The 57,671-nt window shown below is 66.0% G+C and carries 50 protein-coding genes, 1 tRNA gene and 2 pseudogenes (2 of these 53 cut by a window edge); 24 read left to right on the top strand and 29 right to left on the bottom strand.

Translation table 11 applies throughout. The features are described from left to right. Together RCH21_RS13850 and upp are read right to left on the bottom strand one after the other, a co-directional pair. A protein-coding gene (locus RCH21_RS13850) for an APC family permease (protein WP_326964887.1) crosses the window boundary here: on the bottom strand, positions 1–1,073 show its 5' portion. It extends 265 nt beyond the left edge of the window; only the first 1,073 of its 1,338 coding nucleotides appear in the window; its start codon is at positions 1,071–1,073; the stop codon falls past the left edge of the window. Between the two features lie 101 nt (positions 1,074–1,174). Next, positions 1,175–1,810 (bottom strand): uracil phosphoribosyltransferase, encoded by a 636-nt coding sequence (gene upp, locus RCH21_RS13855; RefSeq protein WP_120148525.1) that lies wholly within the window; start codon positions 1,808–1,810, stop codon positions 1,175–1,177. Between the two features lie 23 nt (positions 1,811–1,833). Here upp and tadA point away from each other — a divergent pair, with 23 nt between their 5' ends. From tadA to RCH21_RS13885, 6 genes are all read left to right on the top strand, one after another. Then, on the top strand, positions 1,834–2,328 hold the full coding sequence (tadA, locus tag RCH21_RS13860) for a tRNA adenosine(34) deaminase TadA (RefSeq protein ID WP_326964888.1): 495 nt from the start codon (positions 1,834–1,836) through the stop codon (positions 2,326–2,328). A 49-nt stretch (positions 2,329–2,377) separates the two neighbouring features. Then, positions 2,378–2,866, top strand: coding sequence for a pyridoxamine 5'-phosphate oxidase family protein (locus RCH21_RS13865; protein ID WP_326964889.1), 489 nt, complete (start codon positions 2,378–2,380; stop codon positions 2,864–2,866). A gap of 70 nt (positions 2,867–2,936) precedes the next feature. Continuing rightward, a tRNA-Ser gene (locus RCH21_RS13870) sits at positions 2,937–3,026 on the top strand. Positions 3,027–3,198: 172 nt separating this feature from the next. After that, positions 3,199–3,906 carry an 8-oxoguanine DNA glycosylase OGG fold protein gene (locus RCH21_RS13875; RefSeq protein WP_326964890.1) on the top strand — a complete coding sequence of 236 codons (708 nt, stop codon included), beginning with the start codon at positions 3,199–3,201 and terminating at the stop codon, positions 3,904–3,906. Between the two features lie 594 nt (positions 3,907–4,500). Further along, positions 4,501–5,466: a GAF domain-containing protein gene (locus tag RCH21_RS13880; protein ID WP_326964891.1), complete on the top strand. Its 966-nt coding sequence runs from the start codon at positions 4,501–4,503 to the stop codon at positions 5,464–5,466. A gap of 2 nt (positions 5,467–5,468) precedes the next feature. Beyond that, positions 5,469–5,939, top strand: a complete 471-nt coding sequence (locus tag RCH21_RS13885) for a Panacea domain-containing protein (protein WP_326964892.1) — start codon at positions 5,469–5,471, stop codon at positions 5,937–5,939. Between the two features lie 79 nt (positions 5,940–6,018). Here RCH21_RS13885 and RCH21_RS13890 read toward each other — a convergent pair whose 3' ends face one another. From RCH21_RS13890 to RCH21_RS13930, 9 genes and pseudogenes are all read right to left on the bottom strand, one after another. Continuing rightward, positions 6,019–6,438, bottom strand: a complete 420-nt coding sequence (locus RCH21_RS13890; RefSeq protein ID WP_326964893.1) for an SHOCT domain-containing protein — start codon at positions 6,436–6,438, stop codon at positions 6,019–6,021. A 154-nt stretch (positions 6,439–6,592) separates the two neighbouring features. Continuing rightward, complete coding sequence (locus RCH21_RS13895; protein WP_326964894.1) at positions 6,593–6,826, bottom strand: hypothetical protein; 234 nt, start codon at positions 6,824–6,826, stop codon at positions 6,593–6,595. Between the two features lie 238 nt (positions 6,827–7,064). Then, positions 7,065–8,399 carry a hypothetical protein gene (locus RCH21_RS13900; RefSeq protein ID WP_326964895.1) on the bottom strand — a complete coding sequence of 445 codons (1,335 nt, stop codon included), beginning with the start codon at positions 8,397–8,399 and terminating at the stop codon, positions 7,065–7,067. A 326-nt stretch (positions 8,400–8,725) separates the two neighbouring features. After that, positions 8,726–9,220, bottom strand: coding sequence for a type ISP restriction/modification enzyme (locus tag RCH21_RS13905; RefSeq protein WP_326964896.1), 495 nt, complete (start codon positions 9,218–9,220; stop codon positions 8,726–8,728). A 198-nt stretch (positions 9,221–9,418) separates the two neighbouring features. After that, on the bottom strand, positions 9,419–9,847 hold the full coding sequence (locus RCH21_RS13910; RefSeq protein WP_326964897.1) for a hypothetical protein: 429 nt from the start codon (positions 9,845–9,847) through the stop codon (positions 9,419–9,421). Between the two features lie 813 nt (positions 9,848–10,660). Then, positions 10,661–10,992, bottom strand: a pseudogene (locus RCH21_RS13915) (HD domain-containing protein); the annotation flags it as partial. Between the two features lie 97 nt (positions 10,993–11,089). Then, a complete protein-coding gene (locus RCH21_RS13920; RefSeq protein WP_326964898.1) occupies positions 11,090–14,230 on the bottom strand; it encodes an efflux RND transporter permease subunit in 3,141 nt (1,046 codons plus the stop codon). 6 nt (positions 14,231–14,236) lie between these two features. Then, positions 14,237–14,695 carry a hypothetical protein gene (locus RCH21_RS13925; RefSeq protein ID WP_326964899.1) on the bottom strand — a complete coding sequence of 153 codons (459 nt, stop codon included), beginning with the start codon at positions 14,693–14,695 and terminating at the stop codon, positions 14,237–14,239. Continuing rightward, complete coding sequence (locus tag RCH21_RS13930) at positions 14,692–17,976, bottom strand: efflux RND transporter permease subunit (protein ID WP_326964900.1); 3,285 nt, start codon at positions 17,974–17,976, stop codon at positions 14,692–14,694. The genes RCH21_RS13925 and RCH21_RS13930 overlap by 4 nt, the downstream gene beginning before the upstream one ends. A gap of 228 nt (positions 17,977–18,204) precedes the next feature. Here RCH21_RS13930 and RCH21_RS13935 point away from each other — a divergent pair, with 228 nt between their 5' ends. Together RCH21_RS13935 and RCH21_RS13940 are read left to right on the top strand one after the other, a co-directional pair. After that, positions 18,205–18,882 carry a response regulator transcription factor gene (locus RCH21_RS13935; RefSeq protein WP_326964901.1) on the top strand — a complete coding sequence of 226 codons (678 nt, stop codon included), beginning with the start codon at positions 18,205–18,207 and terminating at the stop codon, positions 18,880–18,882. 79 nt (positions 18,883–18,961) lie between these two features. Next, positions 18,962–19,171 (top strand): annotated as a pseudogene (locus tag RCH21_RS13940) (Lrp/AsnC family transcriptional regulator); the annotation flags it as partial. Between the two features lie 31 nt (positions 19,172–19,202). Here RCH21_RS13940 and RCH21_RS13945 read toward each other — a convergent pair. Genes RCH21_RS13945 through RCH21_RS13970 form a run of 6 tightly spaced genes read right to left on the bottom strand, consistent with a single transcriptional unit; the run spans position 19,203 to position 25,865 of the window. Further along, positions 19,203–20,114 (bottom strand): phosphodiesterase, encoded by a 912-nt coding sequence (locus tag RCH21_RS13945; protein WP_326964902.1) that lies wholly within the window; start codon positions 20,112–20,114, stop codon positions 19,203–19,205. Positions 20,115–20,119: 5 nt separating this feature from the next. After that, positions 20,120–21,256 carry a glycosyltransferase gene (locus RCH21_RS13950; protein ID WP_120148533.1) on the bottom strand — a complete coding sequence of 379 codons (1,137 nt, stop codon included), beginning with the start codon at positions 21,254–21,256 and terminating at the stop codon, positions 20,120–20,122. Continuing rightward, positions 21,246–22,580 (bottom strand): family 1 glycosylhydrolase, encoded by a 1,335-nt coding sequence (locus RCH21_RS13955; protein WP_326964903.1) that lies wholly within the window; start codon positions 22,578–22,580, stop codon positions 21,246–21,248. The genes RCH21_RS13950 and RCH21_RS13955 overlap by 11 nt, the downstream gene beginning before the upstream one ends. Then, positions 22,577–22,864, bottom strand: coding sequence for a DUF6752 domain-containing protein (locus RCH21_RS13960; protein ID WP_326964904.1), 288 nt, complete (start codon positions 22,862–22,864; stop codon positions 22,577–22,579). The genes RCH21_RS13955 and RCH21_RS13960 overlap by 4 nt, the downstream gene beginning before the upstream one ends. Then, the gene (locus tag RCH21_RS13965) at positions 22,861–24,405 is read right to left on the bottom strand and encodes a class I SAM-dependent methyltransferase (RefSeq protein ID WP_326964905.1); all 1,545 of its coding nucleotides are present in this window, start codon (positions 24,403–24,405) and stop codon (positions 22,861–22,863) included. The genes RCH21_RS13960 and RCH21_RS13965 overlap by 4 nt, the downstream gene beginning before the upstream one ends. Further along, positions 24,402–25,865 carry a bifunctional cytidylyltransferase/SDR family oxidoreductase gene (locus RCH21_RS13970; protein ID WP_326964906.1) on the bottom strand — a complete coding sequence of 488 codons (1,464 nt, stop codon included), beginning with the start codon at positions 25,863–25,865 and terminating at the stop codon, positions 24,402–24,404. The genes RCH21_RS13965 and RCH21_RS13970 overlap by 4 nt, the downstream gene beginning before the upstream one ends. Positions 25,866–26,054: 189 nt before the next feature. On the opposite strand from RCH21_RS13970, the gene RCH21_RS13975 reads away from it, so the two are divergent. Further along, positions 26,055–26,510, top strand: coding sequence for a 23S rRNA (pseudouridine(1915)-N(3))-methyltransferase RlmH (locus tag RCH21_RS13975; RefSeq protein WP_326964907.1), 456 nt, complete (start codon positions 26,055–26,057; stop codon positions 26,508–26,510). A 49-nt stretch (positions 26,511–26,559) separates the two neighbouring features. On the opposite strand, the gene RCH21_RS13980 is transcribed toward RCH21_RS13975, so the two are convergent. Next, complete coding sequence (locus RCH21_RS13980; protein ID WP_235830674.1) at positions 26,560–26,940, bottom strand: hypothetical protein; 381 nt, start codon at positions 26,938–26,940, stop codon at positions 26,560–26,562. A gap of 34 nt (positions 26,941–26,974) precedes the next feature. On the opposite strand from RCH21_RS13980, the gene RCH21_RS13985 reads away from it, so the two are divergent. After that, positions 26,975–27,349, top strand: coding sequence for a DUF4232 domain-containing protein (locus RCH21_RS13985; protein ID WP_326964968.1), 375 nt, complete (start codon positions 26,975–26,977; stop codon positions 27,347–27,349). Here the strand turns inward: RCH21_RS13985 and RCH21_RS13990 are convergent. Then, complete coding sequence (locus RCH21_RS13990; protein WP_326964908.1) at positions 27,346–27,891, bottom strand: hypothetical protein; 546 nt, start codon at positions 27,889–27,891, stop codon at positions 27,346–27,348. The genes RCH21_RS13985 and RCH21_RS13990 overlap by 4 nt on opposite strands. A 134-nt stretch (positions 27,892–28,025) precedes the next feature. Here RCH21_RS13990 and RCH21_RS13995 point away from each other — a divergent pair, with 134 nt between their 5' ends. The 5 genes from RCH21_RS13995 (at position 28,026) to RCH21_RS14015 (ending at position 36,665) form a co-directional block, all read left to right on the top strand. Next, positions 28,026–32,942, top strand: coding sequence for a DNA glycosylase AlkZ-like family protein (locus RCH21_RS13995; RefSeq protein WP_326964909.1), 4,917 nt, complete (start codon positions 28,026–28,028; stop codon positions 32,940–32,942). Next, the gene (locus RCH21_RS14000; protein WP_120148542.1) at positions 32,935–33,753 is read left to right on the top strand and encodes a DNA-formamidopyrimidine glycosylase family protein; all 819 of its coding nucleotides are present in this window, start codon (positions 32,935–32,937) and stop codon (positions 33,751–33,753) included. The genes RCH21_RS13995 and RCH21_RS14000 overlap by 8 nt, the downstream gene beginning before the upstream one ends. Positions 33,754–33,792: 39 nt before the next feature. Continuing rightward, a complete protein-coding gene (locus RCH21_RS14005) occupies positions 33,793–34,701 on the top strand; it encodes a pseudouridine synthase (protein ID WP_326964969.1) in 909 nt (302 codons plus the stop codon). Between the two features lie 61 nt (positions 34,702–34,762). After that, entirely contained in the window at positions 34,763–35,398 is a 636-nt protein-coding gene (locus RCH21_RS14010; protein ID WP_326964910.1) for a DedA family protein, read from the top strand. Next, a complete protein-coding gene (locus RCH21_RS14015; protein WP_326964911.1) occupies positions 35,361–36,665 on the top strand; it encodes a tryptophan-rich sensory protein in 1,305 nt (434 codons plus the stop codon). The genes RCH21_RS14010 and RCH21_RS14015 overlap by 38 nt, the downstream gene beginning before the upstream one ends. Positions 36,666–36,768: 103 nt before the next feature. Here the strand turns inward: RCH21_RS14015 and RCH21_RS14020 are convergent, their stop codons facing one another. From RCH21_RS14020 to RCH21_RS14035, 4 genes are all read right to left on the bottom strand, one after another. Then, the gene (locus RCH21_RS14020; protein ID WP_326964912.1) at positions 36,769–37,701 is read right to left on the bottom strand and encodes an NADP-dependent oxidoreductase; all 933 of its coding nucleotides are present in this window, start codon (positions 37,699–37,701) and stop codon (positions 36,769–36,771) included. A gap of 112 nt (positions 37,702–37,813) precedes the next feature. Beyond that, a complete protein-coding gene (gene ppc / locus RCH21_RS14025) occupies positions 37,814–40,630 on the bottom strand; it encodes a phosphoenolpyruvate carboxylase (protein ID WP_442784716.1) in 2,817 nt (938 codons plus the stop codon). A gap of 174 nt (positions 40,631–40,804) precedes the next feature. After that, complete coding sequence (locus RCH21_RS14030; RefSeq protein WP_326964913.1) at positions 40,805–41,968, bottom strand: acyl-CoA dehydrogenase family protein; 1,164 nt, start codon at positions 41,966–41,968, stop codon at positions 40,805–40,807. Positions 41,969–42,012: 44 nt separating this feature from the next. After that, a complete protein-coding gene (locus RCH21_RS14035) occupies positions 42,013–42,798 on the bottom strand; it encodes a 3-hydroxyacyl-CoA dehydrogenase (protein ID WP_326964914.1) in 786 nt (261 codons plus the stop codon). Between the two features lie 146 nt (positions 42,799–42,944). Here RCH21_RS14035 and RCH21_RS14040 point away from each other — a divergent pair, with 146 nt between their 5' ends. Next, the gene (locus RCH21_RS14040; protein ID WP_326964915.1) at positions 42,945–43,982 is read left to right on the top strand and encodes a glycoside hydrolase family 76 protein; all 1,038 of its coding nucleotides are present in this window, start codon (positions 42,945–42,947) and stop codon (positions 43,980–43,982) included. Positions 43,983–44,049: 67 nt separating this feature from the next. On the opposite strand, the gene RCH21_RS14045 is transcribed toward RCH21_RS14040, so the two are convergent. Beyond that, complete coding sequence (locus RCH21_RS14045) at positions 44,050–44,655, bottom strand: YdeI/OmpD-associated family protein (RefSeq protein ID WP_326964916.1); 606 nt, start codon at positions 44,653–44,655, stop codon at positions 44,050–44,052. Positions 44,656–44,802: 147 nt separating this feature from the next. On the opposite strand from RCH21_RS14045, the gene RCH21_RS14050 reads away from it, so the two are divergent. The 5 genes from RCH21_RS14050 to RCH21_RS14070 all read left to right on the top strand — a co-directional run bounded on the left by RCH21_RS14050 (position 44,803) and on the right by RCH21_RS14070 (position 49,070). Continuing rightward, positions 44,803–45,516 (top strand): VOC family protein, encoded by a 714-nt coding sequence (locus RCH21_RS14050; RefSeq protein ID WP_326964917.1) that lies wholly within the window; start codon positions 44,803–44,805, stop codon positions 45,514–45,516. Between the two features lie 97 nt (positions 45,517–45,613). After that, on the top strand, positions 45,614–46,153 hold the full coding sequence (locus RCH21_RS14055) for an NUDIX hydrolase family protein (RefSeq protein WP_120148551.1): 540 nt from the start codon (positions 45,614–45,616) through the stop codon (positions 46,151–46,153). 118 nt (positions 46,154–46,271) lie between these two features. Beyond that, positions 46,272–47,135: a DUF6707 family protein gene (locus tag RCH21_RS14060; RefSeq protein ID WP_120148552.1), complete on the top strand. Its 864-nt coding sequence runs from the start codon at positions 46,272–46,274 to the stop codon at positions 47,133–47,135. Between the two features lie 30 nt (positions 47,136–47,165). Beyond that, the gene (gene tgt, locus RCH21_RS14065) at positions 47,166–48,428 is read left to right on the top strand and encodes a tRNA guanosine(34) transglycosylase Tgt (protein WP_326964918.1); all 1,263 of its coding nucleotides are present in this window, start codon (positions 47,166–47,168) and stop codon (positions 48,426–48,428) included. Positions 48,429–48,641: 213 nt separating this feature from the next. Beyond that, positions 48,642–49,070: a hypothetical protein gene (locus tag RCH21_RS14070; protein ID WP_326964919.1), complete on the top strand. Its 429-nt coding sequence runs from the start codon at positions 48,642–48,644 to the stop codon at positions 49,068–49,070. 140 nt (positions 49,071–49,210) lie between these two features. On the opposite strand, the gene RCH21_RS14075 is transcribed toward RCH21_RS14070, so the two are convergent. The 4 genes from RCH21_RS14075 to RCH21_RS14090 are packed head-to-tail and all read right to left on the bottom strand — an operon-like array spanning position 49,211 to position 54,057. Further along, positions 49,211–50,773 (bottom strand): gluconokinase, encoded by a 1,563-nt coding sequence (locus RCH21_RS14075; RefSeq protein ID WP_326964920.1) that lies wholly within the window; start codon positions 50,771–50,773, stop codon positions 49,211–49,213. A 59-nt stretch (positions 50,774–50,832) separates the two neighbouring features. After that, positions 50,833–51,852, bottom strand: coding sequence for a zinc-binding dehydrogenase (locus tag RCH21_RS14080; RefSeq protein WP_326964921.1), 1,020 nt, complete (start codon positions 51,850–51,852; stop codon positions 50,833–50,835). A gap of 52 nt (positions 51,853–51,904) precedes the next feature. After that, on the bottom strand, positions 51,905–52,675 hold the full coding sequence (locus RCH21_RS14085; protein WP_326964922.1) for an SDR family oxidoreductase: 771 nt from the start codon (positions 52,673–52,675) through the stop codon (positions 51,905–51,907). Next, a complete protein-coding gene (locus RCH21_RS14090; protein ID WP_120148556.1) occupies positions 52,675–54,057 on the bottom strand; it encodes a GntP family permease in 1,383 nt (460 codons plus the stop codon). Before RCH21_RS14090 ends, RCH21_RS14085 begins: the two co-directional genes overlap by 1 nt. A 110-nt stretch (positions 54,058–54,167) precedes the next feature. On the opposite strand from RCH21_RS14090, the gene RCH21_RS14095 reads away from it, so the two are divergent. From RCH21_RS14095 to RCH21_RS14105, 3 genes are all read left to right on the top strand, one after another. After that, entirely contained in the window at positions 54,168–54,875 is a 708-nt protein-coding gene (locus RCH21_RS14095) for a FadR/GntR family transcriptional regulator (RefSeq protein ID WP_326964923.1), read from the top strand. 192 nt (positions 54,876–55,067) lie between these two features. Next, positions 55,068–55,889 (top strand): bifunctional hydroxymethylpyrimidine kinase/phosphomethylpyrimidine kinase, encoded by an 822-nt coding sequence (gene thiD / locus RCH21_RS14100; RefSeq protein WP_326964924.1) that lies wholly within the window; start codon positions 55,068–55,070, stop codon positions 55,887–55,889. Further along, complete coding sequence (locus tag RCH21_RS14105; protein ID WP_326964925.1) at positions 55,889–56,431, top strand: DUF6328 family protein; 543 nt, start codon at positions 55,889–55,891, stop codon at positions 56,429–56,431. Before thiD ends, RCH21_RS14105 begins: the two co-directional genes overlap by 1 nt. A gap of 62 nt (positions 56,432–56,493) precedes the next feature. Here the strand turns inward: RCH21_RS14105 and RCH21_RS14110 are convergent, their stop codons facing one another. Next, on the bottom strand, positions 56,494–57,671 hold the 3' portion of the coding sequence (locus RCH21_RS14110) for a helix-turn-helix domain-containing protein (protein ID WP_326964926.1). The gene runs 307 nt beyond the window's last position; the window shows 1,178 of its 1,485 coding nt (coding positions 308–1,485); its start codon lies off the right edge, out of view; the stop codon is at positions 56,494–56,496.

Genomic DNA, 57,671 nt, shown 5'->3' on the forward strand with positions numbered 1-57,671 from the left:
AGTGTCGAGACATCCCCCAGGAGGGTCAGCCCGATGGTCAACCCGGCGACGACGAGGATCGAGACCACCGGAGTGCGTCGCTTCGGCAGCACACGGCCGAAAGCACGGGGCAGAAGTCCCGCTTCTGCAAGGCCGTAGCCGACACGGCTGGCCATGACCATGAACAGCAGCGTGCCGTTGGCGATGGCGACCAGGGCGATCAGGCCGAACAACCACGGCGGGATTCCTGCGCCGGTGGCCGCCACGACGTCGAGCAGTGGAGCGGTGGAGACCGCGAGCTCAGCCGGGGGCAGGACGATGACCGCTCCCACGGCGATGAGGAGGTAGATGACGGCAGCGGTGCCGATGGCTCCGAAGAGGGCTCGAGGGTAGGCCCTCGAGGGGTTGCGTACCTCTTCGGCCATGTTGGCGGCGGCCTCGAACCCCAGGAAGGAGAAGAAGGCGATGATCGACGCGGCGAATGCGCCCTGCAGCGGCGGGACGTCCGGAGCGAACTCGAGGAGCCGGGACGGCTCACCACCGCCACTACCGAACACGACAGCGGCGAGGACGATGACGAGCACGAGGCCGCTCACCTCGATGACGGAGGCGACGAGGTTGGCGGTGAGGGATTCCCTGACACCGCGGAGGTTGATGATCGTGAGCAGGATGATGAAGACGACCGCCGCGGGAGCAGCAGGCACATCGATGAGCGCGGCCAGGTAGTCGCCCGCGAAGGCATTCGCGAGGGCAGCGGCCGTGGTGATTCCCGAGGCCATCATCAGGAACCCGACAAGGAACGACACGTACGGGATGCTGAAGGCCCGATCCACGTACCTTGCAGCACCTCCGGCATGCGGATACTTGGTGATCAGCTCGGCGTAGGTCCCCGCGGTGAGGAGCGCCACGACCAGCGCTATGAGCAGCGGCAGCCAGATCACGCCCCCGACGTCGGCGGACATCGTGCCCACCAGCGTATAGATGCCGGCCCCGAGCGTGTCACCGACAATGAAGGCGAACAGCAACGGTGCGCCGATTGCGCGCTTCAGCCCGCCCTCGGTACCTGGCTTGGTCGTGCTGGTGTCGTTCGTCATCGCCCCATTGGAGCCCGTGCCACGCGCTTGCGCAACTCCTCGGCAATGCTGCGACGCCCCTTGCCGTATTCGGCCGTCGTCGCGTAGGAGGTACGACAGGGCTAGCCGACGACGCCGTAGAGGCGGTCGCCTGCGTCACCGAGGCCCGGGACGATGTAGGACTTCTCGTTGAGCCTCTCGTCGATCGAAGCCAAAACGATGGTGACGTTGCGGCCCTCCAACTCCTCCTGCAGCGTGGCGAGGCCCTCGGGTGCTGCGAGCAGGCAGATGCAGGTGATGTCGGCGGCGCCCCGTGCAAAGAGAAACTTGATGGCCTCGCGGAGCGTGCCGCCCGTGGCCAGCATCGGATCCAGCACGAAGACCTGGCGACCGGTGAGGTCCTCGGGCAGTCGCTCGGCATACGTGATCGCCTCGAGGGTCTCCTCGTTACGGGCCATGCCGAGGAACCCTACTTCCGCCGTCGGCACGAGGCGCGTCATCCCCTCGAGCATCCCGAGGCCGGCACGGAGGATCGGGACCACGAGCGGCGTGGGCTTCACGAGGCCCGTGCCCTGGGTAGCCGTGACCGGCGTCTCGATGGACACGGTCTCGACGCGGACATCACGCGTCGCCTCGTAGGCCAGCAGGGTGACGAGCTCCTCGGTGAGGAGGCGGAACACCGGTGACGATGTGTCCTTGTCCCTGAGAACTGTGAGTTTGTGGGCTACAAGGGGGTGGTCGACTACCAGTACGCGCATGCGACAAAAGTACCATTGAGCCCATGAACCCCTCCCCTCCGCCCGTTGATCCCGAGCACCGGGCCTGGATGGGGTTGGCACTGCTCGCTGCCGCGCGGACACGTGCCAGTGCGGACGTGCCGATCGGCGCCGTCGTCGTCGGGCCTGGTGGTTCCGTGCTGGGTACGGGCTGGAACCAGCGTGAGGAGTTCGGCGACCCGACGGCGCACGCGGAGATACAGGCCATCCGCGCCGCCGCCACGCAGCTCGGTACGTGGCGGCTCGAGGGCTGCACCCTGGTGGTGACGCTCGAGCCGTGCGCCATGTGCGCGGGGGCGTCCGTCCTGGCACGCATCCCCCGCGTGGTCTTCGGCGCCTGGGACGAGAAGGCCGGCGCTGCAGGCTCGGTGTTCGACGTCCTCCGCGAGCGCCGCCTCAACCACTGGACCGAAGTGGTCTCCGGCGTGCGCGAGGACGAGTGCGCACTCCTGCTCAAGGACTTCTTCGCGGCACAGCGATCCGGTTCCCGCCACCCCTGATACTGCGTAGGCTGATGAAATCCAGAGCATCCCCCTCGAAGGAGTAGACGTGGCAGACCAGCAGGACGGCTTGAAGGAAGTACAGGACATCCTCGGCAAGACCGACATCGCCATCCTCACGACCATCAGCCTGAACGGGCAGCTCGTGAGCAGGCCGCTCGCGCTGCACGGCAAGGACTTCGACGGTGACCTTTGGTTCTTCACCGAAGACCCGTCCCCGAAGGCCGACGAAATCCGCGCCAACCCGCAGGTCAACGTCTCGGCGAGTACGGGCAAGGGCTACGTATCGATCGCCGGCACGGCTACGCTGACGCGGGACCAGGCGAAGATTGACGAGCTCTGGGGACCCTCGGTGTCCGCATGGTTCGAGAACGGCCGCGACGATCCCGCCGTCGCCCTGATCCACGTCGACGCGGACACCGCCGAGTACTGGTCGATGGACGCTCCGCGCGTCGTCTCGGCCGTGAAGATGGTCAAGGGCCTCGTGACCGGCAGCAAGCCGGACTCGGGCAAGAACGAGGTCATCGAGCTGCCGTAGCGTCGACCTGCCGTGTTCACCCCTACCCGTTTTGGGACTCGGGGGCCGAACCCGGTAAAGTAGCGGCGTTGGTGACGTGTCCGAGCGGCCGAAGGTGCAACACTCGAAATGTTGTTTGGTGTAAAAGCCAACGTGGGTTCAAATCCCACCGTCACCGCCAGCTGAAAGGCTCCGGTTCCCTTGTAGATAAAGGGAACCGGGGCCTTTCGCTTTGGTTGGGGAGAGCCAGCGGTAACGCAGCGGTAACAGGAACGCTCGGCCGCTGAAACTTCGTCCCATGAGAAGCAGGCCTCGAGCCCAGCCCTACGACCCTGAGCGCTAGGCTGAAAATCATGACGCCATCCGCTCCTGTCCAGGCCCCTGCTGAACTGAGCGATCACCTGCGGTCGAATCTCCGAAGCCAAGCCATTGACGAGCACGGCTTCGAACTGAATCTCTCGCCGTGGAATAGCCGGATTGGGCACCTTCCCGGCGCTCCAATCCGCGGCACTAATGACGACACCGAACGCGGCATCATCAGCCGCGGTTCACTATTCGCGATGGCCGACGCTGCCTGCAAAGACGAATCAAATGACGCCGCCTACGCATTGCTCTGGCACACTCTGGCCTGGGGAAGCGGAACGAACCACAGAAACACCCCTCAGCGCGTAGCTTCCGTAACGCAGGACGTCGAAGGAATCGGCGGTGCCTTGCGTCGCGCGGCGATCGCATCACGCAAGGACCCGGAAGCTGCTTTCAGGACCTTCCAACCGTTCGAGCCTCTGATTAAGTCGCTGGGGCCGAACTTCTTCACCAAGTACCTATACTTCGCCGGCGCTGGTAATCCTGAGCACCGCTGCCTAATCGTAGACAAACGGGTCCTGGCGACCTTGAGCCGATACACTGCTGAGCCGCTGACTCCGAGGAACGGCAGCGGATACGGGTACAACACTTATTCGAACGCCATCGAGCTCATGGCCCACTGGGCCGACCAGTTTTCGACGGCGGAACGGCGGATTGGCTTTGATGAGGTTGAACGCTGGGCCTTCAAAGTCGGTTAGCAACAGCGCCTGCAGTCAGGGATACCAGAGGCGGTTGGAGCGCTCGCTGCTGCCGGGACTGCCAAGTCAATCACGGTCAGTACCTGTCGGATGACAACTGCCTCCAAGCAGCCGCACCCTTCGGGAACGTCTGCGAGGCGCTTGACAATGGGTAATGGAATCGACGCGGCGGGAGTGAAACTGAGTCAGGCGTTGCTGTTGCGCCTTATCTACATCAACACGAGGCTGACCGGGCCCGAGGATCTCGCACCGGGCACGTCGTGACATACGTCCGCGAGCAGGCGTGTCCAGCCTTTGGTTCTTAGGCCACCCCCTCCCCTATGACTGCATCTCGTCACCGGCGGGGGTACCCGCAGCAATTCATCAGATGCATGAGAACCAGGGCGAAGCTAGGGCCGAACGAGACGCGGCGCGACGACAACGTGAAACCGCCCTACGCATGGGACTGCTACTTCGCTGGTAGCCCTCTCACGCCATAGGTCGAAGCAATCCCCAAAGGCTTCACTCCGCTTACTTGATTGTCCGAACCTGAGGCTAGACTTTCGACGTGGTGGCGTATCGTCCCACTCACTAGGACATGGGGTCAGGTTGGTAGTGCAATGGCTGCGCAAGCATGAAGCGGCGACGTCGTTCTTCAACAGCGTATGGTCGACTATTATCTCAGCTGCAATTGTTCTTGCAGGTGGTTTTTTGATTACCAATTCCCTCAGGAATTTGAACGATCCAAATGTGCTGCAGATAATTGCGGGAGCAGTAGTTTCGGTCCTTGGGTGGGCGCTCGGTCATTTCGCTAAAAAAATGGAGAGCGCCGCGAAGGAACACGCTATAGCGGACGTGGAGTCTTCAAACCGAATCGCGTTGGCCGGCTTCAATAATAAACTGATACACGTTTATACAGCTCTTGAGAAGGTAGTGGACCCAAAGACCAGAAAGCTGCCATCCGTTGAGGCATATATAGAGTCTGTCATGGTCTGTTCGGTAAATCTTTTCCAGGTACAAGACATTCGCGCCTGTCTCTACATCGTCGACGGAGACGTGAATGAAGATGACTCAACCGATCCGGCTCTGCTCGTACACAGAGCACCGCAGTACGGTCGAACTGATCAACCGAGGCGATCCTTCGAGCGAGGCACACCTCATGGAGACTTGCTCTTCAAGGTACTAACCAGCCGGGATCCACTGCACATACCCGATATCACCCAAACGGAACTTCCTATCGACTCCCCTGACAAGCGGTACAAGTCGTTTATAGCCGTAAGTATCACTTCGGAGGAGACCGAACTTGGGGTGCTTATGATCGACGGCACTAAAAAGGGCGAGCTCGTCGAAGAGCACGTTACAACCGCGCAAACCCTTGCAGCCTTGCTCGCAATAGGACTGAAGCTGACTAAACCCACAACAAGAACCATTCGCCCCTCCCGGGGAGCGTCAGATGCAACGAGCCCGCCGCCAGTTACGCACGAAGCGTCAGCCGAGGGGAGCACTACGGAAGTTGTTGCGGTGCCATCGGTGCAGACTGATGATGGTGTTATAGGGTCAGACCAAAGGATGGGAGGCTAACGGTGGCCAACGTACATGACGTAGCGGCGTACATCATCTCCCGTAGCGGCAACATGTCGACGATGAAGCTGCAAAAACTCTGTTACTACAGCCAAGGCTGGCACCTCGCATGGGAGGGGAAACCCCTCTTCGGAGCCGACATAGAGGCATGGCGCCTCGGTCCTGTTGTTCGATCCTTATACTCGCATCATCGTCGTCGTGTTTCGGTTGATGTTTGGCCACAAGGAGACGGAAGCAAGCTTAATCCCGTCGAGCGATCGGTAATCGATGATGTTCTTCTGACTTACGGCGGAATGAGTGGTTTGCAACTAAGTGAACTAACCCATCAGGAGCGGCCTTGGTTGAAAGCGAGAGGCAAGGCCCGGCCATCCGATAGCAGTTCAGAAGTTATACCTGTCAGCGATATCAAGGAACACTTTGTTGAGATAGCCGCGCAAGAGAATGGAAATGACGAGCTGCTTAACTGGCTCTAACATCTACCTCGCCAGCCCTCCGCCACCCGCTCGGACGAGTGACCGTAGGAAGACTCCGACCATCTAGGGAGGGAGGTAGTCAGAGCCCGGCGAGCAACTTCCCTTTTGCGGCAGCAAACTCGTCGTCGGACAAAATGCCGTCCCTGTGTAAGTCAGCCAGTTCGCGGAGCCGCTCTGAGAGGGCCGAACCATTGGCAGGATGACCAGCCACGACTGGCTGAGACCCTGACTCGGGCCCATGTTCCGCCAACTCGGCTACGCGGAGCACCGACTTCCCTGCGGCCTCCAGAACTAGCCCAACCTCGTTGTGCCCCTTGATGCTCTTGTTAATGAAACCATTACTGATTTGATTGATGAGTGTGCAAATTTCTTTGTCAGTGACAATGGTCAGGAAGGGCTTCCGCGCCTCGTTCTTAGCGAGGCGTGCTATCCCCGCGACCGCTAAGCCCGGTGCACTACCTTTCATAAAGGCCTTGCCACCCTTCAGAATGCCTGCCACCGCTGGTCCGAGCGGCTCCTTCAGGACCGGAGGCTTGGTCCAGCCCAGGCTGTGTGAACTTGATTGAGCGCAACTGCTCGTATGGCGCCTTCTTGGTGATACTCGCGGGTTGCTGCGCATTATTTGGCGCGGTTGCTACGCGGACGTAGCCGCCTTAATAAATCTCGACTGTTGAGGCGCCAGAGACACCGCTCGTGACAAGCGCGCCAGCAGCGTGCGCATCCGTCGATTGTTTTCGACCGAGCTCTTCTTTCGCTGCCTGCCTGTCCGCCGCAGCCTTCTTAACCAAAGCCCCGATCTTCGAAAATGCGCCGTCCTTCTTATTATTCGAGTTGACGGCCGTCACGTCTTGATCCGGGTACCAGCCGGCGGGTGCCTGTTCGTCCATAAGCAGATTCTGACACAGGAACCACCCGGGCCGATGGCGGCACGACGCCGAGGCACATGTCGTCCTTGCGTCTTTCCCGGCCACAACATAACCGACATTATGATGTGAGGTTTGGGCGTGGAAAGACTGCGTACCCCGGTTTCTGCGCCCATTCAGGTCAGCAAGGAGAGCTCCGCGCCGCCAGGTTACGTCGGAGGATTCCTGACTGCTTACCCGGGTACGTCTCGGTGGGAAGGGTTCATCCCGCGAGGATGAACTCTTGCGCCAGCGCGTCCATTCTTAGAGCGTCCACCAGCGACTTGGGCTTCACTCCAAGCTGTAGGCCGATCCAGAAGCACAGGACCAACAGGTTCTCGCGGAGAGTGTTGAGCATCGTTAGAGAGTCCGGCTCCGGGCGATCAGGGTGCTTCGCTCCCATGTAGGCAGCATCCGCCCGTTCGATCCACCCTTCAGTATCAGCAAAGGGACTTACCTGCATATCAGCGAGGATTACGCGCAGTCCGGGTTTGAAGTTCATCTGCTTACGGCTATTAAGGCTGGCTCCGTTGTTCTTCTCCACGTCGATGAGGTAGCCGAGGGCCTCCAACGCAATCCCGCTCTGCACCACGCTCGGATGGCCCCAGGGATCATCGGAACGCAGAATGTTCAGCGGACCAACCACTCGCCCGTATTTCTTCCGCAATCGTAGCCAGCGCGACACGCCCCGGTTTGCCACCTCTCCGTAGGGGAAGAGAAAGTGCGGGTCTTTGGTCCACCCATCATGCTTCGGGAGGCGATAGGTCGCCACTGCCAGCCAGCGCTCGCCCATGTCACCCCCGGCTAGGTTCCGGTGCGGATCGTCGATGCGCCTCACCTTGGTTGACGAGATTCCGAACGACTTCCAAGCCGCGACAGAGACAAGGTCAAGGACAGCGCCGTGGATCTGGAGATGCTCCTCCCAAGGCCGCGCCCTGTCGACAGAGGTTTCCAGTTCGACGCCTTCATAGGCAAGAAAGCCCCCACTTGGTCGCTCGGTTCTCCAGCTCGACCGCATCATAAGGTTCATTGGACGGGCTAGGGCGATCGGCTCCGCGTTCGCCAGCGTCATCTGGACGGACTGAATGCGGTTCTTCTCGTTGGACTCAATCTTGATCTTTATGCTGCTGAGACGCGTCCAGGCGGCCATAGCGGGAATTTCCGTTCGCAGACCATCAACCTTTTCATACCGAAGGTGACTACCACCAAGGACGGCATAATTCGCGACAATATGACCCAGGCCGACATCGAAGTTGGAAGTCGAGCCCGTGGAACGGCATCCGACCAGCACCACGGATCCTCGAGCATCCTCCAAAAGAAGCACCCGGGGTGGCTTGTAGCTGTGCTTAATCCGATCGGGGTCGTCGCCGAAATGCACGCCTGAAGACCACCACCGGCCGTACGGGTCGTTCTCGTCGAACATCCCCCTAAGCGGCACCGTGAGGTCGATCGTATTCCCCGTGTCTTGAAGCATGACGGCGCCAGATTCCGTACCTGGATCGCCGTCGACGAGCCAGCCCAGCCTTGGCTCGCCCGAAGTCAGCTCGTTCTCTGGCACATTTCCCCTCCATTAGCGAATTTCTGTTCAACACAGGTGAACATTTAGCGGTCACTACCAGTTCCGCGCAGTTCCTTTTATTGTCGACGGTTTAGGCTGAGCGGCCGGAGCACGGACGCACCGGTCGACATTAGACTCAGAGATCACTCCATAATCTCAAGCGCCGGCAACCCAACCACTTTCTTCTTGGTCTCAAGTGACACTGTGACGATCCGTTTGATCAGATCCATGATGTACCGAGGATCCCCAACTTCGCGGCAGTAGTCGTTCGGGACGTTGGTGACCTGAGAGTCCTTATATGTAGTCACCTGGTACCGATCGAGGATCTACTCGATAGCTGACTTTCCGTTTACCTGATAGTCCAACGCCTCGGCTGGGATGCCCTCCAAGGTGATGTTCGCGTTGTAGACGATTCGCGACCGGTCCTTCCGGGCACCCCAGGACAGCTTCTGCGCCCGATAGTAGTCGTACTGTGCCTCGACGTCGGCTGGCAGTTCCGTCCGACGCACTTCGGTCAGCTCGGCGGGCGGCACGGCCTCGTAGTTCAGGTGCAGCTCTGCGAGGGCTCGGCTGGCAGACGGGGACGATTCTCTGGACGGTCTATCGTCTGTGGAGAGAAGACTCAACATGGACTCATGCCACGGGATTCTTGGCTGGCCGCTACGCACCGGCCAACGATGACGAGACGATGGGTGCGGGCGAGCCTCCAAATATTGATCCGAGTTTAGAAGCGCACAGATACGCCGCGATGGTCCTAACGGCTGCAGTCGGCGACATTCTGAGAGCCGAAGGGGCCCCCAGCGAGTTGGCTGGTGCCCCATGGTGGCCTACTTGAAGCGAACTGAGTCTTACACCGAGGTCAGCGGCCACCGGGCCGCCACCCGTGCCCGCAATTTAATCTTCGTCGCTACCCGTAAGCCGGTTCCGATGACGGCAGCAGGGCTACCTGCTGCGCTCGTTCGGAATCGCGGTCTCGGGACCTGCAGATTCCCGAAGACCGCCCGTCAGACTGCCGGGCGTTATTTCTGGGCCAATATCAGGGTGCCATCGTACTGATAGAGCCAACGAGGTGTCTCATCACTGATCACGTAGAAACTGCCATCCTTTTGCGGCGGCTGAAACTCTCCCGATTCGTTCACCACGAGTGTCCGTCCAGATCGGACGATTGATGAGCCGGTCGCGAACATCAGCTGACCAGAGTCCGCTACTTGGAGAACGCCGCTGATCTGGCCTGTGACATCGAGAGTCCCCAAAACCTCTGCAGTGCCGTTGAGTTGACCAGAAAGATGCGCATGTGCGCCGTTTTCAACCGTTAGGCGTCCGTACATTTGTCCAGAGAGATGCAATCGTGCACCCGAGCGGACAACACCGCCTCCGTTGGCTTGTCCACTGAAGGTCAGGTCGTCTGTCACATCGAGAGGGGTACTGAGCTGCCGCGTGTCGGTCATGCGGAAAGCATACGTGGCGGCAGGAGGATCACCTCCGATAACCATGCACCTGTTGCTCTACCGGAATCAGCGCGGTCACCTGTCCCATAAGACGATTTAAGGCGCCCGCAACCCGGTCCTCCACCGGCCGCTACACGAAGGCTCTTGCTTCATCGAAACCTTCTAGATCTGGAGGCAGTGGTAGAGATGACCCAGGAAGCGCCTGAAATCGCAGCCCCGGGCCACGACCTAGATAAAGAGCCTGGGCTGGCAATTCATGCTCTGGTCGACTGCTTACCGGTCGCTACCACTGCTGAGTCTCCTGGTCAGTTCTCCACGCAAGAGCGTTGAGAATCCGGCACGAACAGCCCCCGCCTGTGGATGACCATCCGTGGTGCATTTTGGTGCAGGAGTACCTGTGAGCATTCGTGGGCACCTGTGATTAAAGTGGCTAGAATCCCCGTTCTTACGGGGATACCGATGCAACCCCCCTACTGCGACCGAACTTCTACATGGGTTCAAATCCCACCATCACCGCTGGTAAGAAAGGCCCTGCTTCCCTTGTGAACAAAGGGAAGCAGGGCCTTTTGCTTTGCTACAGCACGTGAGCCCAGGCACGACCGCCACCGAACCTTCGCACCGACGAATTAACCTTCGTCCTGTCTGTCCCGGCATGCCTGATGGTGATCGTGCTGGCGCTTGCCGCTCCGATCGTGATCGATGAGCGCCGCGGGTCCAGCCGGCCGGACCCGCGCCCTCGGGAAGTTGGAGGCAGAGGCTACCGCTCCCGGCCGTCCTAGCGTCCAGGGCAGCCTCGACGTCGGCATCCGGCTCCTCGTAGGACAGGTTTTCGTAGTCCGTGGTGTCTTCCTCGTCCAGCCGGTCGTCCAACTCCTCCAAGAGCCACGGATTCACGCGGGTGACCATCTTCCGGATTTCTTCCACCTCGACGGCGGCGTACAGCACCGGGCGGGCGTCACGATATTTGGTGACCGGCGGCTTGTCCGGCCACTTCTCTGCCAGCGCCTGCTCGCGCTCCAGCAGGGAATTGTGGGCGTTATCCGCAATCTTGACCAAGGCGGCACCGTGGTCTCCTGTGCAATGTCGCTGATGATTGCGGCGTAGTCGTCAGGATCTTCGTGCAACCTGCTGGTAACGCGTTCGATGTCCAAGACTGGTCACTCTGATCACCCGGGCACCCAGGCACCCAGGCACCCAGTGCAGGCTAATGACTGATCAATTCGCCCGCCAGCGCGCGTCACGCTAGCCCGCGGCCACCGGAACCGGAGCAGCCGGGGGAGCCGCCTTGGACCGCGGTTTTCCGAAACGCAGGTACAGGGAGGGAAGGATAAACAGGTTCAGGAGCGTTGAGGTCACCAGCCCGCCAACAATGACCACAGCCATGGGATGTTCGATTTCATGACCTGGGATGGTCCCCATGAGGATCAGTGGCACCAGCGCCAGCCCGGTGGCGAGCGTTGTCATCAGGATGGGTGAGAGCCGCTCCCCCGCACCGCGCAGCACCAGCTCGGGCCCGAACTTTTCGTCCTCGTATTTCTCAAGGTGCTGGCAATGGCTGATGAGGAGGATGCCGTTGCGGGCCGCGATGCCCAGGACCGTCAGGAACCCCACGATCGAACCGAGTGAAAGGACGCCACCGCTCAGGTAGGCCGCGAGTACGCCACCAACGAGCGCTACTGGAAGTGTGAAGATGACCAGGGCGGCCAAACGCCAGCTGCTGAATGACGCCTGGAGCAGCAGGAAGATAACCAGGAGAGCGCCCGCCGCAAAGATCAGGAGCTGCCGGGTGGCGGCTTCACGTTCGGCGAACTCCCCCAGGACCTCGGCATGGTAGCCGGCCGGGAAGTCCACCTCGGCGAGCCCTTCCTCGATCTCCTCCACCAGGGCACCCAGTTCGCCTTCTGACGCGGCATTGGCGCTGACGTCGATCCTGCGTGAATTGTTGTTCCGGTCGATGACGCTCGGAGTGGCGTTGACGCTTACATCGGCGACTTCCGCGAGCCGGATTGGCACTCCTGACGGAGTATCAATGGGCAGGTTGCCGATACTGGTGACGTCGGAACGGGTCTCCGGAGGACTCCAGATGCGGACGTCGAAGACCTTGCCTTCCCGCCAGACGTCGCCCACTTCCTCGCTCGCCACCATCGCTGCCGCGGCCCTCCTGACGTCGCCGGGCTTGACCCCGTGACGCTTGGCTGCCTCGAGATTGACCTCGACGTCCACCTGTGGAACGTCCACTTGAAGCGACACGTGCTCCTCCACGGCTTCGTCGATTTCTCCCAGCACCTCCTCGACTTCCTCGGCCAGCTCGCGCAGGGTTTCCAGATCGTCACCGTAGACGCGGACCACTACCGCGTCGCCCTCGCCTGTGAGGACCTCCCGGATGCGCTCCTTCAGGTAGGTCTGCACGTCGCGGTGGATCCCCGGATAGCCGTCGACTACCTCCTGGACGGCTGCCAGGGTTTTGTCGTAATCGGCCGAGGGATCGACGCTGATCCAGTTCTCACCGAAGTTCACGCCCACCACCTCATCAGCCGCCAGCGCCTGCCCGATGTGGGCGCCGCAGTTGAGGACGCCGTCCACAGCCAGCAATTCTTTGCAGGCCCGTTCGCTGATCCGGACCTCCTCGGCGAGGGAAGTGCCCGGTTGGGTCACCCAGTGCATAAGGAAGTCGCGTTCCTTGAATGACGGAAGCAGTGCCTGGCCCAGCAGCGGGGCCACCAGGACCCCGGAGAGGGTCAGTGCACTGAAAGCGACGTAGCCTGGCCCCGGACGGCGGATGACCTTGGACATCAGCGAGTGATATCCGCGCTTGAGGACCCGGACCAGCGGCGGATCCCGCGGGTCCAGTGGAGCCTTGCGGAGGAAGATCAGCGCCAGTGCCGGAGTGACTGTAAGCGCCACCAGCATGGAGGCGAAGACTGCCAGCGTGTAGGCAGTGGCCAACGGGCGGAAGAAAGCGCCCGTCAGCCCTTCGAGGAAGAAAATAGGTACGGCTGCCACCACAATGATCAGGGTGGCGTACACAATTGGTCCGCGGACCTCCATAGAGGCCTCCAGCACAACGGACGCCGTGGACCGGCTGCTTCCACTCTCCCTGTGCTGTCTCAGGCGCCGAATGATGTTTTCAATGTCAATGATGGCGTCGTCCACCACGACACCCACGGCAATCACCAGACCAGCGAGCACCATGGTGTTCACGGTGCTGCCGGTCATCATGATGACCACGCCTGCCGTAATGAGCGACAACGGGATGGCAATGAGGCTGATAAGGGCTGTCCGCCACTGGAAAAGGAACGCCCCCAGCACCATCATGACCAGCACGATGCCCAGCAGCAGCGCCAGGCTCAGGTTCTCCAGCGACTTCTCGATGAAGGTGGCCGGCCTGAAGATGGCAGTGTCGACCTCGACTCCTGACAGCGCCGGCGCCATCTGCTCCAGCGCGGCCTCCACCCCCTTGGTGACCTCCAGGGTATTACCCCACGGCAGCTTCTCCACGATGAGCATCAGGCCTTCGCCGTCGTTGATGACCGCGTCACCAATGAGCGGGTTGTGGTCCATGACGACGTCGGCCACGTCGCCGAGCCGCAGGGGGTTCCCGTCGCGTTCCAGGACAGGAATCTTGGCGAGGTCCTCCGGGGTGCGGATGGGCAGGACGTGCGAGATGCCAATACGCTGGTTCGGGGTCTCGACAACCCCACCGGCGCCTATCACGTTCCCGGATGTGTGCTTCAGCAGTCCGGCGTGCATGGCGTCGTTGGTAGCTACCATCACCTCTCTGAGGGAAACCTTTTCCGCCAGCAGCCGTTCAGGCTTGACGCGGACCTGCAGCGTTTCCTTGCGTTCGCCCCAGATCGCAACGTTTGCCACCCCCGGGACGGAGAGCAGGTGCGCACGCAGCTTGTAGTGGGTCAGCATGGACAGCTCGATCAGGCTGTGCTCTTCCGAGGACAGGCCAATTTTCATGACCCGGCTGGTGGAGGACAATGGCTGCAACATGACCGGTGGGGTGGCCCAGCTGGGCAGCGACGGCGTGACCGTTGCGACTCTTTCCGAGACCAGCTGCCGTGCCTTCAGCAGATCAGTACCCGGCTCGAAAATCATCAGGACCGAGGACAGTTGGGAGACGGACTTCGACCTCAGCTCGTCCAGCCCCTCCAGGCCGTTCAGTGCGTCCTCAAGCGGAACTGTGACCAGCTCTTCGACTTCCGCGGCGGTCAGGCCCAGGGCTGCGGTCTGGATTTCCACCCGGGGCGGTGCGAACTCGGGAAACACATCGACTGATGCGGAGCTGATCTGGACAGCTCCAACCATCATGATTCCGACGGCGAGCGCTACCACCACCGAGCGGAACTTGAGGCTGAAAGCAATAAGCTTGCGCATGGCCGGTCACTGCGCCGTATCCAGCTCGGCACCCAGGAGTTCGGCCGCCCCTACCGTCACGATTTTCGTCCCGGGCTGGGGTCCGCTTGCCAGTTTCACGGTGGGAGCCTCGATACGCTCAACCGCGACGGGTTCCCGGATGAACACCAGCGGCTCCGGGTTGGTGTAGACCCACGTCCCGCCGCTGGCATCATAGATCAGCGCGGAGTAGGGCACCTGGAGCTTCCCCTCCACCGTTTCCACCGCACCTGTCGTGACCCCGAGCCGCTCTGCAGCTTTCTCCGTCAAGGTGATGCGGCTGACCTCCTGCCCTTCAACCTCCTCAAGGGTGGCCGCTTCCTGCACCGCCGCCGCCGGAGCCGCTTCAGGCGCTTCCCCGCACGCGGCCACCGGCCCGCCGGCCAGGCACGCAATGACCAGGACGCCGAACAGGCGGCGCTTCCAAGGCATGTTCGCAGCAGTCATGACACTTCCGTTCTTTCGCGGAGCCCCGCAGCGCCAGCGGGGCCTTGTGGCTTCAGGAGGTCCTCATCTTCGGGAGCGCCGGTCCCGAACAGGATCAGGAGGGTTGGCAGGATAACCAGGACAAGTAGTGCGTGTGTCACTAAGCCGCCCCAGATCACTATGGCCAAGGGCAGGATTATTTCCCTGCCAACTGATCCCCCAAGTACCACCAGGGGGATCAGGAACGCTGCGCTGACAACCGCGCCAATGAGAATCGGCACCAGCCGGTCCTGAGCAGCCTGCAGAATCGAGGAGCGCGAACCACCCTGCAGCCGGCTTTCCTCCGGCGCCTCTGCAGACACCGGGCTGTCGGTTGGAAGGGGAGTTTGGGCCCGCCGGACGAGCAGGATGGAGTCCCGCACAGCCATTCCCAACAGCGCCGCAAAGGCGAGGAGGGTCACCAGGGAAACGATGCCCCCGGTGAGGACTGCGGCCACAACGCCGCCTGCCAAGGCAAGTGGCAGCGCCAGGAAGACAACCAAGGCTACCCGCCAGCTTCGCAGTGCGGTCTGGAGGAGGACCAGGATGCCGAGCAGCGCCGCTCCCGCAACAGCCCAAACGAGTTGTGCGGTGTTCTGCTGGTCCGAGTACTGGGATGGCACCTGCGCGTGGTATTCCATGGGGAATTCGAGGTTGGCCAGACCGGAGTTGACATCTGAGGTGATGTCCCCGACGGACCTGCCGTCCAACTTGGCCACAACATCGATGTGGCGTGACGTATCGGTATGCGTGATCACGGACTCGTGCGGCGTGACGCGGACATCTGCAACGTCACTGAGCCGCACGTGGCCGCCGCCCGGCTTGTCGATCAGCAACTCCTGGACACTGGTCAGGCTCGAGCTGGAGGCATCGGTGCCTTTCACCACCACCTGGAAGACTTTCTGCTGTTCGAAGAGGAACCCGACGTCCACACCCTGCAAGAGGGTTGCTGCTGCACGCCGCACATCGCCGGGTTTCACGCCGGCCTGCTGTGCCTTATCCAGGTCGACTTCAATCTCGGCGATGGGCTGGAGCCGGGGCAGGGACAACTGCGGGTCAACCAAGCCGTCCGTGGTGGCCATCATGTCCCTGACGTTCTCCGCTGTATCGCGCAGAACCTGGGGATCCACCCCGAAGACCCTGACCGAGAACTCATGTTGAGACCGGCTGCGCTCCACGTCGAGCCGGTTCTGGCCATAGGTAGCCACGCTGCCGCTGATCCCGGGGTAGCCTGCCACGACTTCGCCGACCGCGTCTGCCACGCTCGAGTAGTCTGCGTCCGCCTCCATGGTGACCCAGAGTTCCCCTGAATTCGGCCCCACCACCCGATCGGAGGTGATGGCACGGCCCACATGCCCGCCTACATTTGCTACGCCCGGAACGTCCGACAATTCTTTGCCGGCAAGCGCGGAGATGCGGCTCATTTCGCTGTTGGACGTCCCGGCGAGCCCGTCCCACTGCACCAGCAGGATCCGGTCCTGAAGTGCTGTCACGGAGGGCTGACCGGCGGCAAGGAGCGGAATTCCGCCTACCGCAGCTATTGCCAGCAGGGCGCCTGCAGCCAGGACCCACTGGAATTTTGCGGCACTTCGTTCGGTTGCCGTCCGGATTCCTGACCTGAGTTTGCCCGGGACCCGGGGTGCGCGCTCCTCGCCGGCCATGAGAGTCAGGGCCAAAGCAGGAGTGAGAAGCCAGGCGACGAGCAGTGCGACGGCAAGCGCCACCAGGAAGGACAGCACCAGGGGAACGAAAAGGGCACGGTTCACTCCCGCCAGGAACAGCACGGGCAGCAGGACGAGCGCCATGGTGAGTCCGGCGAAGACAATAGCGTTGCGGGTCTGCTGGAGGGCGGCTGATATCAGCACCAGCCTCAGCTCGCTCTTCGCCTCCGGGCCGTTCGAACCGTCCTCCGCGCCTTCCCCGTCCGTGATGCCGTTCGAGCTCACGGTTGCCGCACGCCGGCCTGAGCCCGAGGCGGAAAGCTCCCGCCGCCGGCGCAACCCGTTCAAGTCAGTCACGAGGTCTGTCACAACCACGACCAAAGCCAGAACCAATCCGGCGAAGACGACAATATTCAGCCCGATTCCGAGCACCGACAGCGTGAGGAAGGCAGCGGTCGTGGAAACTGCCAGGACAATAAGTGCTACCAGGGCCGTCCGCCAGGACCTGAAGAAGAGGCCCAGGAGGAGCGCGACCAGAAACAGGCCGGCAATGAAGCCCATACCCAGGTTCTGCATCGCGGACTCAAGGAAGGATGCGGGCCGGTAGACGCTGGTGTCCACATCGATTCCTGAAAGGCCTGGTTTCAGGTCGTCCAGAGCGGCTTCCAGCGCTGCAGTGATTTCGGCCGTATTGGCGTCGGGAAACTTCTCGATGACGAGCATGAGGGCGGGGTCCTCGTCCACCACTGCGTCGCCGATGAGTGGCTGGTGGTTCTCCCGGACTGTTGCCACGTCGCCGAGAACCAGCGGCGGGCCCGTCACGTTTTCGACACTGACCTGTGCCAGGTCGCTGGGGGTGGTGATAGGCAGGACATGCTGGATCCCAAGGCGCTGGTTCTCCGTCTCCAGGAAGCCGCCCGTACCAGGTGTTGAGGCCTGGAGGAAGGTCAGAGGCGATACCCACACTGCGTTACCCGTTGTCCGGATGACCTGGTTGAGTGTTACCCCGCGCGCCTGGAGCGCCTGGGGATCCACTTCGACCTGCATCTGCTGCTCACGCTGGCCCCAGATGGAGAGGTTTGCCACCCCGGGAACACCCATCAGGCGTGGCTTGATATTCCACCGCGCGAGCACGGACATGTCCATGAGCGGAACCTCCGAGGACGACAGCCGGACCATCATCACCCTGCTGGTGGAGGATTTCGGCTGCATCAGGACCGGGGGCGTGGAAACCTTTGGCAGTGAGTGGGCCTGCACCAGGCGCTCAGCAACGAGCTGGCGCGCCCGCGGCAGGTCCGTTCCCGGTTCAAAAAGCAGCTGGATGGAGGAAAGGCCCGGAACGGACTCCGAACGGATCTCGTCCAGATATGCGACGCCGTTCAGGAAGTCCACTTCCATTGGGGAGGTGATGAATTGTTCAACTTCAAGGGCGGACAGCCCCAAGGCTTCGGTCTGAATCTCGATCTGGGCCGGCTCGAATTCAGGCAATGCGTCCACGGAGGACCTGGGAAAAGACCAGAACCCCATCGCGATTATTGCTGCAGCCAGCGCCAGGATCAGCAGCCGGAACTGGAAACTCCATCTAGCGAATAAACCGGTCATCGCTCGTCCAACCTGCGAAGGGGGTGGTGCCTTTCGGCGGTCGACTAAGCTTCGCGCAGCCGGGAACCGGCAAGTAGTCCCACCTTGGTTGCAAGGACCCCCAAATTAGGGGGGCAGGGGACCTATACAGGGAGCGCCCCAAAGGCGGAAGATTCAGGTAACGGACGTGCTAGGGAACCGCCTGATCGGCGGGTATCCCCGGTGTTTCGATGATTGGGGATGTCAACGATGACGGCAGAAGCTGTGGATACCGGCGTAGCCAGAACCAGCGTCCTGGTTATTGATGACCACACGTCATTTGCCGAACTGCTGACATCGGCAATTGATCATGAACCTGACCTGCAGGGGCTGGGCTTCGCCAGGAATGCCACGATGGGGCTTCGGATGTGCCGCAGCCTCCAGCCGGACGTCGTGGTGGTGAGTTCGGGCCGGCCGGAAGGCCTGGGACCCCGAATTGCTGCTGATTTGATGGCCGCTTCACCGGGAACACATGTGGTGATGCTGGTCAGCGAGCCCACCAGCGAGGGCCTGGCCCAGGCGGCCGCCGCCGGCGCCTCCGCCTTCCTCGCCAGGGGCACGCCCCTGACTGCCCTCCTGGGTACGGTCCGGCATTCCCACTCAGGGGTCATCGAGGTAGATCCGCAGATTCTTGCTGCGTTCGCAACGCAGGCACTGCCCCACGGCCAGGCATCGGCCGCCGCATCCTTGTTGACCAAACGCCAGATGGACGTACTGAAACTCATGGCGGAAGGCAAAGATGTCCGATCGAACGCCAAAACGTTGGGGATCTCCCAGAACACCTGCCGGGGCTACGTAAAAGCCATCCACACCCGACTCGGAGTCCACTCACAGCTTGAAGCCGTCGTCATGGCCCGCCAGTTGGGCCTCCTGGCCGCTAGCCGCTGATGTTGGCCTGACTGTCCGGGCCGCCCCGCCATTTCAGCGGAGCGGCTGGACCAGGAGGGAAAGGTGCGCTGTGCAGTAATTGGACGCGACTGACAAGCGCATCCTCAAGGCCATGGACGAAGACCCGCGCGTTCCGATCATGGTGCTCGCCCAGCGGCTGGGGCTGGTGCGCGGGACAGTGCAGTCCCGGCTGGAGCGCATGACGGCGTCAGGTGCCCTTCGACCCAACAGCAGCAGGGTTCTTCCCGCCGCGCTGGGACGCGGGGTGGCAGCTTTCGTCAGCGCCGAAAGCTGGACCGGTGTAGGGATTCCACAGTGCACTACCGATTGCGGACTGTGCCGCCCACGCCTGCCGCACGCAGTCGCCGTCGTGCCTCCTCCGGCGCAACATACTCCCCCACCGTGCCGAAGGACGCGAGCGTCGCCACCGACGTGACGACGGTGTGTGGATAGACGTGCACCAGGTTGAAGCCCTGCGCGCCGTCCATCCCCCGGATTCCTCCCACCGGCACGTTGAGGTCCTGCGTGTAGCACGTCGACGACGCCACGGACACCGGGATGCCGGCGAACAGCGACGACGACGGGAAGTGGACGTGCCCGGCGAGGATCAGCCGGACATCCCTGCCCGCGACGACCTCCGCCAGCCGATCCTGCCGTCGCAACTCCGTCAGCACGGCGAGGTCCTGCACCATCGGGATCGGCGGGTGGTGCAGCGCGAGGATGCTGCCCTCGGGCGCGGGCCGAGCCAACTCGGCCTCGAGCCAGGTGAGCTGGGCGTCGTCGAGCTCACCGTGGTGGCGCCCGGGCACGGAGGAGTCGAGCGTGATGACACGCAGCCCGCCCAGCCGATAGCTGCGGTAGAGCGGTGTGTCCTCCGCCGGTTCGCCGAGCAGCGCCGTCCGGAGCGCGCAGCGCTGGTCGTGATTGCCCATGAGCCAGATCACCGGGGCGTCCAGGCGCTCGGCGAATGGCTCGACGGCGTCGCGCAGCGCCTCGTAGGCCCGAGGATCGCCGGTGTCGGTGAGGTCACCCGTGAAGATGAGCGCGTCCGGCCGGACGCCTGACCGTCCTATTTCGGCCAGGAGCCGGCCGAACCGCTCACGGCCGTCCACGCCCCCGTACAGCAGGCCGTCGGCGACGAAGTGGGTGTCACTGAAGTGGAGGAGGAGGTGGTCGGCGGGAGGATGCTCCCTGGAGAGCGGAGCATCCTCCCGCCTGCTGGGGGTCGGCATGGGCGCTAGGCGGAGGCCTCGGCCGTGGCGCGCTCCGGCGTCGACCGCTCCTGATCGAACACGAGCTTGTCCATCAGCTCGGCGATCCTGCTCCAGTCATGCCTCTTCAGCAGCCGGCGCAGCTCCGGCGACGGAGCCTTCCCGGCCCGCCCTCGAAGCTTCTCGCAGGCAGCAGCGAACCCCTCGGCGTCGTCCTGCAACTCGACGACGCCCGGGAAGTCCGCGACGACGTCGGGCACACGCGTGGACACGACAGGCAACGCCGAGGCGAGGTACTCGAGGGTCTTCGTGGGACTGATCGACTTCGTGGCCTCGTTGAGGGCGAAAGGCATGAGTGCGACGTCGAACTGCGCCATGTGTCCCGGGAGGTCCTCGTAGGCCTGCTGCCCGAGGTAGGTGATGTTGGGCGCCTGCGGCAGGTCCGACTCCTCGATCTTGCAGATGGGACCGACCATGCGGATCTCCCACTCGGGAAGCAGCTCGGCGAGTGAGGCCACGAGTTCGAGGTCGATCCGTTCGTCCAGTACACCGACATAGCCGGCCACGGGCCTGCTGCGGTCAGGATCGGCGTGCCGCGCAGCAGCCGCATAGTGACCCACGGACACTCCGCTCGGCACCAGATGCGCATCCTCCCGGCCCTGCTTCACCACCGATCGGTGCAGCGAGCGTCCCCCGGCGAAGACGACGTCGGCGCGGCGCAGTGCCTGGCGCTGGCGGACCAGCAGCTCGGGGGCCGCGTTCTTGAAGGCCGCGAGATCATCCATGACGTCGTAGACGAGGGTGGTCGGCTCGAGGGCGAGGGCCGCCTCCAGCACCAGCGGCGTGTAGATCCACACGACGCGGTCACCCGAGGGCGGGCCGATGAGTCCGGGCAACTGCTCGACGTAGTCGGGCATGACCTCGTCGAAGAAGCCCACGTGCCTGCCCTGTTCAGGAATCTCCAGGTAAACGCGGGTCAGGCCTTCGGCCTCGGCGGTGCCGAGGCGGTTCTGCGTCACCTCGACGTCCGGCGGAGTGAGGGGCTCCTCGACGAACCAGGTCGTCCGGCCCGGTGCCTTGTTCAGGCGCGATACGAGCTGTTGAGGGCGCTGCCAGACCCAATCCCACCGCAGGTGCGACAAAACTATGAGTTCACTTTGCATCGACGATCCTCAATTCCATTCGAGTAGTTGTACGGGGAAGACGTGAGCCGAGATCGGTACTGGGCGGCTGTTGCCAGTCCCAGTGGGCCATCTGCGGTCGGTAGCCCTGTAGCCAGGTGGCGACGGGCTCGGCCAGGACGTAGGCGGGGAGGTCGGCGGAGCGCGCTCCCCCTGCGGCGAGCGCGTACGACGTCGACATCACCGAAGCGCGCCGCTCGAGGTCCTCGTCGAGCCAGTACACGCCGACCGGGTCCACGTGGCCCTCGCAGCGGAAGAGCAGGGAGTTCCAGTCCGTGGAGTCGACGACGGGGAACCAGCACACCCCGTCCATGAGGACGCCGCGGCGCTGGGCCTCCTCGCACTGCTCGAGCACGTACTTGAGCCAGGTGGCGCGGTCCGAGGTATGCCCGCGGACATTCGTCTCGGTGAGCATGCAGGGTAGGCCGTAGCGCTCCCAGTACTGCTGGACCTGGTCGGCCAGGGGCAGCGGCGTGGGGGTAGGAGCTGTTCCGCCCGCCTCGGAGAAATTCCACTGGCAGTGTGCGTAGTAGTCGAGCCCGAGCACATCGATGCTCCCCGTGGGAAGGGAGAGCAGTCTCTCGCCGCCCACAGGCGCGAGATCGCGGCCCAGCTGGCTCTCGACGTCGTATCCCCTGCCCAGGAAGGCGTCGATGACCAGGAAGCGGCGGTCATTGGCCATGTCCGCGTACCGCTGCCCGGAGGCGTCGGACCCCGTGTGGAACTCGCAGGTGTCCACCCACACGTGCCGGGCGTCCGGCAGCAGTTCGCGGTATAGGCGGCTCGCCTCGGCGACGGCCGGCATCACGTTGACGACCAGGTCCACGAACCCCTGCAGCCCCGAGTGGTAGGGCGGCCAGATGGCCTCGTGCCCACACAGGAACAGGGTGGAGAACGGCTCGTTGAAGAGCGTGTACTCCCCCACCCACGGGTAGCGGCGGGCGAAGGCCTCCGCGTAGCGCAGGTAGGCGGGGCCGAAACGGGCGTCGGCGAAACCGTCGGTCAGCCAGGCCGGGTAGCTCGTGTGGTGCACGAGGTCGACGATGGGCCGGAACCCGTGCTGCTGCAGATAGCCCATGACCTCGTCCGTGGAGGACCAGTCGTAGCTGCCCTCGACCTCTTCGATCCGGTGCCACCGAACGGGGTAGCGCAGCCGTGTGATGCCCGACTTCGACAGCAGGGCGAGATCCTCGCGCCACCGCAGATCGTGCTCGGTGGTCTCGAAGATGTCGCGGTTGTGCGCCGGCATGAAGGTGCTCTCGAAGCCGCCGATGATCTCGACCGGCCTTTCCTCCTGCGCGCTCATGTCGTTCCCTCCCTTCCGATGGGTTCGTCGCGCGATCGATCGGTGGGGAATTCGCGCGGCTGTTCGGTGCGGTGTAGGCGCGAGGCGCCCAGTTCCTCGTAGACGACGTCGAGCAGTTCGGCCGCCCGGAGGTTGAGCCGGCGTGATTCGTCGAGGTCCGCGTCGAGGCGCACCACCTCGCTCCGCAACTGTTCGACTTCGGCGCGGAGCACCTGTAGCTGTTCCGCGACGTCGTCGGGCCCGTCGAACCGCAAGCCCACCTCCCGTGCTGTTGTCTCCGTCATGTCGTCTCCCTTCTCACGAGCACGCGTCGGCTCATCGCCGGGCCTGCTCCGTCATCGTCCTGCAGCTCGTCGTACTGTTCCTCGGCGTTCAGCGAGTACCGCCGAAGCTGCTCCTGGAACCTCGTCCAGTCGACGGGCTGGTACTCGGTCCAGCTCGCCGACCCCTCCGCACCCGCAACCCCCACCTCGAGGAACGCCCGGCTTCCGGGGGTGGCCAGCAGGTGCTTGATGAGCAGCAGCGTGGTGTCCCATCCGAGGGGGTTGAGGGCGTTGAAGAGGTGGTTGGCATGGACGTGGACCGTCCCGTCGAGCTCCGCGCAGCGTCGCCGGAGGTGCAGCGCGTGGCGCGCCATCGTGAGGTTCACCCGCTCGAACAGGACGGCGTCGTCGTCGCGCGCCAGGTGTTCCTGTGCCCAGGCGAGTGCGGGCCGGCTGTAGTCGACGGCGAGGACGCGGTGGCCACGCTCCGCCAGGTAGCAGGCATCCGCCCCGAGTCCACAGCCGAGATCCAGGACCGTCGACGACGGCGGCAGCTGGGCTGCCGTCGCGACGGCCAGGGCCGATGACACAAGGGCCGGTCCGCCCTCGATTTCCGCGCGATGGTGGTCCTCCCAGTTCTCGCGGTCGACATCGAAGTGGTTGAGCCACCAGTAGTACCGGCGGAATGCCGCCGGCGGCGTGACGAACGTGAAGGTGGGATCGGGCACCTCCCACGACGGTCCGTAGATCGCGGTAAGGAGTTGAGCCGGTTCGGCCGGACCGGGCAGCATGCGCCCATTCACGGACAGCGGCTTCAGCGGATGGATGGTGACGGTGTCCGCGCGTTCCCGCGCATGGAAGGTCCCGTAGAACCAGCCGTCGCACTCGAAATAGGTGAAGATGTCGAGGTAGAAGTGGTCCGTGACGGTGCCGCCGGGGAACATGAGCTGCAGGTGGCCGCTGGAGTGCCGTACCACCTCGTAGCCCTGGTCGACGAGGGCCCGCTCGATGCGGAAGCTCTCCAGCACGACGTCGGACGGGTTGGTGTGCGCGCTGAGGTAGGCGAGGTCCGCGTCGTCGTCGTGGGCCATGATGCGTCCGTTGCGGACGGGACCGAGCAGCGTGCCGCCCGTGACGAAGAGTTCGACGCCGACCGTCCGGCGGAGGGCATCGATGAGGTGCTCCGCCTCGTCGAGCACATGCTCGATGAGTGCGGCGTCGCGGCCCTCGAAGGACCTGGCGATCCTCCCCCACTTATTGACGACCTGCGGAATGCCGGTGCCGGGTTCGCAGAGGTCGAAGTCGGAGCCGTCGTCGAACGCGACGGTCCCCGCCGCGATCTCACGGCCTGCGTGCTCGACGGCGAGGCGGGCCCGGCCGGTGAACCGCTCGGACAGGGCGGCCGGCCACTCGATGACCAGCGCGCCGTCGTCGGGCCGGGGCGCGCGGACGGACCAGATCCGGCGCCCGTCCAGCAGGACGGACAGAGCATCCCCGGAGGGGACGCGGGCGCCGGTGATCACCAGCCGATCGGCGTCGGCTGTCAGGGCGGGCGCGCTCACCGGACACTTTCAAGCTGTGTCGGCAGCGGATCCACCTGCGGAAGGCGGACATCGAACACCTGTCCCGTGATGTCGGACGCGAGGACCTGGGCACTCACGCGGGCCACGTCGGCCGCCTGCACGAGAGTCTGCTCGTCCTCGTGGCCGAAAGCCTTCTCGCGCATGGGTGTCGCGGTTCGGCTCGGGCTGATGCAGTTGACGCGGATCGAGTCACACCCCCACTCGTCCGCGAGCGCCTGCGTCAGATTCACGAGCGCGGCCTTCGTCGCGGAGTAGACGGTGTACTTGGCGCGGCCGCGCGTGTAGGAGCTCGACGAGAAGAGGAGCAGGGACCCGTGCGAGGCCGAAAGGTAGGAGTGCGCCTCCTGCGCGACGACGAACGCGGCCATGAGATTGACGCCGACGTCGTGCTGGAGCTGCTCGTCGGAGAGGCCCACGAGATTGCCGATCGTCAGGACCCCTGCGGTGAGCACCACGTGGTCGATCCGTCCGTATTGCGCGGCGGCATCGGCGAGCGCGCGGGAAACGGACGCGCGATCCTCGACGAAGGTGCCGCTGCCCGTGCGGCTGTGGCACACCACGTGCGCGCCCTCGTCCTCGAGCTGCCGACCGAGCTCCCCGCCGATGCCCGAGCTGCCGCCGAACACGACGACGACGGCGTCGCGGAGGGAGGAGGCAGGATGCGGCACGGGGTCCACGTGCTGGTGCTTGAGCTGGAACAGCTTGTCCGCGAGGTGGATGTCGATGGGGTGGGTGATCTTGATGTTGGCCTCGTGCCCCGGGACCACGATGATCGGGACGTCGGGGCAGTACTTGAGGACCACCGAGCAGTCGTCCGTCGCGGCGAAGGCGGGGTCGCTGTGCGCAAGGCCGTACGCCTCCATGAGCGTGTCCCATCGGAAGGCCTGCGGGGTCTGGCCGCGGCGCAGCGACGCACGCGGCGGGACGGCCCTGATGATGTCGTGCTCATCGACCTCGATGATGGTGTCCGCGGAGGGAATGCCGGTGTCGACGGCGTCATAGGTGTCCAGCGCGTCGACGCAGGCCCTGATGATGGACGGGTCGACGAGCGGGCGGACGGCGTCGTGGAAGATCACCTTGGAGCCGGGCGTCGCGATCTCCCGCAGCGCCAGGTAGGAGGTCTCGTTCCGGTCACGTCCGCCCGGCAGCAGACCGGTCAGTTTCGGGAACTTCTCCCGGCTGACCAGCTTCTCCGCACGGTCCATCGAGCCGGGATCCATCATGACGATGATCTCGTCAATGAAGGGGCACTGCTGGAAGATGTCGACCGTGTGCTCCAGGCTCGTCCGGCCCGCGACCGGCACCAATTGTTTGGGGATCTCGAGCCCCATGCGGGTGCCGACGCCGCCTGCAAGGACCACGCCGACCGTTCGTCGTCGGGAGCGTGCCTCGGTGCCCGCTGTGTTCGTCGCGTCGATTCCGCCGGTGATGGTCGACATTGCCGCCCCCTTCGTCCGTTCGTGGTCCTACAGGAATTTAGTAAGCGTACTTACGGCGGGTACCCGTGGGCAGGAAAAATTCTCGCCGGGAATCTGTTGTGCAAGCGCTTGTTCTTTGCCTAGCGTCCGTTGCGCGTTCACCTTGGAGGGGGTTGAGTGGCCGCCGTGGGACCGCTATAGCCTGAGGACATGGCAATACGGGTGCTCGCAGTGGGCCGCAAGCACGAGAGCTGGGTGGCGGAGGGCATAGACCGCTATGCGAAGCGGCTGAAGAAGCCGTTCGACCTCTCCTGGCAGCTGATTGCCCATTCCGCCCGTGAGAACGATGCCGCCCGGAAGGAGGAGTCCGAGCGGCTGCTGGCCAGGCTCGACACCGACTTCGTGGTGCTGCTCGATGAGCGTGGCAAGGCCATCGATTCGCCCGCCCTGTCCCGGACCCTGCTCGGTCCGCTCGAGGCTTCGCGCAGCGTGACGGTGATCATCGGTGGGGCCTACGGGGTGGACCAGCAGGTGCATCAGCGCGCCGACTTCATCTGGTCGCTCTCACCGCTCGTGTTTCCGCACCAGCTCGTGCGGTTGATCCTCGTCGAGCAGGTGTATCGCGCACAGGAGATCGCGGGTGGACGTGCCTACCATCATGAATAGTCCGGCGCCGTCAGCCCTCAGGTAACAATCGCGGCACGCCCTGCCGCATCTACCCGACATGGAGAGGACTGTCGGTGTGGCGGACGTAGGGTGTGGGCATGACTACTTTGCTGGGGAGCAAGCGCTGGATCACGGCCGTTACGGCTGTCGGAGCACTGGCGGCGTTGAGCGGCTGCATGGCATCCGGGCCCGACGACGGCGGGGCGGCAGCGCCGTCAGCCACCACGGGGAGCGAGGCTCCGTCGGCGTCTGCCTCCGCAGTCCCGACGGCGGCGGCACCGCCGTCGGCCTCACCCGGTCCTACCGCGAGTACGACGCCATCACCTTCGCCGTCACCATCACCGTCGTCGGCTCCGCCCATACCGTCGCCGACCCCGTCGGCAGGTCCGACTCCCTCGGAGACGACGCCTGCAGCGGGTGGGAGCTGCACGGCGGCGCAGCTGACCGGGTCGGTCCAGGACCAACTGGGTGGAGGTGCTGCCGGCAGCGTCTACCGGAGCCTCGTCCTGACGAATGCCTCGGACCAGGAGTGCTCGGTCGAGGGATATCCGGGCGTGTCCTTCACCGACGCGGCCGGCGCCCAGATCGGTGCCCCCGCGGAGCGTGATGGTTCAGCACCGGTGCGCGTGGCCCTCGCTCCGGGAGCGTCCGTCAGCACGACCCTGCAGCAGACCAACGCGGGCAACTACGGGGGCGACTGCGGGCTCACCCAGTCCGCCGGTCTCCGCGTCTACCCGCCCGGCGCAACCGATTCGCTCGTGCTGCCGCAGGCGATCTCCGCCTGCTCGGACACCGCGATCGTGCTCATGCGGGTCGGGACGCTGCAGCCGGCGTCCTAGGAACCGCTACCGGGGACGCCCTCGTGCAGCCCCGACAGGCATAGCCGCCATGCCGCGAAGATGATGAGGGCGGCGGTAGCCAGCGCAAGGGCCAGGGTCACCCAGGGCAGGTCGACCGTGATCGAGGCGACGCCGAGGAGCGCTGCGACGACCCCGGCGGTGACCAGAACGCGTCCCCGCTCGAGGAACCCGTACACAGCGAGCCCCAGTCCCAGGACCACCCAGGCGCCGAGGCCACGGAACGCCTCGACGGCCCCGCCGAGCAGGGCTCCCAGTTCGACGACGACGGCGAGCACCAGGTAGGCGCCCGTGGTGGCGTTGAACGCAGGCGGATGGCGGATGAGCCACGGCGCCGTCAGGAGGATGAGGACGAGGGTGCTCACCACGAAGTAGACAGCAATGCGGCCCGTGTCGCCGTCGAAGACCACAGCCGCCATTGCCCCGCCGATGAAGAGTGCCCCGATCCCGACGACGGGCAGCCAGTTGTTCGACACCTGACCCCGCGATGCCGGGCGCTCCGCAGTCCCTGCTCCGGCTGCCATGGACCACTCCTCCGCCGACCGCTCGGCGCGGCCCTTGTACGCAACCTACTGCCTGGCACCCCCGCTTCGGCGGCCGGCGCACGGTGCGGCGGCCACCACCTCGAACTGTCGGTGCGCTGGGGCATGATGAGGGAGTGACGACGCAGGTGCTGACGAGGTTCACCCCCGCAACCCATGAGTGGTTCGCCGGGGCATTCTCCGAGCCGACCCCTGCCCAGTCGGGCGCCTGGTCGGCCATCTCCGCGGGATCGAATGCGCTCGTCGTCGCACCTACCGGGTCCGGCAAGACACTCGCCGCGTTCCTCTGGGCCATCGACCGCCTCATCGCCTCCGGCGAGGGCAGCGGTGATTCCGAGGCCGCCGGGATCGAGGCCGCCAAGGGGTCCAGGAATCCTGCGGCGAAGAAGCCGAAGCGCATGACCCGGGTCCTCTACATCTCGCCGCTGAAAGCCCTCGGCGTCGACGTCGAGCGGAACCTGCGCGCACCCCTCATCGGCATCACCCAGACCGCCAAGCGTCTCGGCCTGCCCGCGCCCAGCATCACCGTGGGCGTCCGTTCCGGTGACACTCCGCAGGCGGAGCGGCGCGCCATGCTCACGCGGCCGCCGGACATCCTCATCACCACCCCCGAGTCGCTGTTCCTCATGCTCACGTCGAAGGCGCGCGAAATCCTCATGGAGGTGGATACCGTCATCATCGACGAGGTCCACGCCGTCGCCGGCACCAAGCGCGGCGCCCACCTCGCCGTCTCGCTGGCCCGCCTCGACGCGCTGCTGGACAAGCCGGTGCAGCGCATCGGCCTGTCCGCGACCGTGGAGCCGAAGGAGACCGTGGCCCGGTTCCTCTCCGGCAACGCACCCGTGGAGATCGTGGCACCACCTTCGAAGAAGCAGTGGGACCTCACCGTGACCGTTCCGGTCGAGGACATGACGGAACTGGGCGGAGCCGCTTCCAACACCGATGACGACGGCGACGCCGTCCCGCAGGCGAGCATCTGGCCGCACGTCGAGGAGAAGATCGTCGACCTCATCGGCCAGAACCGATCCACCATCGTGTTTGCGAACTCGCGCCGCCTCGCGGAGCGGCTGACCGCGCGGCTCAACGAGATCCACGCCGAGCGGCTCGAAAGGGACGCGGTATGGGCTGCGGGCGGTGATCCCGGAGCCATCGAGCCCGCCTCCCCCACGCCGTCGTACGCGCACACCACCGCGACTCCCGCGCAGATGATGGCCCAGGCAGGCCAGAGCAGTGGAGGTGAGCCCTTGCTCGCCCGCGCCCACCACGGATCGGTGTCCAAGGACCAGCGCGCCCTCATCGAGGACGACCTCAAGTCCGGGCGCCTGCGCTGCGTCGTCGCGACCAGCTCCCTGGAACTCGGCATCGACATGGGAGCCGTGGATCTCGTGGTGCAGGTCGAATCGCCACACTCGGTGGCAAGCGGACTGCAGCGCGTGGGCCGCGCCGGACACCAGGTGGGCGAGGTCTCGCAGGGCGTCCTGTTTCCCAAGCACCGGGGGGACCTCGTCAACACCACGGTCACGGTGGAGCGGATGCTGGCGGGGCAGATCGAACCCCTCTACATCCCGACCAATCCGCTCGACATCCTGGCGCAGCAGACCGTCGCGGCGGCAGCGCTCGGCACCATCGACGTAGAGGAGTGGTTCGACGTCGTCCGCACCTCCGCACCCTTCGCCACCCTCCCCCGTTCCGCCTTCGATGCAACACTCGATCTCCTTGCGGGCCGCTACCCGTCGGACGAGTTCGCCGAACTGCGCCCACGCATCATCTGGGACCGCGTCGAGGGCACCATCACGGGAAGGCCCGGAGCGCAGCGCCTGGCGGTTACCTCGGGCGGCACCATCCCCGACCGCGGGCTCTTCGGGGTGTTCCTCGTGGGCTCGGAGGGTGAGGGTCCGCGTGCCGGCGGCCGGCGCGTCGGAGAACTCGACGAGGAGATGGTCTACGAGTCACGCGTGGGCGACGTCTTCGCCCTCGGTGCCACGAGCTGGCGCATCGAGGAGATCACCCATGACCGCGTACTGGTCTCCCCCGCCTTCGGCCAGCCCGGCAAGCTGCCCTTCTGGAAGGGTGATTCCCTCGGCAGGCCCGTGGAACTGGGCCGTGCCATCGGCGCTTTCAACCGGGAGATCTCCGGCACCACGCCGGAGAAGGCGCAGGAGCGGTGCGAGAAGATCGGGCTCGACGCCTGGGCCTCCGGCAACCTCATCACCTACCTGACCGAACAGCGTGAGGCCACCGAGGTGGTCCCGAATGACCGCACGCTGGTCGTGGAACGGTTCCACGACGAACTCGGCGACTGGCGCGTGGTGCTGCACAGTCCCTTCGGCATGCCCGTGCACGCGCCCTGGGCCCTCGCCGTGGGGGCGAGGCTGGAACAGCGCTACGGCATGGACGGCTCGGCGATGGCTTCCGACGACGGCATCGTGCTGCGGGTGCCGCTCATGGACGACGAACCGCCCGGCGCGGACCTCTTCCTGTTCGATGCCGAGGAACTCGACGGCATCGTCACCGCCGAGGTGGGCGGGTCGGCGCTCTTCGCCTCCCGCTTCCGCGAATGCGCCGCGCGGGCACTCCTCCTCCCGCGCCAGAACCCGAGCAAGCGCACCCCTCTGTGGCAGCAACGGCAGCGATCCGCGCAACTGCTCGATGTCGCCAAGAAGTACCCGACCTTCCCGATCGTCCTCGAAACCGTGCGCGAGTGCCTCCAGGACGTCTACGACCTCCCGGCGCTGAAGGACCTCGCGGCGTCGCTCGAGCGCCGGGAACTCCGCATCGTCGAGGTCACGACGCAGCAGCCCTCGCCTTTTGCGCGGTCCATGCTGTTCGGCTACGTGGCATCCTTCCTCTACGAGGGCGATTCCCCGCTGGCCGAGCGCCGTGCAGCAGCACTCTCGCTGGACCCCACGCTGCTCAACGAGCTGCTCGGGCGGGCGGAACTGCGGGAACTGCTCGACGCGCGGGTCATCGCCGAGACCGAGCTGGAGCTGCAGCGACTGAGGCCGGACCGGCTCGCACGCGGCCTCGAGGGGGTCGCGGACCTCCTTCGCCTCCTCGGACCGCTCACCGTCGACGAGATAGCCCAGCGTCTGGAGGCACCAGCGGACGCCCAGGTGGGGGAACCGGAGGGGCATCCCCCAGGTTCCCTCGACGATGATCCACCGGCCCCGGAACGGGTTCGCGCCTCCGCGGACCTCGTCCGGCAGCATGTCGCAGCCCTGACGAAGGCTACCCGGGCACTGACGGTGAACATCGCGGGTACCGAGCGGATCTCCGCCGTCGAGGATGCTGCACGCCTGCGCGATGCCATCGGCGTCCCGTTGCCGATGGGCATCCCGCTGGCCTTCATCGAGCCCATCGCCGATCCGCTCGGCGACCTCGTGGGCCGCTACGCGCGCACGCACGGTCCGTTCACCGCAGCCGAGGCGGCGTCCCACCTGGGACTCGGCGTGGCCGTCGTCGCCGGGTCACTGCAACGCCTCGCCGGCGCCGGTCGGGTGGTGGAGGGCGAGTTCCGTCCTACGGAATCGGTGCCCGTCCTCGACATCTCGGCCGATTCCGGCGCCGCGCCCGGCTCCATCACGCTCCATGCCCCTGCCTCCAGCGAGTGGTGCGACGTCGAGGTGTTGCGCCGCCTGCGCCGTCGTTCCCTGGCAGCGCTGCGGCAGGAAGTGGAGCCGGTCGACCCGACCGCCTACGGTCGGTTCCTACCCGTGTGGCAGCACATCGGCTCCGGCCTGCGCGGCCTCGACGGGGTGATCACGGTCATCGACCAGCTCTCGGGCGTTCCGATTCCTGCCTCGGCCTGGGAGCCACTCGTCCTTGCGCAGCGCGTTGCCAACTACGCGCCGGCCATGCTCGACGAGCTGACGGCAACCGGCGAGGTGCTCTGGTCCGGGGCCGGGTCGCTCGCCGGCAATGACGGCTGGATAGCGCTGCACCTGGCCGAGAACGCACCCCTGACCCTGCGACCGGACGCCGCGTTCGAGCCGTCGTCGCTCCACACCGCGCTACTCGACCTGCTGTCCGGCGGCGGAGGCTACTTCCTGCGTCAGCTCACCAACCTGCTCGATGTCCAGGAATCGACGTCGGACAGCGCCGTCGTGACCGCCCTCTGGGATCTGGTGTGGGCGGGCAGGATCAGCAATGACACCTTCACCCCGGTGCGCTCCCTGCTGGCCAACGGCAAGACCGCGCACAAGCAGCGACCGGTGCCTGCACGGGCGCGCACCTCGCGGGCCGGGCGGCTCGGCCGGGCTCCGGGCAAGTCGCTGACCGGCACGTCGATGCGCCTGAGTGCTGCGTCCGACGACATGGGCGGGTACCAGAGGCCCACCCCTCCCCTGGCCGCCGGTCGCTGGAACATGCTGCCGGGCGTGGAGGCCGAGACGACGCTCCACGCGCACGCCACCGCCGAGTTGCTGCTCGACCGCTACGGCGTCGTCACGCGCGGAGCCGTCGGCAACGAGGGCATCCCCGGCGGCTTCGGCATCATGTACAAGGTGCTGGCGAGGCTCGAGGAGATGGGCAGGTGCAGGCGCGGGTACTTCATCGAGCACCTCGGTGCCGCCCAGTTCGCGGTGCCCGCCACGGTGGACCGCCTGCGCTCCTTCAGCGCGGACAACCAGTTGCCCACGGCCCAGGACGTGCTCGGAGGTGAAGCGCCACCGCTGCACGCCGTCGCCCTTGCCGCCACGGATCCGGCCAACCCCTACGGCGCCGCGCTCAGCTGGCCCCAGGCCGAGGGCGGGCATCGTGCCGGACGGAAAGCAGGCGCGCTCGTGGTCCTCGTCGACGGTGCGCTCGCACTGTATGTCGAGCGCGGCGGCAAGACCCTGCTGGCGTTCACCGAGGACGCCGATGTCCTCCGCGCGGCGGCGCTGGCCCTGGTGATGATCATCCGTCGTGGTGCCGCAGACAAGATGGCGCTCGAGAAGGTGAACGGCGGTGAGATCCTTGATACCGACATCGGCCGAGCCCTCGCTGACGCCGGCTTCTATACGACGCCGAAGGGGCTGAGGATCCGTGCCTGAGGGAGATACCGTCTGGCGGGCCGCCCGTGAACTGCACCGCGCCTTGGCGGGGAAGGTGCTCACGCGCTGCGACATACGGGTGCCACGTTTCGCGACCGTCGACTTCACGGGGGACACCGTGCAGGAGACTGTCGCCCGCGGCAAACACCTGCTCATCCGCGGAGGGGGCGACGACGGCTGGGACATCCACTCGCACCTCAAGATGGAGGGCCTCTGGCACGTCTACGCGCACGGGGAGAAATGGCGCAGGCCCGCGTTCAAGGCCCGCTGCATCCTCGAGACGGACGACGCCGTCGTCGTCGGCTTCGAACTCGGTTTCCTCCGCGTCATATCTCGCGCCGAGGAGGAGGAAGCGGTCGGCTACCTCGGACCGGACCTGCTCGGACCCGATTGGGATCCCGACGAGGCGCTGCGCCGGCTGCTGGACCAGCCGGACCGGCCCATCGGCCTCGCCCTGCTCGACCAGCGGAACCTCGCCGGGATCGGCAACGTGTACCGGTGCGAGTTGTGCTTCCTTGCCGGTGTCCACCCGCTCACCCCGGTGGGCGACGTCCCGAACCTGCCGCGCATGGTCGAACTCTCCAAGAAGCTCCTCGAGGCGAACAAGGCACGCAGCACCCGGGCCACCACCGGTCAGCTGCGGGGGAACACCCTCTGGGTCTACGGACGGTCTCGGCGAGGCTGTTTGCGCTGCGGCACCCCGGTGGCGCTCGAACAGCTCGGGGACAAGGAGACCGAGCTGCGAGAGATCTACTACTGCCCGCACTGCCAGCCGCGATTGGAAGCCACCGCCGGAGCGGTACTACCCTGACCAGGTGGGCGGAAACGGGAGGATGAGGCGCTGATGGCCATGCAGTCGCCCCTGCCTGTGCGGAACGGGGTCAACGCGACGCGTCTGCGATTGCCCTCCGAAGGGCCGTGGAGCACCGCTCTCGACTACATCCTCGACCGGTTCGACCACGTCGACCCCGAGGGTATCGGCGCCCGCTTCGACCGAGGGGAGGTCGTCGCCCTCGGAGGAGATGTCCTGACGCGGTCAACGCCGCTGGGCGAGCACACCTTCATCTGGTACTACCGTGAGCTTCCGGTGGAGAAGCGCCTTCCGGTGGAACTCTCCGTCCTCCATCAGGACGAACGCCTGCTCGTCGTCGACAAACCACACTTCCTGCCCACCACGCCCGGCGGCATGTACGTCGCGGAATCGGCGCTGGTCAGGCTGCGGGTAGAGCTCGATCTTCCGGATCTCATTCCCATGCACCGCCTCGACCGGATGACGGCAGGCATCCTGATGTTCTCGGTCGACCCGGCGACCCGAGGCGCCTACCAGCTGCTCTTCGAGAATCGGCAGATCAGCAAGGAGTACCGAGCCGTGGCGCCGGTGCGATCCGAGCTGAACCTCGACGCCGGTCCGCTCGACGTCCGCAGCCGGATCGTGAAATCACGCACCTACCTGCTGGCCCAGGAGGTGGAGGGCCCCCAGAACACGCACACCACCGTCAACCTGCTCGAGCAGCGGGACGAGCGCGGGCTGTACCGGCTGCAGCCGCACACCGGCAAGACACACCAGCTCAGACTCCACATGGCGTCGCTCGGGCTGGGAATCATCAATGACCTGTTCTATCCCGTCCTGCACCCGCAGGCACCGGACGACTACACGCGCCCGCTGCAGCTCCTGGCCCACAGCATCGCCTTCACGGACCCGGTCGACGGGACGGAACGGCGCTACGAATCGGGCCTTACGCTCGCCGAGTTCGCCTGACTCCCACCAACGTCTTGTGAACCGTCCTCCGCCGCGGGTTGGAGGACGGTAGGTTTGCAGGGTGGACCTGCCTGGCTCGGACATTCCAGCACCGCTCTATCTCCTCCTCATGTTCGCCGTGATCTTCGTCGACGTGGCGATCCCTGTGGTGCCCTCCGAACTCCTCGTCATCGGCTCCGGCACCATGTCAGCCCACGGGATGCTCCTCCTCCCTCTCGCCATCGTTACCGCCTTCGCCGGGAGTTGGGTGGGCGACGTCGCCCTCTTCCTGCTCTTCCGCCGCAGGCTGACGCACTTCCTCGACAGGTTCCGGTGGGGACGCTCGATCCACCGGGGGCTCCGCAACGTCATCGAGAAGGCGGGCACCTCACCCACCTACGCGGCCGTTGTCGCCGTACGCTTCCTTCCGGGCGGCCGCACGGCAAGCGTGGCCGTGGCCGGTATCGCGGAACTGCCGCTCCGCCCGTTCATGCTCGCGGCAGCAGCGGGCGGCCTCCTGTGGACCGCCTGGCTCGTGGGTCTCGGCTTCATCGCGGGGGCATCCACCGGCCTGCCCGCCGGCGTCAGTGCCCTGCTCGGAATGGCAGTCGGTACGCTGGTGGGAGCCATCACGGCGGCAGTCCTCGCCCTGAAGAAACTCCGGAAGGCCAGAAAAGCGCATGAGTACCCCGATGAACCCGGGACCCCGGCTTCCTGACAAGCCGGTCAGGCCGCCGACGATCGCGCTGGAATCCACTGCGGCCGATCGTCCCTCGGACACGGCCAGCGTCCTCGAACGGCTGAAGGCCGCGCAGCCCCGGGTTGCGACCGGGCTAGGCGACGACTCCTCCCGGGCGGCGCCGCCGGACACTCGCCCAACGCCAGGGCCGGTGGCGACGTCGACTTCGGCATCAGTGCCGGCAACCGGCCCGGCATCAGTGCGGGCAACCGGCCCGGCCACCGGGCATGGGGACACGACCGATACTGTCGTGGCGGCCGGACCGCCGGACACGGACTCCAACGAGCGGTTCCGCCTCGCGGCCGAGAAAGCCAGGCTCGCTGCGGGGGCAACGGGCAAGGCCCTCAGCCGGGGCAGCAGCGCGACGGTACAGCACATCGGTTCGTGGGACGCGGATGTCGTGCGGCAGACGGTTGTGACGATGTGCGCGATCGCGTGCATCCTGGGGTCGGCGGCGGGCGTCGGTGCTTTCGGCGGTCCCTCGATCGCGGACGCCGCAGGCGGCCTGTTCTCGCCGGACGCGACCCTGCTGGCGCCGTCGTCGTCCGCCTTCTCCATCTGGAGCGTGATCTACGTGGGGCTCGTCGCCTATACGGTCTTCCAGTGGTTGCCCTCCCAACGGCGGACGAAGCGCCAGCGCAACCTCGGCTGGACCGTAGCCGCCTCGATGCTCCTGAACCTGGCCTGGATCCTGAGCGCCCAGGCGGGTCAGCTGACCCAGAGCCTGGTGGTCATCATGCTGCTTCTCTTCGCCCTGCTGGCGGCCGTTCGGACCATGAACGACTACCCCAACGAGACGAGGCTCGAAGGTGCCCTCGTCGATACGCCGATCGGCCTGTACCTCGGGTGGGTACTCCTGGCTGCGGGCGCCAATGCTGCGGCGTTCTTCACGGCCAGAGGAACCAACCTGTTCGACTGGCAGGGCACCAGCTGGGCGATAGCAGGGATCGTCGTGATCCTGATGACCGCCGCCGTCATATGCTCGACCGACCGCGGACGTCTCGCCGTCGCTGCGGCTACCTCGTGGGGACTGCTGTGGATCGCCGTCGAGCGTGTGCTGGGCCAGCCGTTCGCTTTCGGTGTGGCCTTCGCCGCGGTTCTTGCGATCTTCCTGCTGCTCATCACCGCGGGCTCCCGCCGCCACCGCGTCGACCATGAGTACCGGCGTTGGCTCCGGGCGCATGAGGACGCCCAGCGCGAGCCACTCGACCTGCTCGGCGACGACTACCAGGACAGCCGCTACTGAGGTCCTCCTGCACGACACGGCACTGCACGGATCGGCCGAGTGCCGGCGGGAGATGCAACGTCCCGCCGGCTCTTCCATGCACGGCCCGGCGCGAGGCCGGAATTCAGCCCTGCTCGCCGACGGTGACGGCGATCTTCCCGCGGACATGCCCCTCGATGCTGCTGCGGAACGCGTCAGCCGCGCGCTCGAGCGGGAAACTCTCCGCGAGGACGGGCTTCACGCTGCCGGACTCGACGAGTTCGGTGAGCGCAAGCAGGTCGGCCGGGTTCGGGCGGACGAAGATGTAGCGGCCGCCCTTGTCCTTCACCGCGGCATCGGCGACAGATGCCACACGCTCGGGCGTCCTGAGGTGTTCCAGGGATGCCACCCAGTCGTCTCCGCCGACGAAATCGACGACGGCGTCGAGCCCCTCGGGCGCCGCCTCGGCGATGCGGCCCGCGAGTCCTTCGCCGTAGGTCAACGGCTCGGCCCCCAGGGAGCGCAGGAAGTCGTGGTTCTTCTCCGACGCCGTGGCCAGCACGCGCGCTCCCCACGCCCTCGCAATCTGGATGGCGTACGTACCGACGCCACCCGCACCGTTGTGCACCAGCACGGTGTCACCGTCGCTGACGCCGACGGCCCGCAGGGACTGGTACGCAGTGAGCCCGGCGAGCGGCATGGTGGCGGCCTCGGCCCATGAGATGTTGCTCGGCTTCCGCGCGAGTGTCCGAACGGGAGCAGCAACCTGTTCGGCGAACGTACCGAGACCCACGGTGTCCATGCGGACGTAACCGATGACCTCGTCGCCGGCTTCGAACTCGACAACGGACGGTCCCGGCTGGACGACGACGCCGGCCAGGTCCCAGCCCGGGATCACGGGGAAGACGGTCGGCAGGGCGCCGTCGAGGTAGCCCGCCGTGATCTTCCAGTCGACCGGATTGACCGATGCTGCGCGCACGTCGACGAGCACGGAATCGGGGCCCACCTTCGGGTCCGGTTGCTCGCCGTACTGGAGGACATCGGGATCGCCGTACGTCTCGTAAAACACTGCCTTCATGGTGCTCCTCGGGTCATCCGGCCGGGGCCGGCGCTGTTCAGCTTCCACTGGGCGGCAACCCTCACCCTCCGGCGCGTATTCCAAGGCAGCCCCTGTCAGGGCCCCGGCGGGATCAGCCGGTATTGCGCATTCCCGCGGCGACGCCATTGATGGTGATGAGCATGGCCCGCTGGAGCTGCACGTCGGGCTGCCCGCCGTCGGCCTCGGCACGGACGCGGCGCAACAGCTCGACCTGCAGGTAGGAGATGGGATCGAGGTACTGGTCGCGCACGGCGAGGGATCGCTTGAGTACGGGCTGGTTGTCGAGCAGTTCGTGCTCACCCGTGAGGTGCCGGATCTCAGCGAGCGTCAGCTCGTACTCCTCGCGGATCACACCGAACAGGTGCTGCAATTCGTCCGGGACCAATGCCTCGACATAGTGCGCAGCAATCTCCAGGTCGGTCTTCGCAAGGGTCATCTGGACGTTCGAGACGACAGTGCGGAAGAAGTGCCAGCGGTCCAGCATCTCCTCCAGCAGCCCCTCGTGGCCTGCCTCGCGGGCAGCTCGTAGACCGGATCCGACGCCGAACCAGCCGGGGACGATCTGCCGCGACTGCGTCCAGCCGAAGACCCATGGGATGGCCCGGAGACCGCCGAGCCCGCTGCCGGAATCGGGGCGCTTGGACGGCCGCGAGCCGATGTTCAGGGACCCCAGCTGCTCGACCGGCGTCGACGCGAGGAAATAGGCCGGGAGGTCTTCGTGGTCGATCAGCGAGCGGTACCGGGCGAAGGCGGCGTCGGACACGGTCTCCATGACCTCCGCCCAGCGGTCGCGATCGTCGTCGGATGTGCGGGGTGTGCGGTGCAGCGCAGAGCCCTGCATGACGGCCGCGAGGGAGAGCTCGAGGTTCTCACGGGCAAGGGCGGGCAGCGAGTACTTGTCGCTGATGACCTCGCCCTGCTCGGTGAACTTGATCTCACCCTCGAGCACGCCGTTGGGCTGGGCGAGGATCGCGTCGTACGTCGGGCCGCCACCGCGGCCCACGGAACCACCGCGGCCGTGGAACAGGCGGAGGCGGACGCCGTGTTTCGCCGCCACGTCACGCAATCGGCGCTGGCTCTTGTGGATCTCCCAGAGGCTCGTCAGTACGCCGGACTCCTTGTTGGAGTCGGAGTAGCCGAGCATGACCTCCTGCAGATCTCCACGGAGCCGCACGACCTCGCGGTAGGTCGGGTCGGACAGCAGCGTGTCCACGATCTCCGCGGAAACCCGGAGTTCGTCGACGGTTTCCAGGAGGGGGGCGAAGCCGATCTTCGCGAAGGCGCCCGAATCGGGTCCTCCGGAGCCGTTCCCGACGACGTCGACCAGGCCCGCTTCCCGGGCTAGGACCACCGGCGCGAGGACGTCGTCGGCACCGCGCGTCATCGAGACGATGTAGGTCTCGATGACGTCGGGACCGTAGGTCGTGAGCGCCGACGCGATCTCGCGGAAGACGTCGAACGTGCGCCGGGCGCCGTCGTCGAGCGGTGGATTGATTGTCGCCAACGGGCGCCGCGACGCCAGCTCGCGGGACAGGGCACGGAGACGGCCCTCGCGGTCCAGCTCGAGGTAGGGCACGTCCAACTCGCCGAGCCTGTCGGTCAATTGCGCGACGACGTCGTGGTGCATGTCGGCGTGCTCGCGGATATCGAGTGTCGCAAGGTGCAGGCCGAAGGACGAGATGACGCGGGAGGCGGTGGCGAGGGCGCCGTCAGCGGCGAGGCTCGCCGAGTGCTCCCGCAGTGAGTCGCCGAGGAGCTGCAGATCGGCCAGCACCTCCGCGGTGTCGCTGTAGTCGCGGCCCCGCTCGTGCGCCGTCTGGTGCTGCACGCGGGCTGCCGTGTTGAGCAGCTTCGCCTTCACGCAGGTCAGCTTCAGCCGGTACGGCTCCTGCGCATTGAGTTCGAGCACGCGTTTGTCCAGCCGCGGGAGGTTTGCGAGGTCGCGTTCGATCGATGCCGTCAGTTCCTCGGACGCCCCGACGATCGCCGTGGAGGAGGAAAGCGAAGAGATGAGCTTGTCGATGAAGTGGATGGCAATCCGAACGGCCTGCTGGTTCTGGATCTGGAGGATCTCGCGGGTCACTGCAGCCGTGACATTCGGGTTGCCGTCGCGGTCACCGCCGATCCAGGAACCGAACTTCAGGGGTGCTCCTGCGGCAGGCAGTGCGACACCATGTTCTGCCAGGAGGTCCGAGAGGTCCTCGAGCAGCTCGGGCATCGTCGTGGTGAGGATGTCGCCGAGGTAGTAGATGGCATTGCGGGCCTCATCGATCGGCGTGGGCCGCACCTGCCGCAGCTCGTCCGTCTGCCAGATCAGGTCGATCACTTCGGCCAGCCGGCGGTCCTGCCGTCGTCGTTGCTGTGAGCCCTCGGCAGTCGAGTCGGCGAGGACGTCGGAGAGCCTCCGGAGCTTGTCCAGCACGGAGCGGCGCGACGCCTCGGTGGGATGTGCCGTGAACACGGGGCGGACGTCGAGCTCCTGCACGACGGCGGCCAGCGCCTCGGGCCCGGCGTCGGAAGCGATGCGCGAGACCGTCTGTGCGAGCCAGCCGTGCTCCTCGGACCGCGTCCGGAGTCCCCGCACCCGGTGGACCTGCTCTGCGGCGTTGGCGAGGTGGAAGTAGGCGGCGAAGGCCCGCACCAGCTCGGTGGCCTGACCGATAGGAAGCGCAGCGAGCAGTTCCCGTACCTGCCCGGCGAGCGCGGCCCGCTCGCCGGCGTCCTTCACCGTGCCCGACTCCTTCGACTGCTTCGTGAGGAGGCGCACGCGCTCCACCAGATCGAGCAGGTCCTGGCCATGCTGGCGGACCAGTGACTCGCCCAGCAGCGTGCTGACGCGGCGCACGTCGGCGCGGAGGTCGGAACTGATGTCGCCGGCCGCCCCACTGAACGGGTCGGCGGCGAGCACGGGGGATACATCGAGGGGCACTGTCACGACAGCCTGCTTTCAGGGCACGGAAAACGAGGCGTATACGGCACTGGATACGACGGATTGCTGTTGGGATCCTACCCAGTAACGTGGCGCACGCCTCACTTCGTCCGTCATGTGAACCTCCCGCTGCCCGTCGCCGGCCCAGGAACGTCAGGCGAAGGCCGAGATCCCCGTCAGCGCCCTGCCCACAATCAGGCTGTTGATCTCGTAGGAGCCCTCGTAGGTGTAGACGGCCTCGGCGTCGGCGAAGATCTTCGCCATGCGGAAGTCCGTCACGATCCCGTTGCCGCCGAGGATTCCCCGCCCCAGCGCCACCGTCTCCCGCATGCGCCCCGTGGTGAAGGACTTGGCGAAGGCCGCCTGCGGCATGTCTGCCGCGCCCTCTTCCTGCAGGTGCGCGATACGCGCCATGACGGCCAGGCTCGCCGTCGTGTTGCCCATCATCGTGACTAGCTGGTCCTGCACCAGCTGGAACCCGGCGACCGGCCTGCCGAACTGGTGGCGCTCGACGGCGTACTGCCGTGCGACGTCGAACGCGGCCAGCTGCTGGCCGACGGCCTGCCATCCGACGAGGATGCGCGATCCCAGCAGGAGCTGCCGGGTGTCGTTGAAGGAATCGATCCCGGCGAAGCGATCAGTCTCCGCGATCCGCACATCGGTCAGCGTGATGTCGGCGTTCTGCACCGTGCGCAGGGCGATCTTGTGGGCGATGGCCGTGCGGATGACACCCGGCAGCGTGGCATCGAGGATGAAGCCGCGTACTCCCCCGGTCTCCGTGTCCCGCGCCCACAAGAGCATGTAGTCGCAGAAGGTGCCGTTGCCGATCCAGCGCTTGGCGCCGTTGATGATCCAGGTGTCGCCGTCGCGCGTGGCCGTCGTCTCCATGCCGCCGGCGACGTCGGACCCGTGCAGCGGCTCGGTGAGTGCGAAGGCCCCGGTGATCTTGAGGTCCATGGCGTCCTGCAGCAGCCTGGTCTTCTGGTCCTCGCTTCCGAAGGTGTGGAGCGCCTCGACGAAGAGGTCGTGGTGCACCATGAAGAACGTGGCGATGGAGGTGTCGGCCCGCGTCAGCTCGGCGATCACCAGTCCGCTGAACAGGTGGCTGTAGCCCTGCTGCACGGGCGTGCTGAGGCCCAGCCCGGCGAGCTTCGGGAGGATCTCGTGGGGGAACTCGGCGCGGTTCCACCACTCGGTGGCGCATGGCGCCACCTCCTTGGCGAGGAAGTCACGGACGTCCTGCAGTTTCTCCCGCTCGTGGCTCGCGAGCAGGCCCTCGAACCCGAGGAAATCGGCGGTGGGCAGTTGGCTCGTCATCGAGCCGTCCTTTCGGTTGAGACCGGGCGTTGTTCGGATGCGCTCTACTTCGGCGCCATGCGGATGGCTCCGTCGAGGCGGATGGTTTCGCCGTTGAGCATCTGGTTCTCCACGATGTGCGCGGCGAGCGCGGCGTACTCGACCGGCTTGCCGAGGCGCGAGGGGTGGGGGACCTGCGCGCCGAGGGAGTCCTGGGCGTCCTGTGGCAGACCGGCCATCATCGGTGTCTCGAAGATGCCGGGCGCGATCGTGACCACGCGGATGAGTGACCGGGCGAGTTCACGGGCGATAGGAAGGGTCATTGCTGCGACTCCGCCCTTGGAGGCTGCATAGGCGGGTTGCCCGATCTGCCCGTCGAACGCCGCCACCGATGCCGTGTTGATGATGACGCCGCGCTCGTCGGAGCCGCCGAGCCCTGAGACCGCGGGAGTGAGGGCAATCGCCTCTGCGGCGAGCCTGATGACATTGAAGGTACCCACGAGGTTGACGGTGATGACACGGGTGAACTGCTCGAGCGGCAGGACCCCGTCGCGGCCCAGCACTTTGCCCGGCGTCGCGATACCGGCACAGTTGACGACGATCCTCAGCGGACCGAGCTCCGATGCCGCGTCGACGGCGGCGCGCACCTGCGCGGGGTCGGCGACGTCGGCGGCGACGAACCGCACGCGCCCGCCCGACGGGTCGAGCCCGGCTGCGGCGTCCAGGCCGGCGGACTGCGGGAGGTCGACGAGCACCACGGACGCGCCGTCGTCGTACAGCCTGCGGGCCGTGGCCAGCCCGAGGCCCGAGGCGCCACCGGTGACGAGGGCTACCGCTCCCCTGATGTCCATCCCTGATTCCTCCGGTTCGACAGGAACCGCTGTTGGTCCCGTACCGCGCCCAGCGTACTGTGACGTGGCCCACTGCGCACCCGGCGGGTGATGTACTGAGCATCCTGCGCAGTCCCACGAGAGACCGGCGTGGCTAGGGTGGTCACATGCCCATCCCCGACGAGGCCGCTCCCGTTGCGGCAGCCAGCGTGCGGCAGGTCTTCGCCCGCCGCAGCCTGCGCGTCCCCGGGACGCGCCTCGGAGCTATCGCCTTCCCGCCGCCGACCAGTCCCCGAAGCCACTGGCACTACTGGTGGCAGGCGCACTTCCTCGACTGCCTCCTCGACGAGCACCTCCGCGATCCCGGCGGAGACGCATTGACCGAAGCCCGGAAGCTGGTCCGCGGCATCTGGCTGCGCAACGGCGGCCGGTGGCGCAACGCCTACTACGACGACATGGCGTGGCTGGCCCTGGCCCTGCAGCGACTCGACGCGGTCGACGGACGACGACGACCGCGCCGTCGCGTCCGGAATCTCGCCGGCGCCCTCCGCTCGGCACACACGCAGGATCTGGGCGGTGGCGTCTTCTGGAACACCACGCGGGATTACAAGAACACGCCGAGCACGGCTCCCGCTGCGCTGTTCTTCGCCCGGGCGGGCGACACCGGCCGGGCACAGGAGCTTCTCGACTGGCTCCGGGCTCGCCTGTACGACCAGGAAAGCGGCCTCTATCTCGACGGCGTGAAAGCCGACGGCCGGGTGGAGCGGTCGCTCCACACCTACAACCAGGGCACGGTGCTGGGCGTGTTGGTCGCCGTCGGGGGCAGGGAGAACCTCCAGCACGCAGCCGATCTCGTGGAGGCCGTAGCCCGCGAAGTAGCCGGCGACGACGGCGTGCTGCCACTCGGCGCAGGCGGTGATGCAGGGCTCTTCACGGGGATCCTCGCACGCTATCTCGCGCAGGCGTCCCTGTCGGGCGTCGGACCGGTAGCCTCGCAGCTGGCCCGCACCCTGCTGGACGCCACGGCCAACCACATCTGGTCGGGCCGCCTGCAGGTGCAGGGCAGGAAATTCCTCTTCCCACCGCGACAGGAACGCACACCCGTCAGCCTGTCCTCCCAGCTTCAGGCCTGGATGGTTCTGGAAGCGCAACGGGTGTCGCGGACGCCGGAAGGGCGCGGGAAGGGCGCGGGGAGGACTGAGTAGGGGTAGCGCGTCCAGGCGTCGACCACCCGTCGAAGGGCTCGAAGACGTAGGTCCCGGTCCTGCGGGTTCACTTCCCGGGATCCTGCTTCCTTGCACCCTGCGGATAGAACGTCTCGCCGCGCGCGAGCATGGCAACGAATTTGGCGATGTTCCGCTCCCTGGCCACCTGCGTCTTCAGCTGTCCCAACCGGAAGATCAGCGCGTAGCGGTTCTGGGAGGTGAGGGTATCGAACATGGCGGACGCGGCGTCGTCAGAGCCGATGGCTGCCATCAGGTCCGCCGGGACCTCCGCGGTAGCCGGTCCGGCGTAGGCCCGCTCCCACCTACCGTCGGCCTGCGCGGCGGCGACCGCCCGCTCCCCCGCTTCGCGCATGCGACCCTCGGTGCGCAGCCGGTCAACGTAGGTCTGGTTCCGGACGGACCAGATGCTCCGGGGGCCGCGCGGCGTGAAGCGCTGGAAGTAGCTCCCCTCGTCGCGGGACTTCGCCTGGCCGTCGATCCAGCCGAAACACAGGGCCTCGTCGAGCGCCTGCGCGTAGGTGAGCAGCGTCGTCGCCCCTCCCTTCTTGTGCTCGATCAGCCAGACGCCCGGTGAGGATGCGTGGTTCTCCTCCAGCCAGTGGCGCCACGCGGTGGCATCGGGCAGCAGGAGCTCTGGAAGTTCGGCCTTCATGCGCCTACCCTAGACCGCGCCTGTCCGCGCGTGAACCGAGGTGCCGGCTATGGCCCTCATGATTGAGGTCGGGTCGACCAGACGACCAGAGCCTCAGCCTGTGCGCGTTCGGCGAGCAGGAATCACGCGCTACCTCAAGGAGAATTGGTGCTCCGCGTCCGACCCCTCATCCACACGTCCGACATCTACGGCTCGGCCCGCTTCCTGCAGGCACTCGGACTACACCCTGCGAAGGATCCGGCGCCGGGCGGATCCATCGCAGTCTTCGACGCCGGAAGTGGCAGGGTCGCCCTGCGTTCCTGTGCGCCGGGCAGCGTGGAGGAGGGTAGGACGGCGCTCGCCTTCGACGTCGCGGACGTGCGCGAGTTCGCACGTCGGACCACCGAGGCCGGAACCGCCGTCGAGCTGTCCGAAGAGGACCACGGGCCGGCAGCCCGGGTGACCTCACCGGACGGCATGTCCCTCCTCACAGGCGCAGGTCCACGCGAGACGGGGGCGCCGCCGTCGGCGCTGGCCGTGCTGGCCCTCTGGTACACGCCCGACGTCGACGCTGCCGCGGGTGTGCTGAAGGACATGGGCGCGAAGCCTCGGACCAGCTCCGATGCCGGTACCTCGCATCACTTCAGGGCGAAGAACGGCGGAGTGGTCGCTACCCATGTGGGGGAGGTCGTCGCGACAGAACTTGCCTTCGAGTACGACGGTGACGTTCGGGACCTGGTGCCCGCGCTCACGGCCGGCGGGTTCGAGCCCGTGGTGATCGATGCGAGCTGCGGGCTGTCACTCCGCGTCGGCGCTCCGTGGGGCGCAGACGTGCGGGTCGACGAGTGGCGGCAGGACGTCCACGGTCCTGCCGCGCACTGACGACACTGTTGCGCCATACTTCGCCCCGGATTCAGCCACGGGCCGAAGAACCGCGCGCCGCCCGTGCCCGGGCTTGGGTCTGCTATAGAACTGGGTTATGAACGTACGCACCCCTGACCCCAATCCGGGCTGGCTCTCCGAAGATGACCTGTACGAGGCCCGCCGCCGCCTGCCCATGGTCTACGTGGAGGCGATTCCCGTGCGGTGCGACGCCCTGGGCTACGTCAACGAGGTGGGACTCCTCCTGCAGGCGAATGAACAGGGCGAGATGGTGCGCACCTTCGTGTCCGGCCGCGTGATGTACCGGGAGACGATCCGGGCCGCGCTCCTACGTCACCTCGAGAAGGACCTGGGACCGCTCGCGCTGCCGCAACTGGCGCCGTCGCCCCTGCCCTTCACTATTGCCGAGTACTTCCCGTCCCCTTCCGAGACCGGACTGACGGATGACCGCCAGCACGCCGTCGCCCTTGCTTACCTCATCCCGGTGACGGGTGAGTGCAGTCCGCGCCAGGACGCACTCGAGTTGTCTTGGCTGACGCCCGCCGAGACGCTCAGCCCGTCCATCCAGGCTGAATTCTCCGGTGGCCGAGCCGACCTGCTGCGTCAGGCCCTCGCTCACGCAGGCTGGGGCCGCTAGCGTCGACAGGGCACCCGTCGGGCCCGCGTTACCGTATCGTGATACGGGCGTTGGGGCGCAGGTGATCATCCAGGGGCTACTGGCAGAGGTTGGCACGACGTACATGATGGTGAACAGGATGGACAGGACCGGGCTGCGTGCAGTTCCGGCAGAGGTGCTTGCGGTGGGTGACATGCTGGCGCTGCCCGACGGCGGGGAGCCGGCGGAGGTGTCGGCCGTCGTGGTCGAGAACGACGACTTCGGAGTGCCTGCACTCGTCGTCGCGACAATTGCGGGCGAACGACGCATCAGGTTGGCGACCGGCTCCATGGCCTACCTCGAACCGGCCGACGCCGAACTCGGGCTCTCCGCCGTCGCGGCCGACCATGGATCTCCGGAAGAGCTGATAGCGCAGATCGCCCAGGCGCACCCCGAGAGCCAGGCAATCCAGGGCGTCGCCGCCCGCCTCGCCCGCGGCATCAACCTCAAGGCCGGAAGCAACCTCCAGGACCTGCACCAGTTCGCCCTCACCCTCCTCATCGACGAGGGCGACACCGCCTCTGCATTGTCTGTTGCCGACCTCCTGGCGCAACTGCCCTTCGACGGGAATTTCGGCAGGTGGAAGTGGATCGAGGGAGGGCTCGCGATCGCCGCCTACCTGACGCGGCATGACGACGCGCGGTCGGCCCGCTACTCGGCCGCCATCCGCGCTGCCGAGGACGCCGAGACGGATCCTCTGCGTGCCAAGACTGCGGCTATGTACCGACAGCGCCAGCTCAACGAGCCCAACGTGTACGACCCGGAGATCCTGCGCGCCTCCACTGCCGGCAAGACCGACGTCGAACGGGACTGGCGCGTCCTGCGTATCGGCGTGCTGCTCTACCTTCGTGCCCATGGCGGTTCGAAAACCCTGAGCCGAGACGTCCTGGAGCGCCGGATCGCGGCGGAGCTGGCCGCCGTCGGAGCGCTCGACGCCCAGCTCGCGAAGCGCCCGCCGTCCTGACGCCCTGCCGCGGGCTGGCAAAATGGGGTGGTGCATCCACAGTCCCAGCAGTCCTCGTTCTCCTTCGCCGTCCATAGCCGCCTGGAGGACACGACGCCGGGAGCCGGGGGCCCGGGGCCACGGCACGGACGTACCGGCACGATAACCACCCCGCACGGCGAGATCCGCACCCCCGCCTTCATCCCGGTCGGCACCAAGGCTTCGGTGAAGGCCGTCCTGCCCGGTGCGATAGCTGAGCTCGGTGCCCAGGCGCTCCTCGCCAACGCCTACCACCTCTACCTGCAGCCCGGCGCCGACGTCCTCGACGAGGCCGGCGGACTCGGTGCCTTCATGAACTGGCCCGGCCCCACCTTCACCGACTCCGGCGGCTTCCAGGTGATGAGCCTCGGCTCCGGCTTCAAGAAGGTCATCACCATGAACGTGCCCGTCGACGCCGACAAGGAGGGCGCCGACGACCGCGTGGCCGTCGGCAAGGAGCGCCTCGCCCACATCGACGACGACGGCGTCTGGTTCAAATCCCACCTCAACGGCGACCGCCACCGCTTCACGCCCGAAATCTCGATGCAGGTACAGCACCAGCTCGGTGCGGACATCATGTTCGCCTTCGACGAGCTCACCACCCTGATGAACTCCCGCGGCTACCAGGAGGAGTCCCTGGAGCGGACGCGGCTATGGGCCCTGCGGTGCATCGCCGAGCATGAGCGCCTGACCGACGAGCGCAGCCACCGTCCCTATCAGGCCCTGTTCGGCGTCATCCAGGGCGCACAGTACGAGGACCTCAGGCGGAAGGCATCGGCCGATCTCGGCGCGATGGACTTCGACGGCTTCGGCATCGGCGGAGCGCTCGAGAAGGAGAACCTGGGGACGATTCTCGGCTGGTGCAGCGACGAGCTGCCGGAGAACAAGCCCCGGCACCTGCTCGGAATCTCGGAACCGGATGACCTCTTCACGGGCATCGAGAACGGGGCCGACACCTTCGACTGCGTCTCCCCCACACGCGTGGCCAGGAACTCGGCCTTCTACACGCCGGACGGTCGGTGGAACCTCTCGAATGCGCGCTTCAAGCGGGACTTCACGCCGCTCGTCGAGGGCTGCGACTGCTACACCTGCACGCACTACACCCGGGCCTACATCCACCACCTGTTCAAAGCCAAGGAGATGGTGTCCGCGACGCTGATCTCCATCCACAATGAGCGCTTCGTGGTGCGCATGGTCGACGACGCCCGGGCCGCCATCGACGATGGCACCTTCTACGATCTGAAGGCCGAGGTACTGGGGCGCTACTACGCCTGAGCGGGAGCCGCCTCGCGCCTCCGGCTGCCGGACTACACTCCCTGGTACGTGTTCGAAGGAGAACCATGCCCGCGCCGACAGCCAAGAGGGACGCTACCCCCCGAGCTGCTGGTCCCTACCGCGCCACTGATTTAGAGGCTCGGAGTCCTGTCCCGCCGGCCCGTCGTGAGGAAATCGGCGGGACTACCTCCGGCCCATCCGGAGGACACGGCAGTGAGCGCTGACGGCATGACTCCCGATGACGTCGAACCGCCGCCACCGCGCCACCACGTGACCTTCGGAGTCGGCGCCGTGGTGGTCGCCTTCCTGGTGGGCGTCGTCACCCTCGCCCTGATCTTCGCGCTCCCATGGGGCTCGGGCGCTTTCGGGGTCTTCGTCGTGGCTCTCTGGTACGGCCTCGGCATCGGACTGGTCACGGGGCTGCCACTCGGCATCGTCATAGGACTCCTGCTGCGGCCTGTCCGCAACCAGTGGATCCACATCGGGATCTTCTTCGCGGTGTTCGCCGCAGCGGCCTTCACCATCGCAGCACTGCTCTCTCCATCCATCGCACTCGCGGACAGCCTCCCCACCGCCCTCATCATCGGAGGCGTGGGCGCCCTCGCCCGGGCCAGTGTCTGGAAACTGGTCCGCGTGCAATGACGGCGTGCTGCTATCAAAAACCGTCGCCGACGAAACGCAGCCGCCTCCCTCCCCGAGGGAGGCAGTCCCTGCGATTCGCCGGGGCGTTCTCCGACTTTCCGGACGAGGCGAGGAGAGCGATGGACCCACTCGGAGAGGTCTTATCGAGCGGTGTTGCCTTCTGTTGAAGGATCGGCCGTGGTTCTTCCTTCGCCCAGGTCAAGGTCGATAGGGAGTGACGGTGCGAGCCGTCGCAGGGACGTGAACGTGGGCACGAGGGCGTTGTACAGCTCGGCAAACACCGGCAGCAGGGAGGCGTACACCGCGGCGGCTGCCGGCTGCGGTCGCACCGTCTGCTCGATCTTCACCATGTCGACGACGACGTCGATCGAGTCGATGAGGCCCAGGGCCTCCATGCCGAGCAGCGCCGCACCGAAGCCGGAGCCCTCCTGCCCGTGCGCGAATTCGATCGGCATGCCGAACGTGTCAGCGAGAAGCTGTCGCCACAGCGGGCTGCGCATGACGCCCCCTGTGGCCCTGATGCTATGGACCTCGAGTCCAGCGGCACGCATGGAATGCAACACCAGCGCCAGCTGGAGGCAGACTCCTTCGAGCGCGGCACGGACCAGGTGCTCACGACGATGTGCTCGGGTAAGACCCACATAGGCGCCACGTGGAAGAGAGCTCCAGTGCGGAGCCCGCTCGCTCAGCAGGTAAGGCAGCATCAGCAGCCCCCCGGACCCGGGTGCGACCCTTGCTGCCAGGGCCAGTAGCTCTTCCTCCGCCGGTTCGGCCAGGTCCGGGGCGATTGCATCCCCCGCCCACCCGAGCACCACCCCACCGTTGTTGATGGCACCACCGACCACCCACCGGCTGGACGTGAGTGCGTAGCAGAACACCCCGCCGAGCGGATCAACCGCTGGCCGGTCGACTGCTACACGTAGGGCCCCGCTGGTTCCGATCGAGCAGGCAGCCACGCCGGGGCGCACCGCACCCACCCCTAGATTCGCCAGTGGCCCATCTGCGGCGCCGACGACCACCGGCGTCGTGCGGGGAAGGCCCATTGCGGCAGCGGCGTCGTCGGTGAGCGCGGACAACACGGTTGTGGTCGGCACGATCTCCGGTAATTGCTCAGGCTGGACACCTGCGATCCTGAGGGCTTCCTCATCCCATGCCAGCGTATTCATGTTCATCAGGCCGGTCGCCGAGGCGATGGAATGATCTACCACCAGCGCGCCGCAGAGTTGCAGGAGCACGAATTCCTTGATGCCGACCCAGAATCCGATCTTTTCACACAGCTTCGGCTCCTGCTCGCGGAACCAGACGAGCTTGGGAAGCGGGGACATCGGATGCATGGGCGTGCCCGTGCGCCGGTGCAGGGCCAGCCCGCCGACCGAAGCACGAAGGCGCTCGGCTTGCACGCGGGCCCGGGTGTCGGCCCACGTGATGACCTCGGTGAGCGGGGTACCGGCCGGGGAGAGACCGATGAGACTGTGCATGGCCGAACTGAAGGAGATGCCGGCAACTCGATGCGCCCCCACCTGGGACACGACCTCGCGCACAGACTCGAGCACTGCGGCCAGGATGAGCTGCGGGTCCTGGACTGCGTGCCCAGGATGAGGCTCGTTCAATGGGTAGCCCGCCGAATGCGACGCCTCCAGCGTGCCATCGGTCCGGAAGGCAACAGCCTTGGTGTTGGTCGTGCCCAGGTCGACGCCTATCACGACCAGCTCCGTCGAAGCTGATTCCGGCTGAGCTTCGCTCGCGGCGGTTGGAGGCGTGCTCACGAGTCACCGTGCCACAGGGAGATGACGACCTTGCCGGAGGTCGCGGAATCCTTTGCGACCGCGAATGCCTCGACCGCCCGGTCGGCTGGCAGCTCGTGGGTGATCACGTCCTCGATTGCTGGATTCTCGTCGAGCAGTTCGATCGCGCGGTCGATCTCGTCGTTGAATCGGAAGGCCCCCCGAAGCTGGAGTTCCTTCGAGATCAGCGGAGCGAGATTGATCCCGCGGGGCTCGTTCGGAACCATCCCTACCTGCACGACGATGCCCGCCCGACGAGCGGCCAGCAGAGCTGCATTGACGGCGGCATGGACGCCGGAACACTCCAACACGACATCGAATGCCGCCGCGGGGATTTCTTCGGTCCCGACCTGGACAGTGCCGTGCACGCCGAGCCGCCGAGCGCGCTCCAGCGGTCCGGCGAGCACATCCGTGGAGGTCACCTCAGCTGCCCCCTCGGCCAGGCAGGCGGCTGCGGTCAGGAGGCCGATAGGTCCTGATCCGGACACGAGGACCTGCTTGCCCTGGACTCCACCAGCCACCGTGATCCCGTGCAGTCCCACGCCCAACGGCTCGGCGAGGGCTGCTCGTCGCAACGACAGCCCGGCGGGAAGGGTTCGAACCATGTCCCTGTCGACGATGAGGAACTCGCTCATCCCCCCCTGGGTGTGTGGCTGGGTCGACGCGCTACCGAGGTAGGCGCCCCCGGGCCACAGGTGACGGCGGTCTTCGATGCCAGGCTCAGGCTTCCCGAAGGTCGCAGGGTGCACAGTGACCGGAGTACCGGGGGCAAGGTCTCCGGACGGATCCACGTCCACGGAGCCCGACACCTCGTGGCCCGGAACGAGTGGTTCACGCACAACGTACTCTCCGTTGGCGCCCTCGTTGTAGTAGTGGAGGTCGGACCCGCAGATGCCCCCATAGGCCATCCGGAGTCGGACCTGCCCCGGACCGGGCTCGGGTGTGGGCAGTTCGGTCTCAACGAGATCGAGCCTCCCATTGATGACGAGTGCTCTCATGTCGACCAACCTTTCACTTTCACTCGGGCGATCGCAGCCGCCGTCGGTTTCATCAGACGACGGACGTCATGCCGCCATCGACGAAGATGTTCTGGCCGGACACGAAGGACGACGCGTCGGAGGCCAGGTAGATGAGAGTCCCGAGGAGCTCCTCGAACTTCCCCCACCTTTGAGCAGGGGTGCGATTGATGACCCAGGCGTTGAATGCTTCGTCCTCGACCAGCGCGCGGTTCATCTCGGTCGCGAAGTAGCCAGGAGAAATCGTGTTGACCTGGATGTTGAAGCGGGCAAGATCGGCGGCCATGCCCTTGGTGAGCATGGCCACGGCACCCTTGGTCGCCGAGTACGGCGCGATGGTCTGCCGGGCGAGCATCGACTGGACCGAGCCGATGTTGATGACCTTGCCCGAGCCGCGCTCTGCCATCGCCCGCGTGACCGGCTGGGAGACGTAGAAGACGCTCGACATGTTCGTCGTGACGATGTCGTCCCAGTCGGCCACGTCGAAGTCGTTGAACGGTGCCCGCCGCTGGATGCCTGCGTTATTGACGAGGATGTCCGGCACGCCATGCTCCGCTACGAGCGCGGCGATACCCCGCGCCGCCGCGCCCGCGTCCGTGACGTCGAAGGTCGACGTCGCCGGCATCCGACCCGTCGCATCGCCGATGCTGTCTGCGGCACGCGCCACAGCCGCTACGTCACGTCCGTGCACCACCACGCGGGCTCCAGCGTTCGCCAGACCGGTAGCGAGAGCGTGACCCAGTCCCCGGGAAGAACCGGTGACCAGTGCAAGCCGATCTGTGAGATCGAAGAGGGCCGGTGTCATCAGCCGAGCCAGAAGACGACGAGGGTCAGTGCGAATCCGCCCACGGATTCGAGCGACTGCTGAACGGTCCAGGTCTTGAGCGTGGTCTTCACGTCCATCCCCATGAGCCGGCCGACAAGCCAGAAGCCGGAGTCATTGACGTGGCTGGCGAACACGGATCCGGCTGCGCTGGCGAGCGTGATGGCGACGATTTCGAGGGGACTGAATCCGCCGGCCAGCACGGCGGGAGCCATGAGTCCGGCCGTGGTGACCAGTGCCACCGTTGCCGAGCCCTGCGCGACGCGGAGGATGACGGCGATGACGTATGCCGCGAGGATGATCGGCAGGCCGATGGAGGCCAGGGAGTCCGAGAGGGCGTCGCCGATACCGGAGGCACGAAGCACCCCACCGAACATCCCGCCTGCGCCGGTGATGAGGATGACGGAGCAGACCGGGCCCAGAGCGGAGTCGAGCACCTTTTCCAGGGCCGTGCCGTTCTCGCCCCGCCGGTGACCCAGAACCGCGGTCGCGACGAGAACGGAGATCAGCAACGCAACCGGGGACGAACCGATGGCAGTCAGGACCTGCACCCAGGTCTGCTCCTCGGCGTTGACGACGCCTGCGGCGTTGAGGAAGTCGAGGCCTGTGTTCATGAAGATGAGGACCAGCGGCAGCAACAGCATGGCGATTACGGTGGAGAACTTGGGCGGGTTGGTCGGCTGGTCGTCATCGAGCGTGCCGAACAGTGCTGGGACCGGGAGGATGTATTTGGTGGCGACGAACTTGCCCCACATGTAGCCCGTGACGTACCAGACCGGGAAGGCGATCAGCAGGCCGATGAGGAGCACGAGCCCGAGGTTGGCGCCATAGAGCTCGGTTGCTGCGACCGGGCCGGGATGTGGCGGCACGAAGACGTGCATCACCGAGAATGCGGTCGCGGCGGGAATGCCGTACAGCAGCACGTTCGTGCCACCCATGCGGCGGGCGACGGCGAAGATGATGGGCAGCATCACGATCAGGCCCGCGTCGAAGAAGATCGGGAAGCCCATGAGCAATGAGGCGAGTCCGAGGGCGAACGGTGCACGCCGTTCGCCGAAGACGTCGACCAGCTTGTCCGCGAGGACCCGGGCACCACCGCTGTGCTCGATCATCTTGCCCAGCATCGCTCCGAGCCCGATCAGCAGGGCCACCGAACCGAGGGTCGTGCCGAAGCTGGTCACCAAGGTGGTGACAATCTCGCCCGTCGGGATCCCGGTTGCGAACGCGGTCACGAGTGACACGAGGACGAGGGTGAGGAACGCGTGCACCTTGAATCGAATGACCAGGATGAGGATCAGGGCGATAGCGCCGGCCGCGATACCCAGCAGGGGCCCCGCGCCTAATGTTTGGGTCCAGGTTTCCACAGAACTCTCCATCGATGTTCAGGCCCATAGGGGCAATTTCGCATATGAAGCGATAGTGTGTCACAAAGATCACATTTATAGCAAGAAAGATCACACCTTTGAGTCGCAGCATGCCAAACCTGTCACCCGCTCCGGTGCTGCACAATTCCATCCTCGAACGACTCGGCACGGAGATCGTCCAGGGCGTCCGGCCGGCGGGCAGCGTGATCACGCTCGCCCAGCTGGAGGACGAGGCCGGGGTCTCCCGAACGGTGATCCGCGAAGTCGTACGGATTCTCGAATCGATGGGCATGGTCGAATCCCGGCGGCGAGTCGGTGTGACCGTACTCCCCGCCACGTCGTGGAGCGTCCTGGACCCCCAGTTGATCCGCTGGCGGCTGACCGGAGCGGAACGGCTGGCTCAACTGCACCGGCTGACCGAGATGCGGCTCGCCCTCGAGCCGACTGCCGCCCGCCTCGCCGCGCGCCGGGCGACGGCTGAAGTAGGAATTGAGTTGCTGGAACTTGCGAGTCGCCTGCGCATCCTCGGCGAGGCCGGCCGAGGCCACGAGCAGCCCTACCTCGAGACCGACATCGCCTTTCACGCACTACTTCTCGCCGCAAGCGGCAATGACATGATCGCCTCCCTCCATGGAATCGTGACGGAGGTGCTGGCAAGCCGCACCGATCTGGGCCTCTCACCTGCACACCCGGTCGCGGTCGCGTTCGACAACCATGAAGGAGTGGCCCGCGCCATCATGAGCCGGGATGAGAACCTGGCGGAGCAGTACGCGCGGGCAGTAGTGATGGAAGTCTGGCAGGAACTCAGCGACCTCTGATCCAGCGAGAAGTGCCGACTCGCTCAGGCACGAGGACGACCGCTGTAGCGCAGCCATCCCGTTCTGCGCGAGCTCGCCGACCCTCGGGCTGTTCGCTCCGCCGTCGACTACCTCACACCGAGCGCGATGCTCCATCGGATCCCCGCGCCGGAGGGAGTGGAAGCTCCCGCGCCGCTCGGGCACACTAGGGAAATGTTCCCCACCCAGACGTCCTCGCCCCCCGCCATCACCCTGACCATTGCCGGCTCCGAGGCGACGGGCGGCGCCGGCGCGCAGGCCGACCTCAGGACGTTCCAGGAACTCGGCGTCTACGGCATCGTGGCGCTGACATGCATCGTCTCGTTCGACCCGGAGAACGAGTGGCAGCACCGCTTCGTACCGGTCGAGCAGCAGGTCATCGCCGATCAGCTCGAGGCCATCCAGTCCTGCTACCCGCTCCGCACGGTCAAGCTCGGGATGCTGGGTACGCCTGCGACGATCGACACGGTGGCGGCCGCCCTGAAAAGCCAGGAGTGGGACAACGTGGTCCTCGATCCGGTGCTCATCTGCAAGGGCCAGGAGCCCGGCGCCGCGCTCGACACCGACCAGGCACTCAAGGCGAACATCCTGCCGCTGGCCACCTTCGTCACCCCCAACCACTTCGAGGCCGAGTCGCTCTCCGGCATCACCATCGAGAACATCGAGGACCTGAAGGAAGCCGCCCGCATCATCCACCGCGAGAGCGGCGCCGTCGTGCTCGCCAAGGGCGGCGTGCGCATCGAGGGCCCCGACGCCGTCGACGTCTACTTCGATGGCGAGACCCTCGAGGTCCTGTCCGCCCCCAAGGTCGGCGACGTCGCCGTCAGTGGCGCCGGCTGCACGCTCGCCGCGGCCATCGCCGCAGAACTCGCAAAGGGTGCGGCACCGCTCGACGCCGCCCGCACCGCCAAAACCTTCGTCACCGAGGGGATTCGCGACCGGGTCGCGTCCAATGCCCCGTTCGACGCCGTCTGGCAAGGCGGCGCGCACGCATAGTGGCAAGCCGTCGGCGGGGCCATGACAGACCCGGAGTAAGCAGTCCGGCGGACGACGACGGACGTGGCGAGAGCATCAACCAACGCCTCGACCGGAACTGGCAGGAGATGCTGCAGGAGCTGCGCGTCATGCAGACGGGCATCCAGATCCTGACGGGCTTCCTGCTGACACTGCCGTTCCAGAGCCGCTTCACCGAACTCGACGACGTCCAGGTGGCCGTCTATCTCTGCCTGGTGTGCCTGTCGGCCCTGATCACGGCCCTGGTCCTGACCTCGGTCAACCTGCACCGTGTCCTGTTCGGGCTGCGGGTGAAGGCCACACTCGTCCGGCATACAGGGGCGATGATCCGTACGACGATCGCCCTCGTGGGACTGGTCCTCGCGGGCACGGCCTGGCTCATCTTCGACCTCGTGCTGAACCGGGCCGCAGGGCTCACGGTCGCGGGATCCGTCCTGGTCCTGGTGCTTGTCCTCTGGGTCGCCTACCCGCTGGCCGTCCGCCGTCGGGCAATCCGGCAGCGCAGCTCACGACAGCGGACCTGACGACAGCGGACCTGACGACAGCGGACCTGACGACGGCGGACCTGACGACGGAACGCATCACGTCACCCTGAGTGCGCTGCCAGGAACGAGTACACCTCGGTCTCGTCGACGCCGGGGAATGCTCCCGGCGGCATGGCCGCGAGCAGGTGCGAGTGCGCCCGGGCACTCGGCCACGCGTGTCCCGCCCACTCCCGCGCCAGGTCCGGCGGCGGCTGCCGGCAGCATGACTCGTCGGGGCAGAAGGACTTCTCGCGGATGTCCGTGTCCCGTCCCCGGAACCACTTCACCTGCGCATAGGGCACACCGATGCTGAGCGAGAACTCGCCGCTCGCCGCACGCTCGGTCCGCGCCGTGCACCAGAAGGTGCCGCTCGGGGTGTCGGTGTACTGGTTGTAGGCCCGGAACTTGTCCTGCACGTCGAACACCACCCGGGAGGTCCACCGCCGGCATGACGGCTGGCCCTCGATCGCGCCAGTGTGGTCCTGCGGGAAGGTCACGCCGTCGTTCTCGTAGGCCTTGTAGATGATGCCGCTCTTGTGGGTCTTCTGGAAGTGCGTGCGGATGCCGAGGTGTTCGGTCGCCAGGTTGGTGAAGCGGTGCGCGGCGGTCTCATAGGACACGGCGAAGGTATCCCGGATGTCCTCGACCGCGATCTCCTTCGCCGCCTTGGCCCGTTCGAGGTACTCCACCGTGGGCCGCTCCGGCAGCAGGAGCGCCGCGGCGAAGTAGTTCGTCGCCACCCGCTGCCGCAGGAACTCCCCGTAGTTCTCCGGTGTCCGGTGCTCCAGCACGTAGTGGCCGAGTGCCTGGAGCAGCACCGACCGCGGGTCGTGGTCGGTGCGTTGGGACTGCGTCAGGTAGATCCGGCGGTTCTTCAGGTCCGTGACGGACCTCGTGGAATGGGGCAGGTCATTGACGTGGTGCAGCGAGAAGCCCAGGTGCGTGGCGATGTCGGCGATGAGGTGCTGGGACACGGGACCTGTGGTGTACCCGACGGCGTCGAGCACGGTCTGCGCCTGCGCCTCGATCTCCGGGAAATAGTTGTTGCGCTCGCGCATGACGGCACGCAGCTCGACGTTGGCCCGGCGCGCCTCCTCGGGCGTCGCGACCTGCTCGTCGAGCCGCCGCTCCAGCTCACCCTGCAGGCCCACGAGGGATTCCAGCACCTCCATCGGCAGCCGGGAGGAGATGCGGACCTTCGGCAGGCCCAGTGCCTCGTAGAGGGGACCACGCTGGGCAC

Origin of the sequence: Arthrobacter sp. PL16, from assembly GCF_035985055.1 — a bacterium.
Lineage (GTDB): Bacteria > Actinomycetota > Actinomycetes > Actinomycetales > Micrococcaceae > Arthrobacter_D > Arthrobacter_D cheniae.

Bases quoted from the DNA above. Each gene is read 5' to 3' on its own strand.
- upp (WP_120148525.1), bottom strand. From the start codon at position 1,810: ATGCGCGTACTGGTAGTCGACCACCCCCTTGTAGCCCACAAACTCACA.
- tadA (WP_326964888.1), top strand. From the start codon at position 1,834: ATGAACCCCTCCCCTCCGCCCGTTGATCCCGAGCACCGGGCCTGGATG.
- RCH21_RS13875 (WP_326964890.1), top strand. From the start codon at position 3,199: ATGACGCCATCCGCTCCTGTCCAGGCCCCTGCTGAACTGAGCGATCAC.
- RCH21_RS13895 (WP_326964894.1), bottom strand. From the start codon at position 6,826: ATGGACGAACAGGCACCCGCCGGCTGGTACCCGGATCAAGACGTGACG.
- RCH21_RS13905 (WP_326964896.1), bottom strand. From the start codon at position 9,220: ATGGGGCACCAGCCAACTCGCTGGGGGCCCCTTCGGCTCTCAGAATGT.
- RCH21_RS13910 (WP_326964897.1), bottom strand. From the start codon at position 9,847: ATGACCGACACGCGGCAGCTCAGTACCCCTCTCGATGTGACAGACGAC.
- RCH21_RS13920 (WP_326964898.1), bottom strand. From the start codon at position 14,230: ATGCGCAAGCTTATTGCTTTCAGCCTCAAGTTCCGCTCGGTGGTGGTA.
- RCH21_RS13925 (WP_326964899.1), bottom strand. From the start codon at position 14,695: ATGACTGCTGCGAACATGCCTTGGAAGCGCCGCCTGTTCGGCGTCCTG.
- RCH21_RS13930 (WP_326964900.1), bottom strand. From the start codon at position 17,976: ATGACCGGTTTATTCGCTAGATGGAGTTTCCAGTTCCGGCTGCTGATC.
- RCH21_RS13935 (WP_326964901.1), top strand. From the start codon at position 18,205: ATGACGGCAGAAGCTGTGGATACCGGCGTAGCCAGAACCAGCGTCCTG.
- RCH21_RS13945 (WP_326964902.1), bottom strand. From the start codon at position 20,114: ATGCCGACCCCCAGCAGGCGGGAGGATGCTCCGCTCTCCAGGGAGCAT.
- RCH21_RS13950 (WP_120148533.1), bottom strand. From the start codon at position 21,256: ATGCAAAGTGAACTCATAGTTTTGTCGCACCTGCGGTGGGATTGGGTC.
- RCH21_RS13955 (WP_326964903.1), bottom strand. From the start codon at position 22,580: ATGAGCGCGCAGGAGGAAAGGCCGGTCGAGATCATCGGCGGCTTCGAG.
- RCH21_RS13960 (WP_326964904.1), bottom strand. From the start codon at position 22,864: ATGACGGAGACAACAGCACGGGAGGTGGGCTTGCGGTTCGACGGGCCC.
- RCH21_RS13970 (WP_326964906.1), bottom strand. From the start codon at position 25,865: ATGTCGACCATCACCGGCGGAATCGACGCGACGAACACAGCGGGCACC.
- RCH21_RS13975 (WP_326964907.1), top strand. From the start codon at position 26,055: ATGGCAATACGGGTGCTCGCAGTGGGCCGCAAGCACGAGAGCTGGGTG.
- RCH21_RS13990 (WP_326964908.1), bottom strand. From the start codon at position 27,891: ATGGCAGCCGGAGCAGGGACTGCGGAGCGCCCGGCATCGCGGGGTCAG.
- RCH21_RS14005 (WP_326964969.1), top strand. From the start codon at position 33,793: ATGCAGTCGCCCCTGCCTGTGCGGAACGGGGTCAACGCGACGCGTCTG.
- RCH21_RS14015 (WP_326964911.1), top strand. From the start codon at position 35,361: ATGAGTACCCCGATGAACCCGGGACCCCGGCTTCCTGACAAGCCGGTC.
- RCH21_RS14020 (WP_326964912.1), bottom strand. From the start codon at position 37,701: ATGAAGGCAGTGTTTTACGAGACGTACGGCGATCCCGATGTCCTCCAG.
- RCH21_RS14030 (WP_326964913.1), bottom strand. From the start codon at position 41,968: ATGACGAGCCAACTGCCCACCGCCGATTTCCTCGGGTTCGAGGGCCTG.
- RCH21_RS14035 (WP_326964914.1), bottom strand. From the start codon at position 42,798: ATGGACATCAGGGGAGCGGTAGCCCTCGTCACCGGTGGCGCCTCGGGC.
- RCH21_RS14040 (WP_326964915.1), top strand. From the start codon at position 42,945: ATGCCCATCCCCGACGAGGCCGCTCCCGTTGCGGCAGCCAGCGTGCGG.
- RCH21_RS14045 (WP_326964916.1), bottom strand. From the start codon at position 44,655: ATGAAGGCCGAACTTCCAGAGCTCCTGCTGCCCGATGCCACCGCGTGG.
- RCH21_RS14055 (WP_120148551.1), top strand. From the start codon at position 45,614: ATGAACGTACGCACCCCTGACCCCAATCCGGGCTGGCTCTCCGAAGAT.
- RCH21_RS14060 (WP_120148552.1), top strand. From the start codon at position 46,272: ATGGACAGGACCGGGCTGCGTGCAGTTCCGGCAGAGGTGCTTGCGGTG.
- RCH21_RS14080 (WP_326964921.1), bottom strand. From the start codon at position 51,852: ATGAGAGCACTCGTCATCAATGGGAGGCTCGATCTCGTTGAGACCGAA.
- RCH21_RS14085 (WP_326964922.1), bottom strand. From the start codon at position 52,675: ATGACACCGGCCCTCTTCGATCTCACAGATCGGCTTGCACTGGTCACC.
- RCH21_RS14095 (WP_326964923.1), top strand. From the start codon at position 54,168: ATGCCAAACCTGTCACCCGCTCCGGTGCTGCACAATTCCATCCTCGAA.
- thiD (WP_326964924.1), top strand. From the start codon at position 55,068: ATGTTCCCCACCCAGACGTCCTCGCCCCCCGCCATCACCCTGACCATT.